The following is a 57,671-nucleotide window of genomic DNA, read 5'->3' as shown; positions in this document are numbered from 1 at the left end:
ATCAGCCCTTTTTAGTATCAGCCTTTCTGTATTCTCAGATAACCCAACTCCATACCCACAGATACAAAAAAGGCCCCAAAAGGGACCTTTAAACTCTTTTTCAAAGTAGATGAACGAAGTTCAAGGAGCTCACACGGAGTTTGCGCTAGCAAATGAGTATGTGCGACACAGAAATTCGTTCACTCTCTAAGCATTTCTATACCAATAAAAAAGGGACTCAATGAGCCCCTTTAAAAGTGTTTTTCAAAGTAGTTGTTTGAAATTCTAGGAGAGCACGCGGAGCTTACGGATGTAAGTGAGCATGCTCGACGACGAAATTCAAATTACTACGCAGAAAAATTAAGCGTAAACAGGTAGACGCTTACAGATTTCTAATACTTTTGCTTTTGTTGCTTCGATAACAGACTCATCACCCATGTTATCTAGGATGTCACAGATCCAACCTGCTAGCTCTTTCGCGTCTGCTTCTGAGAAACCGCGACGAGTGATAGAAGGAGAACCGATACGGATACCTGAAGTAACGAACGGGCTACGTGGATCGTTTGGTACAGAGTTCTTGTTCACTGTGATGTTCGCTGCACCTAGTGCTGCATCTGCTTCTTTACCTGTGATGTCTTTGTCGATTAGGTCAACTAGGAACAGGTGGTTCTCTGTAGAACCTGAAACGATGTTGTAACCGCGTGCAAGGAATTCAGCAACCATTGCTTTTGCGTTAGCAACTACGCGAGCTTGGTATTCTTTGAATTCTGGCTCTAGAGCTTCTTTGAACGCTACTGCTTTACCAGCGATAACGTGCATTAGAGGACCACCTTGGCCGCCTGGGAATACTGCTGAGTTTAGCTTCTTGTAAAGATCTTCGCCTTCGTTAGAAAGGATAAGACCACCACGAGGACCAGCAAGCGTCTTGTGTGTTGTCGTTGTTACAACGTGAGCGTGTGGAACTGGGTTCGGGTAAACGCCTGCAGCGATTAGACCAGCAACGTGAGCCATATCTACGAAGAAGTAAGCGCCTACTTTATCAGCGATTTCACGCATGCGCTTCCAATCACAAACTTGAGAGTAAGCTGAGAAACCGCCGATGATCATCTTAGGCTTGTGCTCGATAGCTAGCGCTTCCATCTCTTCGTAATCGATTTGACCTGCTTCATCGATACCGTAAGGGATGATGTTGTAAAGCTTACCAGAGAAGTTCACTGGAGAACCGTGAGTTAGGTGACCACCGTGCGCTAGGCTCATACCAAGAACCGTATCGCCAGCATTCAGTAGCGCCATGTATACAGCGTTGTTTGCTTGAGAACCTGAGTGAGGTTGTACGTTTGCGTATTGAGCGCCAAACAGTTCACATGCACGTTCGATTGCTAGAGTTTCAACTTTATCTACGTACTCACAACCACCGTAGTAACGCTTGCCTGGGTAACCTTCAGCGTATTTGTTTGTAAGCTGAGAACCTTGAGCTTCCATTACACGTGGGCTTGTGTAGTTTTCTGAAGCGATAAGTTCGATGTGCTCTTCCTGACGAAGAGTTTCTTCTTGGATAGCTGCGAATAGGTCCGCATCGTAATCAGCAATGTTCATGTCACGCTTAAGCATCTGTATCTCCTGACTCAGATTGTACTGAAAGTTTCAAAAAAACCACACAACGACCGAAAGCAAACGTTTCCGTCACCGTTTTGATGTAACGCATTCTACATAATTTGATCTAGGTCATAAAGAGCTAATTGCAATTTTATCATGCAGTTTTTTCATAATCACAAATAAGATTCATCATGGTTATTAAGCTTATCCAACCAAAGATGACGCTTACTGTCAATTTTACGCTTTACACCCTGTAAAACGCAGATTACATAGGTTTACCTTAATTTTGCACCTCAAGCTACCGAAAGCTAAGGTTTTTCTCTACTATGCACGCCTTTATTGGTTAGGTAATTATAAAAACGATGGAAAAACACTCACGTAAAGAAGATTGGGTAGCGATTCTCACTGGCACGTTTTTAGTGGCGTTAGGCGTCTTCTTTTTACAGTCAGCGAACCTGCTTACCGGTGGTACTACTGGCTTGGCTCTGCTTTTGAGTCAATTCTTGCCTGTAACCTTTGGTATTTTGTACTTTGTTGCCAATTGTCCATTCTACTTATTGGCCTGGAAACGATTTGGCCGCAGCTTTGCTATTAGCAGCGCGATTTCTGGTGCTTTAGTGTCTGTGTTTGCCGATCATTTATACTTAGTTATCTCGCTAGAAGTTCATAACGAGATCTATTGTGCTGTTGCCGGCGGCTTGTTAATGGGCTTAGGTATGCTAATCCTATTCCGTCACCGCTCAAGCCTGGGTGGTTTCAACGTATTGTGTCTGTTCATTCAAGATCGCTACGGTATCTCAGTAGGAAAAACCCAAATGGCCATTGATGCCTGTATTCTATTTGCATCATTCTTCTTTGTATCGCCTTGGGTAATTGCCGTTTCTGTATTGGGCACTGCAGTGTTGAACATTGTATTAGCAATGAATCACAAGCCGACTCGTTATTCCGTGAACTACGCGTCTTAATACCAATCACCCTATGAATTACTAGCTGTTTTTAATAATAAAAACAGCTAGTATTTAAGTTTTATAAACCGTCGCCTTTTCTATGCAAGATTACCTCTCTAGCGCCAAAGACCAACAAGCCTCTATTTATATTGAAGGCTTGGAATTCAACACCAACACACGAGTCTTAAGCTGCGACAAGCAGGTCATCGATTTAGAACCTCGTTCTATCGAGCTATTAGAGTTACTTCTTACCAGCGTTGGTCAGCCGCTCGCTGCCGAGCACATCATTGAATCTGTATGGCAAAGTAACTTCATTTCCAAAAATGTTCTGACAAACCGAATCAGTACCTTACGTTCAGTACTTCAAAAACACCTGCCAGATAGCGACGCAACCAAAATACTGGTGACTTATCCGCGCAAGGGCTACTTCCTTAACCCTAGCTCTGTGAGCTTGGCCAATGCACAGCCCCAACCTCTTGAGGTAACCGAACAGCCTCAACCAAGTAAAAAGACATCACCGTTTAATCTTTTGTTACTGTCACTCTCTGTTGTGCTGCTGATAAGCACTGCGACTTTAGGCTATATGTTTTGGCACTCTTCAAACCAAGCCTCAGAGCTTGAACGCACACAGAGGCTAATTCCTAAGGTCGAGCTACTGCTAAACCGTATCGATGCCATTGGAGACAATGCGAGAACGTATCGCAAAGCCGTTAAAGCGCTACTACTTCAACAACAAATTGAATACGCTTATACCGACTTAGCGAATCAAGATGCACCTAGTTACTTCGTAGACCCAATAGACAGCACGCCCTTCTTTCCGGGTGCCAAAAACATGCGCACCAGTGATTACCTGCTCAATATTCAATTAAAGGATCAGGAAGTCGATACACGCCTTGCGGCTAAAGTCAGCCTTATTTACCCAAGCTCAGGCAAACTTGCTTTCCGCGGTGTCTACTCAATAGAGATAGATAACCTCAGTGAAGACTTGATGGAAATAAATAGAGAGCTAGCGAACTACTTCGCTTTACCTGCTCCACTATCACCTGAGTGGTCTGTCAGTGATAAAGAGCTGAGCCGATTGCTAAACGGGGAAACGCTGAAACTTGATAGCATTCCACTCAACGTGATGACTTCAACCTTGCTCGCTCGACAACTGGCACTGTTTGAGACCGACCACCAGCGCCTTATTAGCTTCACTAGCCTGGTGCAAACGCGTTTTAAGTTGATTCCCGACGAACTAAAACTCTGGCTTGGGATTATTCACTTCAAGTTAAGAGACCTGCAAACCGCGAAGGAATTTCTGACCAACACGGCGGGCAATTCGACCATCGAGAACGCACTGGTGTATATGATGGTTTCTCATATTGCTTACAAGCAAGGGGACATGGATAAGTTTCGCCTCAACTACATGGAATCCTTAGTCGCGTTATTACGAGTAGTTCCTTCTGAAGAGTTGTTTGCTCGACTATCTAAACCGGAATCCAAATCGACCTGCCTACAACCTTGGAAGAGCTTAAAGCTAAGCGTTAAAGAGCCTCTGATCATAAAGCAATGGGAAAACTTAATGCTTAACTACTGCACCGCTGTCGGGCAGCAGTTTTCAAATGACAATAAAAAACCCTTTCAAATAAACAACTTAAATATAAATTAAGATCTTATGTGACTTCGTTTTTTGCCCTATTTACTCCTCAAACAATAGCATTCCTAAAAACATCGGGCCCACCAAGGGCTTCCAACTTTAGGAATATTAAACATGAAGAAAACAATGACGCTGCTAGCGACCTCTCTCTTTGCTCTCTATGGTTGTGGCGGTGGAGGTGGCTCTTCTTCTGGTTCAACAGGTGGCAACAAAGGGCCAAGCAATCAGGTTGATTACCCGATTGCAAGCTCTGCATTTTCCCCGAAACCAGAAACAACATTGGGCTACTCATTTACCAAAGATGGTCAAACTGAAGGCGTGATGACAATGAACTTCACTCCTTTAAGCGGTGAACTCATTATTGCAGGGTTAGAAGAAGAGACCGGCAATGAAACGGTCGTTCAAGTTATCAATGACCTCATCAATTACGGTATTACAGAGTTTTATGTTACCGAGGAACTCATATCTGATAGTGAGGAAACCCACAAGGATAGCACTATCTATTTTGTGGGCTCCGGCCAAGGACTACATGAAATAACAAAAGCTTACTTTATTGATAGCCTATTTATCACAACAGTTATGCACAGCAGTCCACTTTTTCGTTTGAATGGCGCCGATGTGAAAGAAAGTAACCCTAACCTCGATATCAGTGAAGAAACCACCTCACGACTAATGACTCTAAATGGTGCAGATGTCAAAAATATATTAGACGACTTTGAAGAGCATCTATGGGTGAAAAATTTGCCGATTGATACTTCATGCCAAGTTACCTGGCAACGAAAAATTGGCGAAACAGGCGTACGTAAGAGCTTCACTATCTCAGAAAAATCAATTGAAGCTGCGAATCTAACAGAGAAAAACACCTACTACATAAGCTGTGAAGGCATGGATTCCGCAGAATTTGGCACATCATCAGAGCGCTGGTTCAACCCAAGCATCGGCTTAATTGAACAGATTGAATTGATGTCTGTAGAACAATCTACTATTGAAGAATCAGCAGCGATACTGACCTCAATTAGCTAGCCTTGACTTAGATTCACTAAACATAAGCTTAACCGCGAGCTAACCGCAAACAATAAAAAAGGCTTTGGGGAGCACTCCAAAGCCTTTTAACAGCCGAATCCTTTAAGGGGAAGAGAATCAAGCCGATTGAAATAAAAACAAGGCTAACCTTCGATCAAAAGAATACGAGTCTCGTAAGGTTGCAAAACTTGATGATGAGACGCCACTAAACTCTCGCTCACTTGATAATTAGACAACAAGCTCTTAGCCTTTGCCATCTCAAAACGTTCAGGTAAAACGCATTCAGCCTCTTCACCATAATAGTTATTAACACACAACAAAGTCTGATCATCAGTCTCGCGAGAATACGCAAATACCGATGGGTGCTCAGGCAACAAGTCTTTGTAGCTACCATGAGTAATCACTGGCACTTCTTTACGTAACTCAATCAAGCTCTTGTAGAAGTAAAAAACAGAGTCTTTGTCTTCCAGCGCTTGCTCAGCATTGATCTCAGTATAGTTATTTGCAACATCTAGCCACGGCTGAGCTTGTGAGAAGCCTGCATGCGCTTCGCTGTTCCACTGCATCGGCGTGCGAGAGTTATCACGAGATTTCTGCGCCAGAATCGCCATCATATCTTGATGAGCCACACCATCACGGTTAACCATGATGTCATACATATTGGTGCTCTCAACATCACGATATTGGCTGATCTCGGTGTAACCTGGGTTGGTCATGCCAATCTCTTCACCTTGATAGATATAAGGCGTGCCTTGCATCATGTGGACAGACGCAGCCAACATCTTGGCCGACTCAACACGATATTGCTGATCATCACCTAAGCGGCTCACGACTCGCGGTTGGTCGTGGTTACACCAAAACAATGCGCCCCAGCCCTTGCCGTTCAAACCCGTTTGCCAATGATTGAAGATCGACTTGAGCTGCAAGAAATCAAACGGCGCATTAGTCCACTTCTCACCATTGGTGTAATCCACCTTAAGGTGGTGGAAGTTAAACACCATCGATAACTCGCTGTTATCAATGTTTGAGTACTGTTGGCAATGCTCGAGTGTCGTTGAAGACATCTCGCCTACTGTCACGCTGCCGTATTTCTGGAATACCGCTTCGCTGATCTCTTTCAGGTATTCGTGCACTCGTGGGCCATCAGTGTAAAAACGACGACCATCACCGATATCATCATTGGGGAAGTCTTGCTGTTTCGAAATCAGGTTGATCACGTCCAAGCGGAAACCATCAACGCCCTTCTCAGCCCAGAAGCTAATGACGTCTTTCACTTCTTCGCGTACAACCGGGGTCTCCCAGTTAAGGTCGGCTTGCTCTTTCGCGAATAGGTGTAGGAAATACTGACCCGTCGCTTCATCCATTTCCCATGCATTACCACCGAACTTAGACTGCCAGTTGGTTGGTGCTTGGCCGTTTACAGGATCTTTCCATATGTAGTAGTCGCGGTATGGGCTGTTTTTATCACCCAATGCTGACTGAAACCACGCATGTTCTGTTGAGGTGTGGTTTACCACGATATCCATCACGATACGAATACCACGTTGGTGCGCTTCAGCCAGCAATAGGTCGAAATCTTCCATGGTGCCGAATTGCGGGTTAATCGCGTAGTAATCTGAAATATCGTAGCCGTTATCGATCATTGGGGATGCGTAAACTGGGGTTAACCAAATGGCATCCACACTCAAGTGTTTAAGATAATCCAGTTTTGAAATGATCCCTTTGATATCGCCAGTACCTTTACTGCCACTGTCACAAAAGCTCTTTGGGTAGATTTGATAGATGGTTGCGGTTTTCCACCAACTTTCATCATGTTCAGTCATCGCCATCTCTAACACTCACTTACCAGAAAATATAAAATAAAAATCACCATGCAAATCATGGTCGAATAGCCGTTATAACTAAAAGAAAAAGCTATAACTAAGAGAAAAAGCGATGACTCACTTTGGAGTCATCGCTGATTTAATGCATTACGCGTTGGCGGTTTCTAGCTCGCCTTTCATCTGTGCTCGTTTATAGAAGAACAGTGTTAACGTGACGGGTAATACAATCGCCACCAGCATTGCAACTAGGTAAATCGACCAATATTGAGGTTGAATCGATAGGATGCCCGGCAAGCCACCGACACCGATACCATTCGCCATCACACCTGCACTACCACAGATTGCAGCCGCTGCGGCACTGCCGATCATTGCGCTCAGCATTGGGAATTTGTATTTAAGGTTGATGCCGTACATCGCTGGCTCTGTTACACCTAAGTAAGCAGAGATTGCAGCTGGAACCGAGATATCTCGTTCGCCTTCGCGTTTGCTTAAGATGATGATGCCAACAACCGCTGAAGCTTGTGCAATATTTGATAGCGCAATCAAAGGCCAGATTGGTGTGCCGCCTAAGTCTTGCATCAGTTGTAGGTCGACGGCATTGGTTGTGTGGTGAATACCTGTAATAACCAAAGGTGCGTATAGGAAGCCAAAGACTACTGAACCAAGAATCGCAAAGTCACCCGTCATTGCCGCTTTAGCCGCGAATGCCACGCCATCGCCTAACATACGGCCAAATGGGCCAATGAAAGCGTGCGCTAAAATCACAGACAAAATAATCGATACGAACGGCACGACAACAAGGTACAGGTAAGAAGGAACAATACGCTTAAGGTTGGTCTCGATGAAGGCCAGAGCCACACCCGCTAACATCGCAGGGATCACCTGAGCCTGATAACCAACTTTCTCTATCACGAACAAGCCAAAGTCCCACTCTTCAGGTACCGATTTACCTATCATGTAAGCGTTCATCAATTGCGGGGAAACCAAGGTCACACCGAGCGTGATGCCTAAAATAGGGGTTCCGCCGAGCTTCTTAACAGTTGCCCAACACACACCAACCGGAAGGAAGAAGAAAATAGCTTCGCCGATCAACCATAAGAAAGAGTGAACCGTTGCCCAGAATTGACTGATTTCAACTAGGGTTTTGCCGTCGAACATGCGAATGTCGCCAATCACATTACGGAAACCAAGAATCAAACCGCCAGTAATGATGGCAGGCAACAGTGGTACGAAAATTTCGGCTAAATGGGATATACCACGCTCAAGGAAGTTCATATTTTGACGAGCAGCCAACTTCGCCTCATCTTTTGATGATGTATCTTTACCAGTTTGCTCAATCAAAAGTGCGTACACCTCATCAACCTCGGTGCCAATCACGACTTGGAATTGACCTGCGTTAGTAAAGCAGCCTTTTACCAGTTTAAGCTTCTCTAATTCTGCTTTGTTCGCTTGTTCCGTATCGTTCAATACAAAACGCAGTCGAGTTAGACAATGGCTGACACTCGCAATATTCTCTTTGCCACCGACTAACTCGATAAGACGCGCAACGTCTTGCTTCGCTATCTTACTCATACTACCCCACCCTGGTTTCATTCAATTACTCATCTAAACCATGTAGCTATAACCACTCAGATTTAGATTTATGGGAACATTCCCAAATACGGTTATTATAATGCCCACATGAATGATAAATTAAAATGGGAACAGTCCCATTAATTGAAAGAGATCACACTCTAATTTTAATCTAAGCGGTTCAATTTCGCTTAATTGAGTGGATTATAGAATCGGAGATTGAGTGTGATGAGAGATCTCTGAATTGCCTAAAAGCTGAGAGATCAATAGATTAGCGGCCAATTTACCTGCAGATTGATACCCAGGATCAATGCTAAATACTCGAGGGAACAAGAAAGAGAGAAGATCATTACCACCAACGCCGGTGACGACCACATCTTCACGTTGTCGCTCTTGCAGACGTTTGATCACACCGAGAGCCAATGTGTCACTAGCACAGACTATAGCTTGGGTGTTAGGTGTTAGTACCTCATCCACCAGCTGATAAGCACTTTCGTGATGAAGTTGACCAGTGCGATAGTTTGCCACCGAACCTGTGTTTTCACACCAATCGAGATAAGCCTTAAGACGCAGTTCACCGGTTGATTTGTCGCTAGGATCAACCCCGATGAAGCCAACCTCAGAGATCCCCTGATCCGACAGATGCGCTAACGCACTATTGATCACCTGTTGGTTATCATAGTTAATCGACGTCACGTTCTCGGTATCCAGAGCAATAACCACCGCTTTGTGTTCCCAAGCTTCAATCGCAGGAATATCGCAATCAGTAAAACCAAACACGATTATGCCGTCTACATTGCGGCGCTTGAGAACCTGAAGGTGCTCATTGGCTTTTTCTCTATCTAGCTGGCTTTCCATGATCACGACATCGTAATTCGCTCGATACAACTCAGCCAACATAGTGCTAACTGCTTTGTTTTCAGAAGGGGAATCCAGACGAGAAATGATGACACCGATGACTTTTTGACTGCCACCACGCATCGACTGCGCAGACTTTGAAGGCGTGTACCCAGATTCTTGAATTACTCTTTCCACCCTTTCTCGGGTTTCAGGTTTCACTTTTGGATCATTGGTCAGAACGCGAGATACGGTTGACTTACCAACACCGGACAGCTTAGCAATATCGAGAATAGTGAGTTTTTTGCTCATAAAAAGTCTAACGTTAAAGGGAAGAGAAGAAAAAGTGAGGGCATACCCCCTCACTTAACTGTTTGTAAATCCTAGAAGTTAACTATGACTTACTTTCGGCAATTTTTATAGACGACACGACCAAGTTCTAGACGCGCGTTGTCACCTTTAGTGCGTAAAGTGACGCTATTGATCAGTTCAGAGGTTCCATCATCTAAGATGTACTTCGTTCCTGAACCTGCCGATATTTGAGTTAGGCGATATTCATTCTCTGGCAAACGTAATACCGCTTTTTCATTACCAAGGTAAGCGACCTTAAATGAAGCGTCAGACTCACATTGATAAGTCACGAATTGATCGTCCGATACTGCACCATCAGGCGCTGCGGATTTAGAACACCCGAATAACGCTACCGTACATAGAGATGCTATCAACAATGCTTTCATACTGCGTTCCTCATCTTTATATAGTGAACAACACTTATATCTAAGTGAAGGAGACTTAGTGTCTTAACCTTTTAAGAAAGCTGGCACGTCTTTAATGCTATCAAGCACAACGCTCGCCAAGGCTTCACCTTTTTCAGTGATTGGTTTGCCTGTTCTTACTAAGACTTTAGTACCAACGCCTGCTGCTTCTGCAGCCATCATGTCTTCAGCTTTATCGCCGATCATGACCGAGTTAGCCATATCAATCTTCAGAAAGTCACGAGCAGAAATGAACATACCTGGCTTTGGTTTACGACATTCACAATCTTGCTTGTAGTCACCAATACCGTGTTCAGCGTGGTGCGGGCAGTAATAGATGCCATCAAGCTCAACGCCGTTATCAACAAAGTTCCAATCCATCCACTGCGTTAAAGAAAGAAAACGGTCTTCACTAAACATGCCGCGAGCAATGCCTGACTGGTTAGTCACTAGCACCAATAAATAGCCCATATCTTTAAACGCTTTCGCCGCTTCAAACACACCGTCAATGTATTCAAAGTCATGCTCATCATGTACGTAGCCGTGGTCAACGTTAATCACACCATCACGATCTAAAAAAACAGCAGGTTTAGACAAAATTTTGTTCTCTATCAACTCTCTATTAATCATTAATTATTACACGCTTTATTTGCTTCATCACTATCTATTTAGTTTTGCGTTCGTTAACGAATTGTTTCTAGCTTAGCCATACAATCGACGTTTAGCCGTCTAGACGTAAAAATATCTATTGACTTAGATCATAGAACACCATAGCATCGTCTGTAAATCGAGCGAGCTATCGACATATTATTCTGTTCTACCTGCACGGGTTTCTCTATGATTAAAGTGAATCAAGTCAACAAGGTTTTTTATCAAGGTACTAAAGAAATCAATGCCTTAATTGATATCAACCTCCACATTCCTCAAGGTCAAATCTTTGGAGTCATCGGCTCTTCAGGTGCAGGCAAAAGTACCCTAATCCGCTGTGTAAATATGTTGGAAGCACCGACCTCTGGTGAAGTGATTGTTGACGGTATCGACCTAACAAAACTCAGCAAATCAGAACTTAGCGAAGCGCGCCGTAACATCGGCATGATATTCCAGCACTTCAACCTGCTGTCTTCTCGTACTGTATTTAACAATGTAGCACTGCCTTTAGAACTTGCTGGTAAAGATAAAGCGATTATTGAAGCAAAAGTGAGTGAGTTACTTGAACTCGTTGGCTTAGCGGATAAGCGAGACACCTACCCGGCAAACCTAAGTGGCGGTCAAAAGCAGCGTGTTGCGATTGCTCGTGCACTGGCCTCTGATCCGAAAGTACTGCTGTGTGACGAAGCGACCAGCGCATTGGACCCTGCGACCACTCAATCGATTCTTGAGCTACTGCGTGAAATCAACCGCAAGCTGAACATCACTATCCTGCTTATTACGCACGAGATGGATGTAGTGAAAAGCATTTGTCACGAAGTGGCGATCATTGGCGGTGGTGAATTGGTAGAGAAAGGCACAGTTGGTGACATCTTTGCTCACCCTAAAACTGAACTAGCGCATCAATTCATTCGTTCAACGTTGGATCTGACGATCCCTGAAGATTACCAAGCACGCCTGCAAGAGACTCGCGTAAACAGCAGTTACCCGTTGGTACGTCTTGAGTTTACGGGCGCAACGGTTGATGCTCCGCTGATGACTCAGATTGCACGCAAATTCAATATCGATGTCAGCATCCTAAGCTCTGACCTTGATTACGCCGGCGGCGTGAAGTTCGGCATGATGGTTGCTGAACTGTTCGGTAATGAAGCAGATGATAATGCTGCTATCCAATTCCTACGCGACAACAATGTAAAAGTAGAGGTGCTTGGTTATGTCCTTTAGTTTCAACGAGATTGCTGACTGGATCAGCCTTAACGGTAATCTTCTATTAGGTGCAACCGGCGAGACGCTTTACATGGTTGCAGTTGCGGGCATTGTTGGCTTTGCTGTCGGTATTCCATTAGGCGTGATTCTACACACGACTAAAAAAGGTGGCCTGTTAGAGAACACCAAAGTAAACAAGATTCTAGGTGCGATTGTGAACGTGGGTCGTTCAGTGCCTTTCTTAGTGTTGATGGTTGCGATTATCCCACTAACTAAGATGCTGATTGGTACCTTCATAGGCACAACAGCAGCGATTGTTCCATTGACGATTGGTGCTATCCCATTTGTGGCTCGACTTATCGAAAGTGCACTACTTGAAGTACCAACAGGTCTAGTAGAAGCGGCTCAATCAATGGGCGCAACACCAACACAAATCATCAATAAGGTTCTGCTTCCTGAAGCACTACCGACTATTATCAACTCAGTAACGATTACGCTAGTGACACTTGTGAGCTACTCAGCAATGGCGGGCACGGTTGGTGGCGGTGGTCTAGGTGATGTCGCGATTCGTTACGGATTCCACCGTTACGATGTGACCATCATGGCTGTAACGGTAGTGATGTTGATTGTGCTTGTACAAATTATTCAATCAATCGGTGATTCCTTAGTTCGCCGCGTTGACCACAGATAAAGACTCAGCGCTAAAACGCAAACTCTCTAAGACAAGAGTCGTCTGAACCAAATTAAATAGATTTATTAAAAGGAGATTATTATGAAATTTAGCCTTAAAGGTTTACTTACTATCGCAGCAGCGGCATCAGCGCTAGTACTAGCAGGTTGTGGTGATAAAGAAGTTGATACTTCTAAAGTAAAAGTTGGCGTAATGGCAGGTGCTGAAGCGCAGGTTGCTGAAGTTGCAGCGAAAGTAGCAAAAGAGCAGTACGGCCTAGACGTTGAACTGGTTACTTTTACGGATTACGTAACGCCAAACGCGGCACTGGATGATGGCTCTATCGACATCAATGCATTCCAACACGCACCGTACCTAGATCAGCAAGTGGCTGACCGTGGTTACAAACTGACTATCGCTGGTAACACGTTTGTTTACCCTATCGCTGGTTACTCTAAAGAAGTGAAATCTGTCGACGAAATCCAAGACGGTGCTCGTATTGCGGTACCAAACGATCCAACAAACCTAGGTCGTTCTCTACTGCTTCTTGAGCAACAAGGTCTTCTTGAGCTTCGTGAAGGTGCTGGTCTTCTAGCAACAGTTCGTGACATCGTTAAGAACCCTAAAAACCTAACGATTGTTGAACTAGACGCAGCACAACTGCCACGTTCTCTTGATGATGTAGCGCTTTCTATCATCAACACAACTTACGCAAGCTCTATCAACCTGACTCCACAAAAAGATGGCGTATTCGTTGAAGACAAAGATTCTCCTTACGTAAACCTAATCGTTTCTCGTGAAGACAACCTAAACGCTGAAAACGTACAGAACTTCGTTAAAGCTTACCAAACTGAAGAAGTGTACAACGCAGCTTCTGATATCTTCCAAGGTGGCGTAGTTAAAGGTTGGTAATCACCTAAACTTTTCAGCATCGTATAGATACCCGAAGGGGCTGACATAACGTCAGCCCCTTTTTTATTTACGGCAGTTTTTATGTACCGAATTTCGTTAGAAAGGCTCGGCTTACCACCAAGCTTCCACTTGCATACCGACACTCATTTCACTGTTCTTACCTTCACCGAAAGCATTGTCATTTTCAGCATCATTTAGGTAAGTGGCAAAGATACGGAACTCGGGACGAGACCAGAAACCCACTTGTGGAACCCAAGCTTGAGCGATTGTAAATTTACCACCCGCACCATCTTTGTTATCGATAGTTTCAACAAAGCCACCAATTTCAAGAATGGTACGCATGCGCTTGTCCCACTTATAAAGCGGACGAATTACCGCACTGAAAGAGTCATCATCACTATTATTGGCGCCAACACCGGTTGAAGCAGCATAACGGACAGTGTGGCCAAACTCGATGTTCTCACCGATCGCAAGCACGCCCCAGTTAATCAATCGGAAGCCATCGGCGTCATTGTTGTTGGCATCACGAACGATGCCTTTACCTGTCCCAAAAGTCGTCATCTGCTCGGCATAACCAGAGTTAGCAACCTGTAGAATAGTTTTGTTGAAGCCACCTGAAAGATTTTGATTCAAGCTTGCCGTTAGCATTACGCTGTCATCCGCATCGACCGTTTGACCTTGCTTTTCATTGGCGAAGTTCATATCAATACCAACCTCAAGATCCGCATTGTTCCACAATGGAATACCCGCATAACGTATATCAGCAATCATGGCTGTGGTTTCTTTGCCATCAAACACATCGCCTGTCACTGTATCTTGAATCAAAGCCACCGATAATTTACCTGGGCCCATATTGATGTGTTCAACACCTGCACCAATACCGCTCACATCCCAGTAGTAGTTATCAACGATGTGTACATCATGACGTTGGTAGTAGCGCTCACCAGCCCAAATACCAATGTCCTTGTCTTCAAAAAGCCCTACCGCTTGAACATTGAGCTGAACTACATCAACGCTTTTATCCGCCGCGTTCTCATCTTGGCCTTGCCAGTACGACAACATGGAATCAACTACAAATGAAACGTCGTCCTCAGCATACACCTCTTTCTTAAAGCCAAACTCGCCATACAGGTCATTCTCGTTGCCGAGTCGCCCAACTTTACTCACCTCCCACTTGCTGTTTGAGCCACCTTCATTACTCAGGCCAACGCCGCCGCGCATGTAGCCATTGAACTCTAATGGTGTGGTTTCATCAGCGTATAAATTAGGAGCAAGTAAAGCAGTAGAGAGTGCAGCAGCAATAGGTAACAGTTTCATCGTCCATTCCTTTCAGATCTAGAATCAAGTTATTATTCAAAAATGGGAACATTCCCATGGGATCGATCCCATTTATATTGAGAAGAATATAAATTGAAAGAGAACTGATTGATTATTGTGATCAGGCTAACTATTGAGGTAACTAAAAGTTGATGGACGTTGGATTATTTAAATGAATACATCGGAGCTACAGAAAGAGCTGAATATCACGTTCTGTGCGTATTAAAAGGAAAATGGGTAACGATAATAGAGTAAGAAAGATCGAGCTAAGAGAAGTAACGAAATCACAGCATCGGGGATGATACAAGATGCTAAGTATATAATATTAAAGGGGGAGTTAATATCAGAGCACTAAGTTAGCACTCCGATATCTAAAGCATGGCGCTTAAATAACCACTAGAAGACTACTTAAGGTGATCCCAAGAGATGTTTGACACCAATCGGCAGTCATCACACTTGAAATAGAAAATATCGTGGATCGGTGCATCTAGCAGCCATTCGCCACCACATTGCGGACATTTACGCTCTTTTTCTGCTTTTAAGCTGATACCACCCACGCGGTACAAGTAGTAATAAGTCGGGATCTTGGTGAGATATTCAATGCGTCCTCTTAAGCCCCAACCTCGTTTGAACAACACACTTTTAGTATCACTGATCTCAGTCAGAGTCGCGTGTTCAGCACGACAACCCCCACCCATTTGGACTTCATCACAGGCTTGCCATTCAGTCTGCCATTTCAACACGGCTTTATGGTCACCATTGAAGGTTGGCGGGTTACGGTACAGAGGAATCGGCAACAAGCTATCGCCACTACGTAGCGGTGAACAGGTATGAACGAACGTCGTGTACAGTACCTGCCAGCTTGGCGCTTCGTCTTCAGCCACTTCTTCAGAGTTAAGATCTCGACCAAGCAAGCGCATTTTTGGTGCAAGCAGGCTCGCGTTAGACAAGCGATCAAAACACACTTTTACGAAATCTGAATGGTTACGCGGATGTAAGCTGTCTTGCTCTGGGCAGACAACGCGAACATAAAACTCACCGTCGCCCATCACGATAGGAAACTCACGACCCAACACTTGTCCGTTATAACGAAGTGCATCCATTAAGCCATTAACAGCCTTGTCGACAGCGCTTACCGTTGTGTTATCAAAACACTCAAATTGAAGTTCTAGTACGTACATCTATTTATACCGCTGGTTGTAGCTTTTCTAAAAATTCTGCCAAAGTCTCGGCTAGTACATCTCGATTTTTGGTGCCTAAGCGCTCTAAAATCACGTTGCCCGTTAAATTACAGATAGAGATAACATCTAGCTCCGCGTCAGTCGCTGCGATGAAAACCGTAGGCTTTAACTTTAAGCGACGCTGAGTCACTAAGTGGCCTAAGATGTTTTCTTGTAGGCATTCGAAGTCTTCATCACTCCAAATCTGTAACAGAGTCAGTTCGTTACCATCAAAAGTCGCGTTCATATCTGCGCTGAATTGTGCGCCGTAGAAGGTTTTGATGTCTTCGTGCAGCGTCAACTCAATACCGGTTTCAACGTTGGTGAAATCCGCGAATTGCTCACGTGGATAGTGCTTCCATAACACGGCATCGCCGCTCTTTTCTTCTACACATGGCGATACCACATCCACCAACTCCTCATTGCGAGGTAAGCTTTGGTGTTGCTGTTGCCAAGCGTCAACGTATCGCTGACTAAAAGAAAGTAGTGCGTCTTGAGCACGTTGAGTCATGAAAATCTCCTAAACACAAAATAATAAATAGAATCCAAGCCCTTTCCGAGCCGATTAAGCGATGACTTAATGACAGGGTAATGGGGATTCAGTAAAATCGACCCCATTCTAATCGAATTTGAAACGAAAGTATGAGCAAATATTCTGACGCAAAAGAGCTAGCGGGTTTAACCCTAGGCCAAAAAACTGAGTACTCTAACCAATACGATGCAAGTTTATTGCAACCAGTACCTCGTAGCCTGAATCGTGATGATCTTGCGCTAAACGGTGAACTGCCTTTTGTTGGTCATGATATTTGGACGATGTACGAACTTTCGTGGCTAAACACTAATGGCCTACCACAAGTGGCCGTGGGTGAAGTTTTCATCCCAGCAACGAGTCCAAACTTAATTGAATCAAAATCTTTCAAGCTGTACCTAAACAGCTACAACCAGACTCAATTCGAAAACTGGGAACAAGTAACTGAGCGACTGACCCAAGATTTGTCAGCATGTGCAGGCGAAACCGTCATTGTGAATGTAAACTCAGTAACCGACTACACCAACCAACCTATCGTAACGATGGAAGGTGACTGTATCGACAACCAAGACATCCAAATCACCAGCTATGACTTTGAAGCATCACTGCTTGAAGGCGCTGCTGGCGAACAAGAAGTGGAAGAAACACTGCACAGCCACCTATTGAAGTCGAACTGCTTGATCACCAACCAACCGGACTGGGGCAGCGTTGAGATCGCATATTCAGGTAAGCAAATTGACCGTGAAGCTCTGCTACGCTATTTAGTTTCTTTCCGTGAGCACAACGAATTCCACGAACAATGTGTTGAACGTATCTTCACTGACATCATGAAATACTGTGGCCCATCGAAGCTCACCGTATTCGCACGTTACACGCGTCGTGGTGGTCTGGATATCAACCCATACCGTTCAACAGAGCAAGATAGACCAAGCCACAACAAGCGTATGGCTCGCCAATAATAGGCTCAAGACACACACTTATTGGAACTACCTCATCTTTAAAGGGACATTGAAATGCGTTGGTTATACGTCGTTAGCCTATTTATTTTAAGCTTAAGCACATCGGTTAATGCGTCGGTCTATTCATCGGCGCTGCTCAATGAAGCCAATAACCTGGTTGAGATCGAGCCGAGCCAAGCAAAACAAATGGCCAACAGCTACCTAACGCTTCGTGTCCTTTCTGATCAACGCGAGAAAAGCCCTTCGGCGATTTCTCGCGAAGAGACAGACTCTTCGATTCGAACGCCAAACAGCAGCATCGATGCCTACAAGATCTTAGCGAAAGCCGAGTACAACCTTGGTAACATTCGTATTGCGATTCAGCACATCGACAAAGCCTCTGAGCTCGCGAAAACCTATAAGCTTGAGTACCTCAAACTGGATCTCGAGATCCTAAAAGTACGCTTACTTTGGCTAAGTGACAGAAAGTCCGCCAAAGCAAAGGCAGATCTCGCCAATATTGAAACAAACCTAGAATCGGTGAATAAAACCTTACGTCTGACGGAAGGCATCACCTACCGCTTGATCATGCTGAAAGCCGATATCGCCTCTTACGATAACAAGATCGATGAAGCGGAAAAGTACTACCAAGAAGCGAAGACCTACCTCGATCAGCGTTACTCAGAAAAAGTTACCATCGATTATCACATCGCAGTTGGTGAATTTTATCTAACCCATAAAGAGTACAACCACGCACTATCTGAATTATTGTATGGCTACTGGAAATCTGTAGAAGGCAACCTGAGTTCACGCTTGGCCAAAGTAAACCGCCTACTTGCGCAGTTGTTCTTTGAGCGCCAAGTCTTAGATAAAGCACTAGAGCACCTTTCTCAAGCTGCTGATTTTTATGATAACTTTGAAAACTCTCCTGTCTTAGCGCAAGTGCTCAAGAAAATGGGTGACGTGTATTTCTATCAAGGAAAATACAACCTTGCCCTAGTGCACTTCTTCAACGTTCTTGATCACGAGAGTACTGACCGAGATATCCATCAAGTCATTGATATTCGCCTAAGTTTATCGGCAACCTATCTGCGTCTTTACAACTACCCATTGGCAGAACAATACCTAACACGCGCCCTTGAACTGCTTGAATATACGGATATTCCCAAGCTAGAAGGTCGTGCTGCATTGCTCTCTGCCGGGCTCGCTTATCACCTTCAGCAGAGTGAGGATGTGATCAAACATGCCACTCGCGCACTGGAGATCTCGCGTCAGGTTGAGAACATGCGCCTTTCGCAGCGTTCGTACTACTTACTCTCTTTAGGCTATGAGCAAGCAGGAAAATCGCAACAGGCTTTAGAGAACCTTAAGCAATACAACAGTTTGGTTTCTTTAGAACAACAAAAGCTGAACCGCGTTGGTGAAGATGCTTTCCGCCAACAGAAAGAGTTCGCTGAGCAAACTCTTCACTATGCAGGACAAGCCCAAGAACTAGAAAAGTACAAGCTGGAACATCGTAAGTTCCAAAAGATATCGTTCGCCCTATTTTTGTTCAGCATTATCTTATTCTTCTTTGTGCTACGCCGTGGCTACCTCATTCAAACCTTGGCTAAAGAAGTCGACTCACTGCGAACAGACCTGTTTACACACTCACGCTCTAAGCTGCCCAATCTCAGAATGCTGAATGCCAAGCTGTCCAACTCACTAGAACAAACCAGCCAAACCTTCGAACAGTGGCAACTTGGCGAGCTCATTCATGAACCATTGAATGACCGTCTGCGCTTCGTGATGATTGACTTACCTTTCCTACGTAACATGTATACGCAGAATGGCTATAAAGCGGGTCTGGAGTTAGAAGATGCTTTTGGAGAGTTCTTGAAAGAGAAGCTTGAAGGCCCTGCTCGTGTCTATCACTTCTCGGACGCAAACCTGCTTTACATCGAACCTAACTCAGACCGAGATTCATCACCCGAGGCGATGTTTAAAAAGATTCAATCGTGGATTACCGACTTTGAACCGAAACGTAATATCAACCGAACAATTCGTATGGGCATCGCTGACTACCCATTCTTGCCACGAGCTTACACCGCGATCAACGATCAAGAGCTGCTCGATGTGTTATTAATGTCGACTAACCTAGCCCGTGAGATCAGTCTCAAAGAGCGCAGTAGCCAATGGGTATATCTAAAAGCTATCGATAATGCACCCGCAGCGAGCCTTGCAACGGGTAACATAAGAGAAGCCTGTAAACATGCGATTAATCAAGGGCTAATAAAAATACAATCATCGTACCAGAATGAGGACAACATCAAAAAAATGCTAAAAGATGACTGATTTGCGAGCGGTTAAGAGCGGCAAGTCGTGACCTTATTTTTAGTTTTGTTATTATTGATTTAACGGAATTTCATCAAAATGATCGAGATCGGTCTACGCGGCGCTAATTAATACATCTATGGGCATTCTTGAAAAAGACATTCAGGCGCAACTCCACCAGCTGAAATTTCAGTTGGAGCAAGTTCGTTTGGCGCAAAGAGACACCTCGTTCAAATTTCTTAGAGAACAAAAAGTTCTAAAGCGTATCGTCACATCTTTGAGTGATGCATGTGTTGGCAGTAACAGCCATTTAGATGAAAACCTCATTGCCCTTAGGGAAGAGCTAGAAAAGCAAAAAGACATTAGCTCGATGATCCCAAAGCTGGCAGTATTAGAAAGGATGCTTAAGCAGAAAACGTTGGCTATGGATAAACAGAACGGATATCTGGACGATAGCATTAAGCACAGTGGGGAAACGCTGCAACGCATAACTGGCCTTCCAGCACAGCTAAAACGCGACCTACGAAACTTACTTAGCTTCTCCGAATGCAATGGCAGTCAGAAAGTTGACCATGCCATGAAACTACTCGGTATTTATGAGCGTGCCATTAAGATTATGGCGAACAACTCACGCACTCATTTTGCCGATGCTACGCATTCTCCGGAACAGGAACTTCTTTCCGACCTGTCAAACGAATTACAACACCTGATTACTGAACTCGATTTTGAGGGTGAATCGGGGGATTTGCTTACTGATATTAGAGCTAAGCTACTACTTGGGGTTTCCACACAAAACCTACTTGAGCTGACACTTCAGATCCTCAAACTGGTTATTGAAGGCACCAACCTAGAGCGCAAGAAGTCTGAACAGTTTATCGATCAGCTTAATTCCTCTCTAGCTTCCAGCATCAAAACGGCAGACCAAAATGCCGACCAGAGCCAAAGCTACTTTGAGCACCGCCAAGGGCTTAACTCTGAGTTAAATGAACTTGTCGCTAAGAGCCAGAATTCAGTAGAGAAAGCCAAGGATATTGATAGTTTAAAACGGTCAATTAACCCGCTACTCAGTGAAATCGCTTCTCTTTCGGAAAGACTGAACCACGCAGAGCAAAAAGAACAAGCTCTAATAGAGAGAATGAGTTACGGAAAAACTCAGTTAGATTCACTCTATGAAGTCACCCAAGATTACCGTAAGCGTTTGGAAGATCAGGCCCAGCGTATGCTGCTTGACCCTCTTACGAAGGTTTACAATCGTACCGCTTTCACTGATCGCTTAGAGCTTGAGTATCGCCGCTGGATCCGCGCACAACACTCACTGCGCGTAGTACTTCTGGACATCGACAACTTCAAAGCCATTAACGATAGCTTTGGTTATACCGCCGGCGATAAAGCGCTTAAGATCATCGCAAGAACCATCACCAAAGAAGCAGGCACGACCGATACTGTGGCGCGTTTTTCAGGTGAAGAATTTGTCTTACTATTGCCAGAGCAAACCGATGAATATTGTCACCAAGTGATTCAAAACATTCAAACTCAAGTAAGCCGCTTACCCTTTAAGTTCCGTGACCAACAAATCACGATTACTTTATGCGCGGCAAGTACTCAGTTTAAAGAGTCAGATACACCTGAAGAAGTGTTAGAGCGACTCAATACAACACTAAATAAAGCAAAACAACGCGGTAATAACCAACTTGTTTGGCACTAGGCCAGCCCTAGATTTAATTTATTTCATTTTTTCAAATACTTATCACATACCATTTCCCTCAATGTTTGCTAAGCTAATGATTAACATTCGCTTAACAAGCATTCTTGGCAAGCAACGCTGTCGTATCCGTTTCGTCTGGTTAACTCTCCCCCACCTTTAACCAAACACTTTCAACGTTTGCTTCTCACTCTCGAGCCAGAGGGTCACTTCAACGTCCTCTGCTCTTTTCAACAAGGAGGCACTATGATCACTCATATCAGCCCTGCCGGTAGCATGGATTTACTCTCTCAACTTGAGGTTGAGCGTCTTAAGAAAACCGCGTCTAGTGATCTATATCAACTGTATCGTAACTGTACGTTAGCGGTACTCAACTCAGGTAGCCACACCGACAACTCCAAAGAGCTACTCGACAAGTATCAATCGTTTGATGTTGAGGTAGTGCGACGTGAGCGTGGTATCAAACTCGAGCTGAGCAACCCACCAGAGCATGCCTTTGTCGATGGTGAGATCATCAAGGGTATCCAAGAACACCTATTTTCAGTGCTGCGTGACATTGTTTACGTCAACATGCACCTCGCAGATAACCAAAGGCTCAACCTGACTAATGCCACTCACATTACCAACCTCGTATTTGGTATTCTGAGGAATGCAGGCGCACTTACGCCGGGCATCGAGCCTAACCTGATCGTGTGTTGGGGTGGTCACTCAATTAATGCCACTGAATACCAGTACACTCGCGAAGTGGGTAATGAACTGGGCCTACGTGAGCTGAACATCTGTACCGGTTGTGGACCGGGTGCGATGGAAGGGCCAATGAAAGGCGCGGCTATTGGTCACGCTAAGCAACGTTATACTGATCATCGTTACTTAGGGCTGACAGAGCCTTCAATCATTGCCGCTGAGCCACCAAACCCGATAGTAAACGAACTGGTGATCATGCCAGATATCGAGAAGCGTCTTGAGGCATTCGTTCGTATGGCGCATGGCATCATCATTTTCCCAGGCGGCCCAGGCACGGCCGAAGAGCTGCTGTACATCTTAGGGATCATGATGCACCCGAATAACGCCGAGCAGCCAATGCCGATTGTCCTAACTGGCTCGAAAGAGAGTGAAGCTTATTTCCGCTCGATCGATAAGTTCATTGGTGAAACTCTAGGGCCTGATGCACAGAAACATTATGAAATCGTGATTGATGACCCAGCACGCGCTGCGAAAATCATGAAACAAGCGATGCCAGATGTGCGCTCTCACCGTAAAGAGACTGGCGATGCCTACAGCTACAACTGGTCACTGCATATTGAGCCTGAGTTCCAACTGCCATTCGACCCAACACACGAATCTATGGCGGCGCTTGATCTTCATATGGACCAAAAAACAGAGAGCCTAGCCGCTAATTTACGTAAAGCGTTCTCTGGCATTGTGGCGGGTAACGTCAAAGCTGAAGGGATTCTGGAGATCGAGAAGTACGGCCCATTCCTAATTGATGGCGACAAAGAGCTAATGACCAAAATGGACCAACTGCTAAACGATTTTGTTGAGCAACATCGAATGAAGCTACCGGGCGGTACGGACTACGTGCCTTGCTATAAAATCGCACCAAACGATTAAGCACACTCATTAACGAGTAACTAAGTGAGTGATAACCAATTGGCAGACATAAAGTTAATCAGGTTATGACGTTTACGTCGCTAACGTTTCAACTCACCAAGTGATACGTTACTATAAGGGGCTAGCAGCCCCTTTTTTATTGCCTATTTAGTGGAAACTTATGTCTATCCATCTTGTTATTATCGATGCCTTAAACCTCATCCGACGCGTGCACTCTGTTCAGCCAGACCCAACCGATATAGCAAGAACTATCACCACCACTACTCGCACTCTCAATAAGATTCTGACTGAATCAAAGCCAACCCACATCATCGCGGTTTTTGATCATCACTTACAAGACCGAGGATGGCGCGCTGAAGTACTACCAGCTTATAAACAGAACCGTAAGCCAATGCCAGAACCATTGATGAAAGGCCTTGATGCTATCCAACAGGCTTGGTGGGAGTTAGGCATTGATTCACTGCTGTCTGATGGCGATGAAGCAGATGATCTAGTCGCAACACTGGCCAAGAAAGTGGCAGACCACGGAGAAACCGTCACCATCATCTCGACAGACAAAGGATATTGCCAACTGCTATCACCCACTCTGCAGATCCGAGATTACTTCCAACACCGCTGGCTAGACAAACCCTTTATCGAAGCTGAGTTTGGCGTTAAACCTGAGCAGCTTACAGATTACTGGGGCTTAACCGGTGTGAGCTCTAGCCAAGTACCGGGGATTCCAGGTATAGGACCAAAAGCTGCAAAAGAAATCTTAACCACTTACCCGGATATCGAAGCGGCCTTTCAGGCGGAAGACTTACCGAAGAAATATCGTAAGAAGTTTGATGAACACATTGAATCAGCACGTGTGTGTAAGCAAGTCTCTGCACTCAAAACCGATATTGACCTTGGATTCAACCTGCAAGACATTCGTTACGAAGCGAAAGTTTAACTCGCTGTGACTCGACGATATTGATATAAAAAATGCTCCTTAAAGGAGCATTTTTTTCACTGACACGCTAACGTAAATATTAGTGCGGTGAGATGTTTGAAAGCGCCTGAATGTGAACCGTGATCTCTTCGCGATCATGATAAAGGTGCTTAGCCTGCATCTTAAACTTCACTTTGTTCTCAATAAGGAACACTTTTAGGTTCTCGATATCTTGCAGTACTTCATCGTAACGGCCTTTCATTGGCAGTTTAAGGTTGAATAATGCTTCTTTCGCCCAACCTTTGATGATCCACTCACCCATAAGGTGTGCAACACGAGCTGGTTTCTCAACCATGTCACAGATAATCCAAGTGACGTTCTTACGATCTGGTTCAAACTTAAAGCCATCCACCATGTGGTGCTTAATTTGACCCGTTTCCATTAGGCTGTCTGCCATCATGCCGTTATCAACACAGTGAACGAACATCGAACGCTTAACCAATTGGTAAGTCCAACCGCCTGGACACGCACCTAAATCAACACCCCACATACCCGGAGCCAGACGCTCATCCCACTCATCACGAGGAATGAATACGTGGAACGCTTCTTCTAACTTCAATGTAGAACGGCTAGGTGCATCTGATGGGAATTTCAGACGAGGAATACCCATGAAGAACTGTGAGTTGTTCGATGGGTAAGAGTAACCCACAAAGCAGTGGCCCGGAGCGATGAAGCACAGGTGCAATACTGGCTTCTTAGCGTTGTCCTTCGCCGTCATCAAGCCTTTACCACGCATCGCTTGACGCATCGGCACAGTAAACTTACGGCAGAACTTCAAAAGCTCTTTTGCTTCGTTAGTATCTGGCGTTTCGATACGGATATCACCACAACGAGGGAAACCTTCTTTATCAGAAAGCGCCTCAAGAATTGGAGAAATACGGTCATCAGTTGGCAAGTCTTTAATTTCAACAGCCACTGCCAGCATTTGACGAGCAAAAATCAGTGATTGGAAATCGATCTCTTTGATCAACTTGTCCGCTTCACCTGCTTGGTAACATTCAAACAATACAAAGCCTGTATTGTTCTTTAGGCGAGGAAAACCAAACACTTCCAGTTGTGTTGCCTTGTCTTGAATTTCGCCAGCACATTCTTTTTCAAAACCAGAGCGACAATAAAGTAGTACGTGTTTCACTGAGTTACCTCTTTTATATTCAAAGCAGCGAAGGAGAAGACTCCCCAACCAATGATAAATAGTAGACCACCAAACGGAGTGATAGGGCCAAACCATTTTATTCCTGTCAGTGCCAAGCCATAAAGGCTGCCACTAAAACAAAGGATGCCGATGATAAAGCAAATTGCCGCGATGAAAAAATATTTTTGTGATTTAGCGCCAAGTTTCATCTGCAGCAGGGCGCCACACGCCAATATCGCCAGAGTATGGATAAACTGGTATTGAACTCCGGTCTCAAACACACCTAGCAGATACTCAGGTAAAATAGCTTTCAAACCGTGAGCCGCGAAGGCACCAAGCATCACTGCTATCGCGCCAGAAATGCCGGAAAACGTGAGTAAATACTTACTTCTCATTCAGCACCTCTTTGATAAACGCCGACAACTTCTCAACGGTTAACGCAATATTCTGCTGTTCTGTGTAACCGGAGCTCTTACGAGGCTTAAAGCTGTGGTCGCCATCGGGAATAAATTCAACACGAATAGAATCCGACAGATCAAAGTCAGCAAACTCTTCACGCTTACCAAAAGTGTCGCGCTCACCCTGTAAAATCAGACACGGCTTTTGCAACTCAGCTAAGTGTTCACCTTTATACTTATCTGGTTTACCAGGAGGATGAAAAGGAAAGCCTAAACACGCCATGGCGGCCACCTTATCAACTTCAGACAAATGGCTCGCCATACGCCCTCCCATCGACTTACCACCAATCACAAGCTTATCGGCATCAACCTGCTCAATAACCTCTTGGTAGGCTTCAAGTAGCTTAGGTGCTCTGTCAGGTGGACGACGCTTACCATCTTCAGCACGCTTGATCATGTAAGGGAAATTAAAGCGGATAACTCGTATCCCTTTAAAGGCTAATCCTTTGGCTACCGACTGCATAAACTCATGATCCATGCCTGCGCCAGCACCATGAGCAAAGATAAAGGTGATAGGATTGTCTTCACCATCAATGATGAGGTTATTCATCGAGTAAGTCCTCTTGTTCGCTTTGCGCTTTCGCCAGCATCCAATCACGGAAAGTAGCGATACGCCCCATATCGGCTTGCTTCTCATGACAAACCACATAGAAGGCGTTCTTACTCACCAACACTTCGTCGAAAGGCGCAATCAAACGACCCGCTTCGATTTCAGGTTGCGCCAACACGTTATTACCCAGTGCAATACCCTGGCCGTGAGCTGCTGCCTGCAACACCATGGTTGAGTGACTGAAGATAGGTCCGTGATTAACGTTAACCCCGTCGATGCCATTTTGCTTAGCAAACTGTTTCCAATCCTTTCGAGAGGTATCATGCAATAGCGTATGGCATGCCAGATCACTGAGAGATTCTAATGGTTTAGCTCCTAGCAGCACGGAAGGTGAGCAAAGAGGGATCAAGTATTCTTGGTAAAGCTTATCGGCTCTAAGCCCCGGCCAGTTACCTCGACCATAGTAAATAGCCACGTCTACATCATCGGTCAGCGAGCCTTCATCCATATCAACGGCTTTGATTCTTACATCAATATCAGGTTCTTGCTGATTAAAGTCAGCGAGCCTTGGCACCAACCATTGAATAGCAAAACTAGGCGGTAAACTGATGGTCAATGCGCCCTTCTCACTTCGCTCCAGCACTTTGTCTGTCGCTTCTGCCAGTGATGTGAAAATATCTTTGATATCCAAGAAGTAGCTTTGGCCTTCTTCAGTCAGCAGTAAAGAGCGGTTTCTACGGCGAAAAAGCTTCAAAGACAGAAACTCTTCAAGCGCTTTGATCTGATGACTCACCGCAGCTTGAGTAACAAACAACTCTTCAGCGGCACGCGTAAAACTCAAGTGTCGAGCCGCAGCTTCAAACACTCTTAACGAGTTTAATGGGGGTAATCGACGAGACATAGTTACTCTCTAAATAAGCATTAGTTTTTTTTATCTGAAACATTATAATTTGTCCATTGCCTAGCGGCTAGAGAAATTCTATATTTCATTCCGCAGCAGCTAGCCTGAACGGCTTGATTCTCTCTAGAATCAATTGGCTTAGCTCCTGCGATGTTGTGTTTGCAAACTCGTACTTTTCGAGTTGGGTAGAGTTCTACCAAATGTTTTGTTGCAGTTATACACTGAAACGAGGCATCTACTTCCTGTATTTATTTTGACCTGTCTGTCAAATTTGTTTACACCGCCTTATGGGCGGTGTTTTTTTATGTGCAAAGAAATGTAACAACAAGTTTATCAATAGCTGTACTAATTAATCTTTATTATTTTTCATCGCTAATCACAGAATCAGACACCCACTCAAATAATCAACTGAACACATACAAATAGCACCATTGAGTTGCACTAAAAAGTAACAGAATACTTCAAGATACTCACACTTCTTCGGTACTTATAAACCCGTTTAGAGCTTACTCTTTCTATCAATCAAAAATTTTAAAGCTGAGCATGACGATAGCACGCCCAAACTCACGCCTCTGTCTGACTACTGTAAATCATTCACAATAGAAAATAAAAAAGCCGCTTACTTTTCAGTAAGCGGCTTGGCAAAATGATTAACGGTTGGCCAATGCACCGCTATGGGCGATAAACCTTAACGTTATGGAAGCCTTGCTCTTGTAGGTAAAGCGCCTGTAGACGGCTCATTACACCACGGTCACAGTACAGCAAGTACTCTTTCGCTTGGTCTAGGTCGCCAAACTGAGTCGAAAGCTTGAAGAATGGGATGTGTTTAATTTCAACACCCTCGATCTCTAGTGGGCTTTCGTCTTCTTCTTCTGGGCTACGGATATCAATAACGATAGCGTGCTCAGCAACAGCTTGAACTTGTTCAACTTCAGGCGCTTGCTCTTGGCTCTCTTTCTCGATGTCACGGATATCCATAACACGAGCGTTCTCGATCACTTGATCCAGCACTTCAAAGTTAAACTTAGCTTCTTCTGCTTCTAGTTTGCCTTTCTTCGCTTTCACTGTTGGCTTCTTAGAGATAACACCACAGTACTCAGGCATTACTTTAGCGAAGTCTTCAGTACCGATGATACGAGAAAGGTCAATGATGTCTTCTTTATCCCAGTTGATAAGCGGACGAAGAATCAAAGTATCTGTCACGTTGTCGATGTGGCGAAGGTTAGTTAGCGTTTGGCTAGAAACCTGACCAAGTGCTTCACCCGTTACTAGAGCTTCAATACCGAAGCGCTCTGCAACCATACCACCAGCACGCATGAACATACGCTTAAGAACAACGCCCATTTGGCCGTCTTCTACGTTCTCAAGAATTTCAGCAACCACTGGTTCAAAGTCTACAGAAATGAACTTCACCTTTGCAGATGAGCCGTATTTATTCCATAGGTAGTGAGCCACTTGCTTAACTCCAATCTCGTGCGCTGGGCCACCAAGGTTAAAGAAACAGTAGTGAACCTTAGAGCCACGTTTGATGTGCAGGTAGCTTGAAACACCAGAATCAAAGCCGCCAGAGATCAAGCTTAGTAGATCTTCTTGGGTACCAAGAGGGAAACCACCTAGGCCTTTGTGACGAGCTAGAACTTGGTTTAACTTATCGTTAGCCACTTCAACTTTAACGGTTACCTCAGGGTTCTTAAGTCGAACTTTAGCTGACTCAACTGCTTGGTTTAGGCCGCCGCCTACGTAGCGTTCAAGTTCAATAGAGGTAAAGTCATGCTTACCACGACGCTTAGCTCGAACAGAGAAAGTCTTGCCTTCAATGTCAGCACGGCTGCGTTCTAGTACTTGCTCGTAAATATCGTGCAAGTCTTTAAACTCAGACTGTTGAACTTCAAGAGAGTGGTGAATACCTGGAGTGTGAGTCAGAGCCTCTAACACTTCTGCGTAGTACTGGTCACTCTCAGACGTCACTTCGATATGATCGCGACGGTTGAATACCGCAACACTTTCACAGCGACGTTGAATAACGTTACGAATGTTGCACTCTAGAATCCTTGTGAAGCGCTTACGCACCGATTCACTTTTTACAAAAATTTCCGGATGGGGCTTAACAATAAATTTCATAGTACTTTCACAACATTAATGTTCAAAATTTTGAGAACGCTCATCGCCAAGTAAATTAGAGAATTTACACAGCACTTGAAGCAAGAATAGATCATATCTAAATCTAAGGGCGCGAATTATACATGAGAAAGTGAAGCAAGGAAAAGAGTGCTTGCTGTAACACCATCATTAAACCGCTTGTTATTAAAAGTAGCAGGTTTCGAAACAACATAAATTCAGCAAAGAGCATGGTGAAAGGCCTACAAACAAAAAGCCCAACCTCATTATAAGGTTGGGCTTTCGATGTTATCTGGATGCTACCTTGTGTACACGTATCGGCTATTCATTAATAACAGGCACTTCGTCACTGTAAAGCGGTTCGCCCTGCATGATGCTAATTTCAACGCGGCGGTTGAGGCTACGTTGCCATTCAGTATCATTCGGCTCTACTGGCTCGGTATCGGCCATGCCACGTACTCTCAAGCGTTGATGAGAGAAACCGCGTACCTTTTCCATCTCTTGAGCAACAGACACCGCTCGCTGTGATGACAAGTCCCAATTAGAGCGATAAAGCTCTGAATCAAGACGTTGGTTATCGGTGTGCCCTGAGATTCGAACGATACCCGGAACATCTTTCACCAACTCAGCAACCTGTCTCACCAATGGTCGGAACTTAGGTTGTAAGAAAGCGGAACCTGATGGGAACGCGCCTTTTTCACGAATTCGAATCACAATCTGCTGGCCAAGGTTTTCCACCTCAATCGCGCCTTGGTCGATCTCTCGCTCCAACGCCTTCTTGATGCTTTCCATCAAGGTTTCCATCTCTTGCGATTGAGCTTCAGCTTGTTGTTGCTGTTGGTCTGACTCAGAGTTTTGATTGTCGTGAGTCGAGACCTCTGGCGACTTGCCTCCGGTCATCTTGCCTTGGTCACGCATGGTACCACCAGCACGTTCAGATTCACCTTCATGAAACTCAAGCGTTTGCTGCGTAATATCAATCGTCTGCTGCATGATCACATCAATCGGTGTCGGCTCTGGGCGACCAGGGCGAAACTCTTGTGCAATGATGCTAGTGCCTTTAGGAATGTCTTTCACTTCCAAGCGGTTTTGTACACCAAACGCAAATTTCATCGAGCCAGCGATCTGTTTGAACTTCAGTACGTCCATCTCAGAAAATGAGAGCAGCAGTACGAAGAAACACATCAGCAATGACATCAAGTCAGCAAATGTCCCCATCCATTGAGGTAACCCCGGAGGAGGACATTTACATGGATTATCTTCATCCATCTTAAACTCCTCTTACGCGGGTTCACCATCAATAGTCCGCTTACCTTCGTTTAGGTAGCTCTTGAGGTAACCATCAATAACTCGTGGGTTCTGACCATCTTGAATCGCCAGCACACCATCCATAACCAGACGGCGGTTAAGTGTCTCTTGGTCACGACGTAGCGCAAGCTTATCAGCAATAGGAAAGAACACCATGTTCGAAAGAATCGCACCGTACAGGGTGGTCAAAAGTGCTACCGCCATCGCAGGACCGATCGCTTTAGGATCATCCATGTTCGAAAGCATGGCAACCAGACCAACCAAAGTACCAATCATACCCATCGCAGGAGCAACATCACCAAATGCAGAGAACACTTTCGCGCCCTGTTCGTGACGCTCTGTGGTTAATGCGATGTCTTTTTGCAATGCAGCACGCACCACATCACCATCATGGCCATCTACCAACAGGTCGATACCTTTTTGCATGAAGCTGTTGCTGATTTCCATCTCTTCCAGTGCTAAGAAGCCACCTTTACGCGCTGCATCCGCCATCTCTACCACTTTAGCGATAAGATCTTCAGGTTCATCGGCTTTAAACATGAATGCTTTGCCAGCAATTTTAGTAGCACCAAAGAACTGTCCCATGGTGAACTTCATTAGAACAACAAAGGTTGAGCCACCAACTACGATCAAAATGGATGTCGTGTCATAGAACATCCCGAGGCTTCCACCTAGGATCATTGCCATGATTACAAAGGCAAATCCACCAATCAAACCTATTAGGGTTGCTAAATCCACTGAGCACTCCTCATGCTTTTTTGTAGCTCTATGTCGACGATAATCTTTGTATCGGCAAGACTATAAGATCTTTTAGTAAATTCTTGGCCTAAGTATCACACTTTTCGTTTTTGAATCCCAACTATTGGCTTACTTTGCTCTTAGACGTAGCGCATAAACTCGATAAAGCTAAGGTTATTCAAGCAAAGTGAGTTCAAGCCCCTTAAAAACGAACTTTCTAGCAAAATTTCTTGGTTACATTTGACCATCTCAGCGGCCTAGGGTAACGTTCGTTCATCTTTCCAAACGCAGATTTATTATGGCTACTAAGAAACCTGAAAATATGAGCTTTGAAGCAGCAATCGAAGAGCTTGATGGCTTGGTTGATCAACTAGAAAATGGTGATCTAGCTTTAGATGATGCGCTTAAAAAGTTCGAACGAGGCATCTCCCTCGCTCGTGCCGGTCAAAGTAAACTAAATGATGCTGAACAACGCGTTAGCATCCTACTGCAGAATGATGAAAATGCAGAGCTGAGTGACTTTAACCCACAACCTGAATAACGAATTGTATGAGATCCCCTATGATCGAGACTTTATTGTCTTATCAAGCACGTAATAACGAGCAACTGAACCTTTGGCTTGATCGCCTGCCACACCAAAATCAGAACCTGATCAACGCGATGCGTTATGGGTTACTTTTAGGCGGCAAACGCGCACGTCCATTTCTTGTCTACATTACAGGGGAAATGCTCGGCTGCACCGCTGAAGAACTCGACACTCCAGCATCTGCAATCGAATGTATTCATGCCTACTCTCTGATTCACGACGACCTTCCAGCAATGGATGACGATGAACTGCGTCGTGGCCATCAGACTTGTCACATCAAATACGATGAAGCAACGGCAATATTAACGGGCGATGCACTACAAACTCTCGCTTTTACTATACTTGCGGAAGGCACATTAAGTGCTGACGGTGAAAGCAATCGCGTTCGAATGATTCAACGCCTAGCAGAAGCCTCTGGTGCACAAGGTATGTGTATTGGACAAGCACTTGATATTGAAGCTGAAAACCGCTCTGTCACTCTAGAAGAGTTAGAAGAAGTTCACCGCAATAAAACGGGCGCTCTAATGAAATGTGCGATTCGTTTAGGTGCGCTTGCTGCGGGCGAGAAAGCGTTTGAAGTGATGCCTCTATTAGACAAGTACGCCGATGCCATTGGATTAGCATTCCAGGTTCAAGATGATATTTTAGATATCACTAGCGATACTGAAACTTTGGGTAAGCCACAGGGTTCTGACCAAGAATTAAACAAAAGCACCTACCCTTCTTTGCTAGGTTTAGAGGGCGCTCAAGAAAAAGCGCGAACTCTGCTACAGGAAGCGCTTCAAGCTTTGGCTGCAATCCCATACAATACCCAGTTACTCGAAGAGTTCGCCCGATACGTCATCGAGCGCAAGAACTAAGACAATAAGCGCGCATTACCTATGACTCTTGATATATCAAAGTACCCAACTCTTGCTTTGGCTGATAAGCCAGAGGATTTGCGTCTACTTCCAAAAGAGACGCTGACACAGCTTTGTGATGAATTACGTACCTATCTTCTTAACTCAGTGAGCCAATCAAGTGGTCACTTAGCATCAGGCTTGGGTACAGTAGAGCTAACCGTAGCTCTGCACTACGTGTACAACACGCCTTTTGACCAGTTGGTTTGGGATGTTGGCCACCAAGCATACCCGCATAAAATTCTTACTGGTCGTCGCGACCGTTTATCGACTATCCGTCAAAAAGATGGACTGCACCCATTCCCATGGCGTCAAGAGAGCGAATACGACACACTTTCTGTTGGTCACTCTTCAACTTCGATCAGTGCTGCACTTGGTATGGCTATCAGTGCAAAGAAAGAAGGTAAGAACCGTAAAGTCGTGAGTGTGATTGGTGATGGCGCGATTACTGCTGGTATGGCATTTGAAGCCATGAACCACGCAGGCGATATTCACAATGATATGCTGGTTATCCTGAACGATAACGAGATGTCGATCTCTGAAAACGTAGGTGCGCTAAATAACCACCTAGCTCAAGTTCTTTCTGGCAGTCTTTACACGTCAATTCGTGAGGGCGGCAAGAAAGTGCTATCAGGCGTTCCGCCGATTAAAGAGTTGGTTCGTCGTACAGAAGAACACCTAAAAGGCATGGTTGTACCTGGCACCATGTTCGAAGAGTTAGGCTTTAACTACATTGGCCCAATTGATGGCCACGATGTAAATGAGCTGATTAAAACGCTTAAGAACATGAGAGACCTTAAAGGCCCTCAGTTCCTGCATATCATGACTAAGAAAGGCAAAGGCTACGAGCCAGCTGAGAAAGATCCTATCGGTTACCACGGTGTACCAAAGTTCGATCCCGCACACTCAAGCCTACCTAAGAGCACCAGCTCTAAGCCAACTTTCTCTAAGATTTTTGGCGACTTCCTTTGTGATATGGCTGCACAAGATCCTAAGCTAATGGCAATCACGCCAGCAATGCGTGAAGGTTCTGGCATGGTGCGTTTCTCGAAAGAGTACCCAGAGCAATACTTCGATGTTGCTATTGCTGAGCAGCACGCAGTAACGCTAGCAACAGGTATGGCGATTGCAGGTGATAAGCCGATTGTGGCTATCTACTCAACTTTCCTACAACGTGGCTACGATCAACTGATCCACGATGTGGCTATCATGGATCTACCGGTTATGTTCGCTATTGACCGTGCTGGTCTTGTTGGTGCCGATGGTCAAACACACCAAGGCGCGTTCGACTTAAGCTTTATGCGCTGCATTCCAAACATGGTGATCATGGCACCAAGCGACGAAAACGAATGTCGCCAAATGCTATACACAGGCCACCAACACACAGGCCCTAGTGCAGTACGTTACCCTCGCGGTAATGGTATGGGCACTGAGATTCAAAGTGAATTTACTGCTCTTGAGGTTGGTAAAGGCCGTATCGTTCGTGAAAGCTCAAAAGCAAAAGATGGCGCTAAGGTTGCTATCCTAAGCTTTGGTACCTTCTTAGAAAATGCACTTCAAGCAGCTGATGCAATGGATGCCACCGTTGCAGACATGCGCTTTGTGAAACCGCTAGATGAAGCTCTAATCAAACAACTTGCCGCTGACCACGATGTACTGGTGACTATCGAAGAGAATGCGATTGCCGGTGGTGCAGGTGCAGGTGTAATTGAGTTTTTGATGCAAGAAAAACTGCTAATGCCAGTACTGAACCTTGGCTTACCAGACAAGTTTATAGCTCAAGGTACGCAAGGCGAGCTACATGAAGAGCTTGGCTTAGACGCGAAAGGTATTGAGAAGTCTATCTCTGACTATCTTGCTAAGTAGCCTTAATACGTAAGCTCGTAAGCTCCGCAAACAAAAAAAGGTTGGCCCTAGGGTCAACCTTTTTAGTATCCGTTAATTAGTTTGGTGTATCGCCAACTAAACCTTAATCCTTCAGTGAACTCACACTAACCAACCAGCGAAATGTGCCACGGCATACAACGAAATAGCCGCCATAATACCCGCTACAATATCGTCAATCATGATACCTAAGCCGCCGTGAATTCGTGCATCTAACCAACCAATCGGCCATGGTTTTACCATGTCAAAAAAGCGGAAAAGCACAAAACCAGTCAGAAGCCATTTCCAGTCATCAGCAGGGATATTCAATAAAGGCACTAGGCCCATGGTGATCCAAAAGCCCGCAAACTCATCCCATACAATAGAGCCATGGTCGTGTACACCCATATCATCAGAGGTCACCTGGCAGATCTTGATACCAATAATGCAGCTTACCACTACGATGGCAACATAAGCTGGGAAAGGTAATTGAACCAACAATAAGTACAATGGAATAGACGCAAGCGTGCCCATTGTTCCGGGAATTATCGGCGATAAGCCACTGCCAAAACCCGTTGCCAATAAGTGCCAAGGATTTTTAAGAGAAATAAGAGAAAGTGGATTTGTCATCAATTAACCTTAAAGTGATCGTAACCAGTTAAGTTCCAGCTTAGTGGTTCACCATTATTGTGTAATTCAAAATATTCTACAGGTCTTATCTGGCCAATGCAGGTGACTTTTGTGCCAGTGTGTGACAAAGCACTTTCCAATGAACCTTTATTTTCTTCCGGCACGGTAAAGCAGAGTTCGTACTCTTCACCACTGGTGAGCGCATACTGCTGCGCAGAAGCGATATCAGAAGAGAATTGACGTAATTCAGCGGAGATAGGCAGCGTGCTCACATCAATGCTTGCACCGACCTGAGAACGCTTAAGGATGTGTTTTAAATCAGCAATAACACCATCAGAGATATCAATGGCAGACGAAGCAAGGTTCACCAGTGCCTGACCAGCCAAAACTCGTGGAGTGCTCAGGTAGTGTCTCTCTTCAAGCTCTCGCGCATAAGGCTTAGCTTTGTTCTGCTCTGGGTTAAGTAACACCTCTAGGCCAGCTTTACTGTCACCTAGGTTACCCGTCACGTAAATCCAGTCACCCACTTTCGCGCCATCTCTGCGTAGTGCTCGACCCTCAGGTACAAAGCCCTGCACAGTAAGTGTTAAACTCAGCGGCCCTTTGGTCGTATCACCACCGATTAGTTGAATACCAAAATAGTCTGCAAGTTTGAAAAAAGAATCACAAAATGGGGCAAGCCACGCTTCATCGACTTCAGGTATGGTTAAGGCAAATGAAACCCAAGCAGGTGTCGCGCCCATAGCAGCAAGATCACTGATGTTGGAAGCCAAGGCTTTGTGTGCCACCCAAGCTGGGTTTGCTTCCGCTAAGAAGTGAGTGCCTGCCACTAAGGTGTCCGTACTGATAGCAATCTGAACATTACTTGGTGCTTTGACCAAAGCACAGTCATCGCCCGCTGCCAGATGTACGTCTTTACGTTGTGGTTGTCGATTTACAAAATATTTTTCAATCAGGTTAAATTCGCCAGACATCACATGCCCTATTTTTAGTATTACAAAAATTTAGTTACAAAAAAGGCCAGCATAAAAGCTGACCTTTAGATTCAATATACGAACGTCTTATTTCTTACGAACGTGCGGTGCAGCTTTATCAAGCACACCGTTAACAAACTTATGGCTGTCTTCTGCTGCAAATACTTTTGCAAGCTCGATAGCTTCGTTGATAACCACTTTGTATGGTACATCTTCGCGACGAGTCATCTCGTACATAGCTAAACGTAGAAGCGCTAGTTCCATCAAATCCAGATCTTGCATAGGGCGAGATACGAATGGACGAAGCTTGCTATCAAGTTCCATGTGACTAAGAGCAACACCAGTTAGTAGGTCGCGGAAGTATGCAACGTCTGTTTCTGGCATAGCTAGAGCAGGTTCTGCGGCATGATGCTCTTCTTCATCATACTTACCACCAGATAAGAACTGTTCTTCAACGGTAGCAATATTTTCTTTAGTAATTTGCCAAGAATAAATTGCTTGTAGAGCAAATTGACGTGCGTTACGACGTGCGGCTGGTTTCACACTGGCCCCCATTAGGAATCGATTTCAGAAAGAACGTTGATCATCTCAAGTGCGCTAAGTGCTGCTTCTGCACCCTTATTACCAGCCTTGGTTCCTGCGCGTTCAATAGCTTGATCGATCGTATCAACAGTAAGAACACCAAACGCTACTGGAAGAGAGTATTCCAGAGACACTTGTGCCAAACCTTTATTACATTCACTACAAACATAGTCAAAGTGAGGTGTACCGCCACGAATTACTGTACCAAGAGATACAATCGCATCGAACTTGCCTGTTTTTGCAACGCGCTGCGCTACAAGTGGAAGTTCAACTGCACCAGGGCAACGAACAACAGTGATGTTGTCTTCGCTTACTTGTCCATGACGCTTTAAAGTATCGATTGCACCAGAAAGTAAACTTTCGTTAATAAAACTGTTGAAACGAGCAATAACGATAGCAATTTTTGCATTTGGCGCTGGGAAGCCACCCTCGATCACTTTCATAAGCCTTCCTTTAACTATTTTCATCAAGTGAGAATCGCCGGATTCTAGCACAAAACTGTGAGCAATATCTAATGGTAATTTAGAAGAACAGACACCGGCAATGTAAAGATGATAATGCAGCGCTGATCCCAAGCATATAGGAACAGCGAGGAGCCAAGTTTGTGTATTGAACACGTTTTGAGTCGAACTTGGCTACTTTGCCCTTTTGGCAAAACTTATCACCAAAAAAGCCACTGAAATCATCGGTAAATTATGTCGCTACAAACGGAGAAACGTCTGCTCGTTGACACATGATTTATTCGCAAACGTACTCAACAACGTTAAGACCAAAACCGCCCAATGCGTGGTAACGCTTAGTGCTCGAAGAAAGCAGACGCATATCGTGCACGCCTAGGTCTTGAAGAATCTGAGAGCCGACACCAACACGACGCGAGGTACCCTGCTTCTTAGCCATGGTTGGCTGCTCGTTTTTATCTTGCGCTTCGAATGTCTTCACTTTGTGGATCAAAGAATCAGACGACTCTTCGTTGCCAAGAATAACCAGCACACCGCCTTCGTCGCCAATGCGCTTCATCGCTTTATCTAGCGACCAGCTGCGCTCAGTACCGCGGTCTGAATGAAGCAGATCGGTAAACGTATCATGCAGGTGAACACGCACCAAAGGAGCACCTTCGGTTAAACTGCCTTTTTGCATTGCGTAGTGGATCTGGTTATCAATTGTATCGCGGTAAGTCACAAGCTCGAAATCACCAAACTCTGTTGGTAAATGACATTGTGCAACACGCTCAATCGTTGTTTCTGTGTTGTTACGGTATTCGATCAGGTCAGCAATAGTGCCTAGCTTGATGTCATGCTTTTCTGCGAACACTTCAAGATCAGGGCGACGAGCCATGGTGCCGTCGTCGTTTAGGATCTCAACGATAACCGAAGCTGGTTCACAGCCCGCTAATCGAGCTAAATCACACCCCGCTTCAGTGTGGCCAGCACGCGTTAATACGCCGCCTTCTTGAGCTGTCAGTGGGAAGATATGACCAGGTTGAACTAAGTCAGCCGCTTTTGCGTCTTTCGCTACTGCTGCTTGAACCGTCACTGCACGATCGGATGCTGAAATACCGGTTGTTACACCCTCTGCCGCTTCAATCGAAACCGTAAAGTTAGTGGTGTACTGTGCATTGTTATCTTGAACCATAGGTGCTAAACCCATACGGTTTGAACGCTCTTTAGTCAGCGTTAGACAGATCAAACCGCGGCCGTACATTGCCATGAAGTTAATCGCTTCTGGCGTAACATGTTCAGCTGCCATGATCAGATCGCCTTCATTTTCGCGATCTTCATCATCCATCAGGATAACCATTTTTCCTAGGCGAATGTCTTCAATAATTTCTTGAGGAGTACTAATTGGCATTGTTCTATATCCTTTGAAATGGTTCTGCTTCCTAGAACCGACACTATTTAAACCTGATGATATTGCTTCGCTTTACAAAGTCTCGCTTAAATACTTTGTATCAACGGTTAGGCAAAACCATTCTGCTGTAAGAATTCCATTGTTAATCGAGATTCAGGCTCAGATTCTTGTTGCTGACCTTGCAGTAAACGCTCCATGTAACGCGCTAATACATCGACTTCTAGATTCACTTTACGACCGACATTGAATTGATCGATGGTGGTTTCTGAAGAAGTGTGAGGAACGATAGTCAGCTTGAATGCGTTCTTACGTAAATCGTTCACAGTCAGGCTGATACCATCGACCGTTACTGAGCCTTTTTGAGCCACGTATTTTGAAATTTCTGCTGGCATTTCTACCCAGAACTCAATCGCACGACCGACTTGGTTACGTTCAACAATCTCACCCACGCCATCAACGTGACCCGATACGATATGACCACCGAAACGCGTGGTCGGCAGCATTGCTTTCTCAAGATTTACCTTATCGCCCGCTTGGTAATCCACAAAACCCGTTTTTTTCAGGGTCTCAAGCGAAAGGTCTGCACTGTAGCTGTGGTCGTTAAATTCAACGACCGTCAAACACACACCATTGGTTGCAATACTGTCGCCTAACTGAACGTCAGCCATATCAAGCTTGCCAACGTTAACCGTTACGGTGATGTCTTCTCCGCGGGGAGTGATTGCACTCAATGTACCTACGGCTTCTACAATTCCTGTAAACATTTTAAAACTCTTTTTATTGTCAACGACACGTATGCAGTTGGAGTAACTATTTCGATAGTGGTTTTTCCGCTCTTGGTTCTGCCACAATAGGTTTAGCCGCTATTGGTTTCGCCACGATGCGAATATCCACACCAACCTGTCGAACATCTTTAATTTCTAGGTCAATCACATCAGACATTGAAGTGAGCCCTAATGCGCCCATCAAACCTCGTCCGTCACTGCCCATTAGTTTAGGTGCTAAATAGAGAATTAGCTCATCCACTAGCTGCGCTTCAATCAAGCTTTTTGCCAACGTGGCACCCGCTTCAACCCAAATATGGTCAATATGATTCGCAGGTAACTGACGCATCAAATCGTGTAAGTCCAGCTGACCTGCATCCGTTGTTCCGACTGTAATATCGGCAGAGGCTTCAGCGACTCTCAATACCGATGTTGGGGTCTGGTATAACTTGAGCTCAGGGCGCAGTTGATTTTGGCGATCAAGAATCACGCGAATCGGCTGACGTAGCTCGTCTTCAGCGTAATGAGCTTGAGCGCTGCTTGGTAATTCAGCCCAGCGAACATTCAACGAGGCGTTATCTTCAATCACCGTCTGGCTAGTTGATAACACAGCGCCTGATTTTGCTCGGTAGTTCTGAACATCACGACGCGCTTCTGACGATGTGATCCACTGGCTTTGACCATTTTCCAATGCCGTTTGCCCATCGAGGCTAGCGGCCATCTTTAACTGAACGAATGGCATGCCTGTCTGCATACGCTTGACAAATGCAGGGTTCAAGTTGAGAGCGTCTTGTTCTAACAAACCGATTTCCACCTCAATACCCGCATCACGCAGCATCTTGATACCACGACCGGCTACTTTTGGGTTTGGGTCCTGCATCGCACAAATCACTTTAGCTACTTGAGCCTTAATCAACCCTTCAGCACAAGGCGGCGTTCGACCGTAATGAGAACAAGGTTCTAGGGTGACATAAGCCGTCGCACCTTTTGCTTTGTCGCCCGCCATTCGCATGGCATGCACTTCGGCATGAGGTTCACCCGCTTTAGCGTGAAAACCTTCACCAACGATCTGGCCATCAGTTTGTACAATCACACAACCGACATTTGGGTTTGGCGCAGTGGTGTAAATACCGCGCTTCGCTAAATGGATAGCACGCGACATCATTTGAAAATCCAGGGGAGTAAAGTTTGACATGATTGAGGAGTTAATCCTCTAATTTAGCGATTTCTTCGCCAAACTCTCGGATATCTTCAAAGCTGCGGTAAACAGACGCAAAACGAATGTACGCCACTTTATCCAATTCTTTCAATTGGCCCATCACAAGATTACCAATCATCTCGCTTGGTACTTCACGCTCACCAGTTGCACGGAGTTGTGACTTAATCGTACTGATCGCAAGTTCAATCGCATCAGCACTCACTGGGCGTTTTTCTAGGGCGCGCTGTACACCACCCACCATTTTATCTTCATTAAATGGTTCGCGGTTTCCATTCGACTTTATGACTTTAGGCATCACAAGTTCTGCCGACTCGAACGTAGTAAAACGTTCACTACATGCAAGGCATTGACGGCGGCGACGAACCTGATGGCCATCGGCTACCAGTCTTGAATCGATTACTTTAGTGTCGTTCTCTGAACAAAAAGGACAATGCATATCACCTCCAAAGAATTGAATATCAGTGTAACGGAATTGCCAAACGTTAGGAAAGAAAAAGGGCCAATTAAGGCCCTTTTGTGTGGTGATTCATTGATTATTGCTACTCGATCGCCATTTCAAAAAATGAGCTGAGGAGTAAAATTAACGACCAGCGTTAACCGCGAACTAAATAGTTCGCTTTACCTACCCATTTGTAGCTTGTCAGCTCTTCTAAGCCCATTGGGCCGCGAGCATGCAATTTCTGAGTAGACACTGCGACTTCAGCGCCCAAACCAAATTGTGCGCCATCAGTGAAACGTGTTGATGCATTCACATAAACCGCCGCAGAACCGACCGAGTTAATAAAGCGCTCTGAGCTCTCTAGGCTATTAGTCATGATTGCATCAGAGTGACTCGCGTTGTGTACACGCATGTGATCAATCGCTTCTGCCACATCCGCAACGATTTTCACGCCTAGCGTGTAGCTTAGCCATTCAGTGTCAAAGTCACCTTCAACCGCATCACGTTGGTCTTCAAAACCCGCTAGCAGCGATTTTGCACTAGCATCGGCAACCAAGGTTACCTTGCCCGCTAAACGCTGTTTCAGCTGAGCTAAGAAAGCTTCAGCAACGGCTTCATGCACCAACAATGTATCTAAAGAGTTGCATGCTGATGGGCGTTGAACTTTAGAGTTTTCGACAACATCGACTGATTTTTCAAGGTCTGCACTTTCATCAACAAAGATGTGGCTGATACCGAAACCACCGATGATAACTGGAATAGTACTGTTCTCTTTACACATCTTGTGCAGGCCAGCGCCACCACGAGGAATGATCATATCCACGTAGTCGTCCAGTTTAAGCAATTGAGAAACTAGTTCACGATCAGGTTTCTCGATGTACTGAACAGAAGCTGCAGGAAGTTCCGCTTTCTCTAGTGCAGACTGGATAACTTTTACCAGCTCCATGTTCGAGAAGAAGGTCTCTTTACCACCACGCAAAATGCTTGCGTTGCCTGTTTTTAGACACAGTGCCGCAATATCTATCGTTACGTTCGGGCGTGCTTCGTAGATAACACCAACAACACCAAGCGGTACACGACGACGAGACAATGACATACCGTTTTCCAGTACCTTGCTGTCGATTTCGCTGCCCACAGGGTCGTTTAGGCTAATGACATTACGAACGTCGTTAGCGATGCCCGTTAAGCGTTCTTCATTAAGAAGTAGACGGTCAAGCAATGCGTCCGTTAGACCCGCTTCGCGACCCAGTTCGATGTCTTTCGCATTCGCTTCTAAAATCGTTGCTGCGTTTGCTTCTAGCTCATCAGCGATGATCGCCAATGCTTTATTCTTTTGCGCCGTAGATGCGGTCGCTAGGTGGAAAGCAGCCTCTTTTGCTGCGATACCCATGTTAGTTAAATCCACGTTTAACTCTCCCTAAATTCTGTCTGTCTTTGGATGCAAAAAGGCGATTCGCCTTCTCATCACGAGCTATTCTTGGATTACAACAAGGTCGTCACGGTGAATGACTTCTGACCCGTAATCGTAACCAAGAATGTCGCCAATATCTTTACTGTGCTTGCCTGCTATTTTTGCTAGGTCTTGGCTTGAGTAGCTAGCGATACCACGCGCCACTACCTTGCCTTTACTGTCTGTGACTTGGGTGACTTCACCACGATAAAACTCGCCTTGAACTCGAATGACCCCTTTTGCCAACAAGCTACTGCCTTTGGTGTTAACAGCGTTTACTGCGCCATCGTCTACCACGATGTCACCTGCAGAAGCAGGGCCCGCTAAAATCCAACGCTTACGGTTTTCAAGCGCTTCAGCTAACGGTAAGAAACGTGTGCCTTGTGGATTGTCGCTCAGAGAGTCGAACACCACGTTTTCAGCACTGCCTGCTGCAATAATAACTTCAATACCTGCACGACGAGCAATATCAGCCGCCTGCAGTTTTGTCGCCATGCCGCCAGTACCCAACGTAGTACCACTGCCGCCTGCGATCTTACGCAGTGTGTCATCAATCGTTTTCACTTCTTTGATGAGCTCAGCATTTGGATCTTTACGAGGGTCAGCCGTAAACAGGCCTTTTTGGTCGGTTAGCAGCAAAAGCTTATCAGCACCGCATAAAATACCAACCAGTGCCGACAAGTTATCGTTGTCGCCCACTTTAATTTCGTTGGTCGCAACTGCGTCATTTTCATTAACGACAGGAATAATGTCGTGTTCAACGAGTGCATTGATCGTGTCACGGGCATTCAGAAAACGCTCGCGATCATCAAGATCAGCACGAGTCAGCAGCATCTGGCCAATTTTAAGGCCATAGATAGCAAACAAAGACTCCCAAACTTGAATCAACTGACTTTGCCCAACTGCCGCAAGCAACTGTTTGCTCGCCATTGAGTTGGGAAGTGCGGGGTAACCAAGGTGTTCACGTCCTGCTGCAATTGCACCAGACGAAACCATAACCACAGAGTGGCCTTGTTTTTTTAATTCAGCACATTGACGAACCAGCTCAACCATATGAGCGCGGTCTAATGCCAATGTTCCACCAGTTAAGACACTGGTACCCAGTTTAACAACGACAGTTTTACGCTGTGTTGTTGTCCCGCTTTGATGATTTGTTGTCATGAAGTCTTTTATGGATAAAACAAATAAGAGGTGATGTTTTAGCAATCAAAAAGGGAATTCACAAGCAGAAAAGGTGCGAAATCGCACCTTTTTGCTTTATATAGAAGAGTAACCTTTAAAATCAGACGAATTCGACAGACTCTTCGTCTAACTGAACGCTGATTTCAAATTTCTTTTGAAGTTCATCAACCAGCTTTTGGTGAAAGGCTTCCTGAGTTCGAGAGACCTCAGCCACCGCTTTTTTCGGTAATGGCAAAGGATCCCAGTTGCCATCGATATTGTATTTACCCGTGTTGTATTTCGCCGAAAATCCGTCTTCCGACTTATCCAACTCCAACCACCATCCCCAGAATTCACGCTCTTCTGGTGACTTTTTATCGTTCACACACACAGACAAGCAATCAAAAATGTAGTGGCCTTCTTCTGATTGCGGTTCCCTCAAGTAAGGCCCGATAGCCTTTAAAACATTCAACAAGCGGTAATGCGTAGGTTGTTGTGTCACTTCTGACATATTGAATCTCCATTTTCAATGTTAAGAATGACGTTACTCAGATTGTTATACGTAAAAACTACGCAATTAGGTTTTATAAATTATCTCTGAGTATCAGGTACTTAGTTTGTACACTTTTCATGCTTAACTAATTTTGGAGAAATGTCATCTAAATAATTCATCCTCAAGCCACTTTATCGCCAATTCGAGGGATTGCTCATAACCTTGTGTAATTGACTTAGCTTTGATTTTCTTCGCTTTTCCGTAATCACTGTAAATAGCAACCAGTTGATTATCCATTGGTGGTGAAACAGGGTCGCCTTCCAAAGCCATTGCCAAAATAGGAACACTGGTTTTACTGTTTGACAGTAAACCTTGTACCTTGAGTGACCACGCCATCAACTGCCCAGAAAGGCTATTGATATCGACCGCCCCTTTACCCAGGCGAGAAGCCAACACATCTAAATGCATCTTAGGCATTTGCTTAAGTTTGTCGGCATGAACAAAGATATCGTGAATTGGAGCACCTAGAGAGATACACGCTTTAAGCTTATGCTGCTCAAGGAAAGATAATCTTACCATCGCATTACCACCAAAACGGAAACCAAATAAGCCAACCTTATGATGATCGACCCAAGGGATATTAGGCAGTTCATTCAATACGGCTTGGTGCAGGCAAGACGAGTCTTCCGTTAAAGGCCAGTGCGCACTGTGCCCTATCGATGGCATGTCGACTGTTAACATAGCAATGTTCTTTGGTGCTAAGTAATCCCTAAACAAGCGCCACATATCGGTCTGCAAACTGTCTAGGCCAGCACTGACAATCACAACCGGTTGTGGTTTGTCTGTTTTGGTTAGATGTAAGTTCGCTTTAATTTTCTTGTTTTTGTATGGCACTTCAATCTGTTTAACGATCAGCTTGGTGTGCTTAATTGCTTCGGAATAGGCTGCATTTGCTAACACTTGAGCCTGAGCTGCCAAGTTATCGTTTTTAAGATGTGGGTAGCCCGCGATACTGAAACACAACGAAGCTGAAAACAGCTCTTCAGCCATTTCTTCTCCGTTCTTTTCATTAGAACGGTTTTGGTGCTGCATACCCAACTTAGTCCATTCGTATGCCCAGTTACCACTTCGGTAACCCATGACCGTATCAAGCCACTCATCGGTTGTACGAGAGTTATCTGATGATGCGATACGAGCCAATACCGCTTCTTGCTCAATTGGGTTAACGCCTTGCCACACCCACTGAAGACGTCTTAGATTTCGGTACCATGATGAGTTTTGCTGTTCACGCTTCTCATCCAATAACGCTTCAGAGCTTGGCATGTATTGTGTCAACATTGAGGTCTCTTTGGCCTGCTTGTGCTTTACAAACAAGGTTTCCGAAAGGTTCGAGCTCGTTTCTTCTGATTCAGACATTGGGATACTTAATAAGAAATGGTTGTCACTAATAATATAAAAAAAAATGACCCTATAAAGGGTCATTTCTCAAAAAACTAAGTTTACGCTTATTTTGACTTGCGATTTACTGGCTCAACGTAGCTTAGGCTAGTATCCCAAGGTTGCTCAATCCATGTGTCTTGAGCGATATCAACGATGTACTCGTCTAGCAAATCAGCACCAGATGGCTTTGCACATACAGCGATCAGTTTCGCTTTAGGGTACATCTCGCGAAGTTTGCGTGCAGTGTCACCACTATCAACAAGGTCTTCAACGATTAGAAAGCCTTCGCCGTCACCTTCAGGTGCTTTAACTACTGTCATATCACGTTGGTGATCGTGGTCGTAGCTAGAAATACAAATCGTATCTACGTGACGAATACCTAGCTCACGAGCCAAGATTGCACCAGGAACCAAACCACCACGGCTTACTGCCCAGATGCCTTTCCACTGCTCTGCTGGCATTTGCTTTTCGGCTAGTTGACGGCAGTAAGTCTGCATGTTGTCCCAAGTGATAACGAATTTGTTGCTCATAGTATAAAACCTAATAATTTTGTCATGTTATTAGAGGCTATCTCAAACATAGCCTCTTCAGCGATTAAGCAGAAATCTAGACGATTAAGCGAAAATGTATTTAAGAATAAAGATAACCGACATTACCCACACAGCAGGTGAAACGTCGCGACCTTTACCACTTAGCAGCTTAATTGCAGCGTAAGCGATGAAACCTAGTGAGATACCCTCAGCGATAGAGTACGTCAGCGGCATAAGCAGACATGTTACCACGACTGGTGCTGCTTCTGTAAGATCACGCCAATCAATGCCAACTAGGCCAGACATCATCAGAATTGCTACATAGAAAAGTGCACCTGATGTTGCGTAAGCCGGAATCATACCTGCAAGTGGCGAGAAGAAAAGAGCCAGTAGGAATAAGATACCAACAACAACCGCTGTTAGACCTGTACGGCCACCTTCAGCGACACCCGCAACACTCTCAACGTAAGAAGTTGTGTTTGATGTACCTAGCAATGCACCAATAGACGTTGCTGTAGAGTCAGCAAGCAGTGCTTTGTTTAGACGAGGAAGTTTGCCGTCTTCTTTGATTAGGTTTGCTTTTGTTGCAACACCCACCAAAGTACCTGCTGTATCGAATAAATCGACGAACAAGAATGCGAATACCACTGAAATCATACCGATTTCAAATACCGCAGAGAAATCAAGCTGCATGAATGTAGGTGCAAGGCTTGGTGGTGTAGACATGATGCCGCCGTATTGAACGTCACCAATAACAATACCAAGAGCTGTGATAGCTAGAATCGCAATCATTACTGCGCCTTTCACGCCACGGTGAACAAGAGCAATCGTTAAGAAGAAACCAAGTGCACCTAGAATAGGAGCAATCGCGGTAATGTCGCCCAGAGAGACTTTAGTTGCTGGGTTAGAAACCACGATGCCAGCATTGCTCAGTGCAATAAACGCTAGGAAAAGACCGATACCCGCAGAGATACCAACACGCAGAGACATAGGAATCGAGTTGATAATCCATTCACGGATCTTAAAGATACTTAAGAAAATGAAGATTACGCCTGATACGAAAACCGCTGCCAGAGCAACTTGCCACGTATAACCCATACCCATAACCACTGCGTAGGTAAAGAATGCGTTCAAACCCATACCTGGTGCTTGAGCGATTGGGTAGTTAGCAACAAAGCCCATGATGAAACAGCCGATAGCAGCCGCTAAACAGGTTGCTACAAATACAGCGCCATGGTCCATACCAGCATCAGCTAGAATCATTGGGTTTACAAAAATGATGTAAGCCATTGTTAGGAAGGTTGTTAGACCTGCGATGATTTCAGTGCGCACATTGGTGCCGTTTTCACTGAGTTTGAATAGCTTTTCGAACATTATCGAATCCTATAAGGGTAAAAAGTAAACGGTTGCGTAATCGATTGGCTGTGGATTATAAAGTTATCAAATAACAAATTCCAGATAGAATTAAGGCTCTAATCGATATTTATCAGAATGCCGTATGAAACAAAGCGATTAAAAGCAATGTATTTCCCAAGAAATAACCATAATAAACAGACAATTAAGAGCAATAGTCACAATGAAAAATCTTGGTTACTTTTTCGACCATCGGTTATTTTGATAGAGAATCTAGCCATTAAATTCTGAATTCAAACCCACAAGAGTTGTGTATTTTTCAACAGGATCAGTAATAAGGCGCAAATTGATATTTTGGCGTTTAAAAAAACAACCACACAGAAATGTAGGGAAAGTGACAAGATAAAGCGGTTTGGAAAAGTAGCAGGCAAAAAAAACGCCACTCAAAACTGAGTGGCGGTAGAATCTGTCAACCAAAAGGGCTGTAAAAGAATTCCAATATATAGGGGTGAACAAAACTGTTCGAGTTACATGCTTACGGTATTAGTAACCGAAGCTTGTAGGGTATGCAAAGTTGCTAGTGTAAACAGAGCTGTTAAGCCAGAACATTGCAGATGGTAAACCTTTCATAACTATCACCTTAATAAATCAATAAAAAACGAATTTGATTTCTCGGTTCCTTGGAGGCGATAAAACGGACTCATCCTTTGAGCATTTACTCTTCACTTCAGAAGTTGGTTATTAATATACCTCAAAGAAAAAAGATTACAAGTATTTTTTGCTATAGGTCACACTTTTTACCAATTATGGTTATTTTGCAAACTCAATTTCGTAATTAAATTACAAAAAAGACTTAAACAAACGTTTGCTTGCACCATTTATAAGCATCAATACACTTATTCAAGATCAAATGAACAAGATGGCGTTCAAAATTTGAGGCATTTCAGGTTTAGAAGCGCTACTCGTCAAAACGCTCTAGTGGTATGCTGTTGCCATCAAAACAGACCCATATTTTAGATTTTTGTTCTAAGTTTTTACCTATAGAAATCCTAAATATATGGTTATCAAATAAAAAAGGAGTCATCCGTGTCTGAATTCCATTCTGAGATCAGTAAATTATCCCCTGCCCCTATTTGGCAGTTCTTCGATAAGATTTGCTCAATCCCACACCCTTCTAAGCATGAAGAAGAGCTTGCTCAATACATTATTGCTTGGGCAACAGAACAAGGCCTAGATGTACGTCGTGACCCAACGGGCAACGTATTCATCAAAAAGCCTGCAACGGCGGGTATGGAAAACAAAAAAGGTGTGGTGCTACAAGCTCACATCGATATGGTTCCACAAAAGAACGAAGACACAGTTCATGACTTCGCTAAAGATCCAATCCAACCATACATTGATGGTGAGTGGGTTACAGCTAAAGGTACAACGCTTGGCGCTGATAACGGCATGGGCATGGCTTCTTGCCTAGCGGTTCTTGCTTCAAACGAAATCCAGCATGGCCCTATCGAAGTTCTACTAACAGTAGATGAAGAAGCAGGCATGACTGGTGCTTTCGGTCTTGAAGCAGGTTGGTTAGAAGGCGATATCCTTCTTAACACCGATTCAGAGCAAGAAGGTGAAGTGTACATGGGTTGTGCTGGCGGTATCGACGGCGCAATGACATTTGAAATTGCACGTAACGCGATTCCAGCTGACTTCGTAACACGTAAGCTAACGCTAAAAGGCCTAAAAGGCGGTCACTCTGGTTGTGACATCCACACAGGTCGTGCAAACGCGAACAAACTGCTTGCTCGTTTCCTAGCGGGTCACGCAAAAGAGCTAGACCTACGCATCGTCGAATTCAAAGGCGGTAGCCTGCGTAACGCGATTCCTCGTGAAGGCTTCGTAACGGTTGCTGTTCCTGCGGCAAACCAAGAGAAACTGGCTTCGCTATACAACTACTACACAGAGCTTCTTTCAACAGAGCTAGGTAAAGTAGAAGACAGCATCGTGACTTTCAACGAAGAAGCTTCGGTTAAAATGGGCGCTCTAGCAGCAGCTGACCAAGCTCGCTTCATCGCAGCACTTAACGCGGCACCAAACGGTGTGATCCGCATGAGTGATGAGATCGAAGGCGTTGTTGAAACATCTCTAAACGTGGGGGTTATCACAACTGAAGAAAACTCAATCACAGTGCTTTGCCTGATCCGCTCTCTTATCGATTCTGGCCGTAGCCAAGTGGAAAGCATGCTGAACTCTGTTGCTGAGCTAGCAGGCGCGAACATCGAATTCTCTGGCGCTTACCCAGGTTGGAAGCCAGACGCAGATTCAGAAATCATGCACATCTTCCGCGACATGTACGAAGGTATCTACGGTCACAAGCCAAACATCATGGTTATCCATGCTGGTCTTGAGTGTGGTCTATTCAAAGAACCTTACCCGAACATGGACATGGTTTCTTTCGGCCCTACTATCAAGTTCCCTCACTCTCCAGACGAGAAAGTGAAGATTGATACGGTTGAACTATTCTGGAACCAAATGGTTGCGCTATTAGAAGCAATCCCAGAAAAAGCATAGTTCGAGCCATTATGTTTTCGATAGATAGGATTTCGCGGTAAACACTATCCATCGACACAAAATAAAACAGGTACTCAATGAGTACCTGTTTTTGTATCTAATTTTTGTCATCGACTATTTGTAACTAAGGAAGCAATTAAACGCGTGAAGCCGCGTAGCTTTCTAGCTCATCAATTGAAGTTTGTGCAACCACTTCGCCATCGATGAAGTAGGTCACCACCTCGCCATCGCGAACACCGATTAGCGTCGCACGCTCACCAGACTGGTAAGTAATGTCCATTTGGATCGTGTTTTCATCAATCTGCTGCATTTGACCTTTCTCGATCACATCAGCACTTGTGATAGGACCAACAGGTGCTTCCGTTAGAGACGGATCAAGTTGGTGGTTGATATCAAGGTACGTATCAGTCTTAGTATCAAAGATGTGTGGAGCGCCTGTTAGTGGGTTGCTACCTGTCCAGAACTCTAGTGAGTTGAATACTAGGTAATCAGCCGCAACCGTTAGACCGTATGCAGGTGCAAGTAGCATGTTCAAACCACCACGAGCGTAACGGTTATCAACAGCTTTGATGTTGAACTTCATTAGGTAACCCGTTACTGCGTTGCTACCAACACAGCCAGATAAAGCAACAGATACCACTGCAAGTGCTACAACTTTTGAAATTGTTTTTTTCATTTTGATCTCGATATTTTAATTTGGCCGCCAAAAAATGGCGATGGATAATACCAACCAATCGAATGATAAATATCAGCGTTAAATCAATGTTTTGTCAGAGAATTCACAATTTGAAACACCCTTCAATAAGCCAAATAAAAAACTGAAACCAATTCAGAACCCCCTTAATAAAAAACTTTTGTCGTCACCGTAAAGCGATTGATTCGTACTGAAAATCAACGATTGCTACATTCCGTGTTAACGAATTATCACCATGTTGAGAACAACCTAAATGGCAAGACTAAAACCTAATCAACCATTCGAATTACTTGGTTATACTGTTCAGCCAGGACAGCGAATGGAGATTGAACTGCAAGCAGCTCAGCTTTACACGCACTCTCCACTTTCGATCCCGATTGAAATTATTCACGGTCGCCAAGCAGGCCCAACACTGATGGTAAATGCGGCTATCCACGGCGATGAGCTAAACGGTGTTGAGATTGCAAGACAACTGACAAATGCGATTGATCCAAAGAAACTGAAAGGGACATTAATTGTTGTTCCTATCGTTAACGTGTTTGGCTTTATCCATAAATCTCGTTACCTACCAGACCGTCGTGACCTAAACCGCTGCTTCCCTGGCAGTGAGAAAGGCTCGTTAACATCACGCATCGCTTACACCTTCTTTGAGAACGTGGCAAAGCACTGTGATTACATTCTGGATCTACACACGGGCGCGATTCACCGTACTAATCTGCCACAGATTCGTGCGAACCTATCAAACCCTGAAACACTGCGCATCGCAAAAGCGTTTGCAACACCCGTGATCATTGATTCTCCACTGCGTGACGGTTCACTGCGTAGCGAAGCAGAAAAACTTGGTATTCCTGTATTAACTTACGAAGGTGGTGAAGCGCTGCGTTTCGATCACTTAGCGATTCGCGCGGGTTACCTTGGCGTGCATCAAGTGATGAAAGAAATCGGCATGCTGCGCCCTAACCGTAAAAAGTTACCAGAGCCAGTATTGAGTAAATCCACCAGCTGGATCCGCGCTGAATCAGACGGTATTTTGCGCAACATGGTAAGACTTGGCGAACAAGTTGAAGCAGGACAAACCCTTGCTTACATCAGCTCTCCATTGGGTCACCAAGAAGGCCAAGTGATCACAACCAAAGGCGGTATCGTGATTGGTCAGCAAACTCTACCTTTGGTAAACGAAGGTGATGCTGTGTTCCACATCGCTTACTTCAAGCAAGACGATGAAGAAGTCGGACAATCAGTAGAAAGCTACATTGAAGAAGTGGCAGAAGACGATTGGCTAACTGCGTTAAACAACTGATTAAAGCTTAAGAGATCGACGTTAAAAGCGACAAGCTAAAAACGTCGGTCTTAGGCAAAATAGAAACGAACTCCACAAACGAAAAAGCCCCAATATAGGTGACTATATTGGGGCTTTTTTTATAAGTCCCTTATCTTAAAATTAAGGGATCTATAAATTAATCATGCACTGAATTACTCAGCGTCTTCTTGCTCTTCTGCACGAGCTTTAGCGCGCGCTTCACGTGCTTGCTCAGCTTTAAGCTCTTTAGTGTGACGTAGTTCGTCACGCTCTTTACGCTGTTCTGATTTACGCTCGTTACGTTCAGCTTGGTTTGCGATGAAAGATGCTAGCTCTTTCTCTGCCCACTCTTGTGCTAGAGCTTCAGTTTCGAAACCAGACTCACGCTTAGATACTGTAGTGCTGCGAGACGTTACTTGACGAGTAATCTCTGCACACCAACCGTTGCGTTTTTCTGTAAGGCGGATATCAAATTTTTTGTTCTTAGACATGTTCTATTTTTTCCTAAGGGAGATCATTAAGGGATCGGTCAACTTTGATAACTCCATCTAAGTGAGCATCTTTTAACACCATCCCTTGGTAAGCGCGGTATTAGAGCACAAATCAATGAATATTGCTGCAAATATTTGCAGCGGATCACACTCCTATGCTGCAAATCGTTTGCGGCTCATTTCAATTCCTTGGTAAGCCTCTATTCACCACCAATTTCGGCACTGTTTTATCGACCACAATGAAATGAACTATGCTCAAACAGAGATAAATGAAAGAGATATCTGCTTACTCAGGTTTATAGACTCTAGTATCTCACCTACTCCGCCCATAATTAAAATAGCTAAGGAGTTGCTATGGATAGCTTCATCAAAAATTTACCTAAGGTTGAGCTGCACTTACATATAGAAGGCACATTAGAGCCAGAGTTGATGTTCCAACTCGCCAAACGTAATAACGTATCGATTCCCTTTGAGAACCCTGACCAAGTACGAGACGCCTATCAATTCCACAATCTTCAGTCCTTTCTCGACATCTATTACCAAGGCGCAAACGTGCTGATCCACGAACAGGATTTTTACGACCTCACTTGGGCTTATCTACTAAGGTGCCAACAAGACAATGTGGTTCACACTGAGATTTTCTTCGACCCGCAAACCCATACCGAGCGAGGAGTCGCTTTCGACACAATTATCACTGGCATTACTCAAGCACTCGACCAAGCTACACATGAACTTAGGATAAGCAGTCAACTGATCATGTGCTTTTTGCGTCATCTCGATGAAGACAGCGCTTTTGAAACACTCAAACAAGCCCTCCCCTATAAAGATAAGATCATTGCCGTTGGACTAGATTCATCAGAACAGGGGAATCCGCCAGATAAGTTTAAGCATGTCTTTCAAGAAGCGCTCAACCAAGGGTTCCTAACTGTCGCACACGCAGGAGAAGAAGGCCCCGCACAAAATATTATCGATGCACTGAGCTTATTAGGCATTACCCGAATTGATCATGGTGTTCGCTGTGTTGAAGATGAAGAGCTGATGGAACAGTTAATCGCTAAACGCACACCACTGACGGTCTGCCCGTTGTCGAACACCAAGCTCAAGGTATTTGATACCATGCAAGAGCACAACATCGTCGAGTTGCTGAGAAAAGGACTCTGTGTCACAATCAATTCCGATGATCCCGCTTACTTCGGTGGCTACATGAATGATAACTTCCTAGCGGTTGCCAATGCACACCCGCTCACTCATCAAGAATTAGCCCAGTTCAGTATTAATGCCATCGAAGCCAGTTTCATCTCCCCTCATGCCAAAGAAGACCTCATTACACAGGTACGCCAATACTTGGTAGCGAATACTCAATAAGTTCATAACAGTTTATTTCGATCAAAAAAGGGAAGCTCAACGCTTCCCTTTATTAATCAATAGGCTGAGATTAAATTAGCCCGGATGGCCATCTACTCGTGGTGTTAACAGCATCATGCCGAATTTCCAGATAAACAGACCAAACGCCAATGTCCATAAACCCGCGCTGATGTTAACCATCTCAAACAAGTAAGCAGGGAAGAAAATCACACCTAAGCTACGAACCAGCGCGGCAATAAATATCGCTGAAAAGGCTAGCGCCATGCTTGGTCCTTTGTAAATCGCACGACCAGTGTGTCCCATTGTCACGCGCGTAATCATCGCCAGAATCAAACCGCTCAAGCCACCAATCGCAAACAAGTGCAGCATATTATGGCTCGCAAACGGGTTGTCTAATAAACCGCGTAACAGCAAGCTTAAAGGGATACACAAGTAAGCCGCGTGCAGTGACCACACCAAAGGCTCAGATAACGTCGTCCAAGGCTTCCAACGGATAAAGCGAACTAACTGAGTCACGCCAGCAAACACCATTAGCTCATTACCTACCTGAGCAAAGGTGAGTGGGAAGAAGCTCAAAACAAACAGCCCAACCAAAGGCAAGTTTGCCAACCATTCCAACCAGACCAATGGCTGCGCTTTCTCAAAGTCGAAGCGACGAGCGGTAAAGAATGGAATCACTCGTCCGCCCATTACAGACAGCAATAACGTAAACCACCACAACATCGCTTGCCATACCGCTGATGAAGGAAATGGAGGCATACCTTTAATGGTCGCGTAGCTCGCAAAGTTCGCCACGATAGCCAATATAAACAGCGGTACGAAGAATAGGTTCTTCCAACCTTTCGACTTCACGACACGGAAACCGATCTCGTAAGCCGCGAAGATTAAGAACAGCGCTTCAATCGAAGAGATTAGCCACAACGGAGCCGGTGTCCAAAACAGAATACGAGGCGCCAACCACAAACCAACTAACACCGCTAATCGATAGTGTTTGGTGCCATTGACCCCCGTCCAAGTTTGCACGGCAGTGAGCACAAAACCGACAACAATCGCCATCGAAAAACCAAACAGCATCTCATGCACGTGCCACCACAATGCGGGAACATTTAAAACCTCAGGCTGACCGTTTTGGAACATGATGACCCAAGCTACAATCGCAATCACGGCATAGAGACTGCCTAAAAAGAAGAAAGGTCGAAAGCCTAAACGCAGGTAGGCTGGAATCGCGTCTTCTACACTTTTATCTGTGATATTTAACAAACTCGCTCCTAATTCTCAGATAAGCGGCCAAGGTATTACCTAAACCAAATTTTGTGTGCATCAAATCCGATGCCATATGCAGATCACATTGCATGAAACGCGCCAATTAGATAAAACCAGTAAAAACAGCGACTCACGAGATTCAATAGCCAATAAACAAGTCAAAAAAACACAACCAAAAGAGTCATAAAGACATATAGATGTATAAATAGAAACTTACTGACTTTTGGTATCTCGCCACATATAGTAAGACTAGACTTAAATGGAACAACTCAGACAAGGAATGCGATGTATATTTTTGGTTATGGCAGTTTAATCAACTCATCTTCACGCCAGCTTACCGGTCAGACAGGGCAAGCGATCCCTGCGATTGTTCATGGCTTAATTCGCCATTGGAGCAAGATCGATGACAGCTATGTGTTATCACCTTTGATCGTCAATCTCGGCGAGGGACAAGTGAATGGTGTGTTGCTTGAGGTGGATGATATTGCACTGGCTGAGTTTGATCGCCGTGAGCGTGGTTATCACCGAATCGAATTACAGGCCTCTCAGATAAAAAGCCAAGATGAGTTCAAACAGGATCAATCGATCTGGGTTTACATCAAAGACGAGATTGAAGCTCCTTGCGAAAACAGCCCTATCGTTCAAACCTATGTCGATACGGTATTGGCAGGATGTTTAGAGGTGTCTGAAAGCTTTGCGGCGCACTTCGTTAAACACACACAAGGTTGGCATCACCCATTAGAAAATGATCGCCACCAGCCTAAATACGGCAACCTTGCTGGGGTTTCCGATCACCATCACAGTGTGATTGATGGCTTGATACTAACTGTACGCAGCTAGTTGATTTAGGTTGGTGAACACATAGGCTCACCAACCTAAAGCGAGCTTAAACGACACGAATACCTGCTGGCATCGCACGTTCAGGGGTTAGCAATACACTTTCAGATTCATCTTCCGTTTCTGCACATAGCAACATGCACTCAGAAGTGTGGCCTCTCATCTTCGCCTTCGCTAGATTGCACAAAACAACAACTTGCTTACCCATCAACTCCTCTTCTGTGTAGTAAGGAACTAGGCTGGTCACCGTTTGTAGCGTCTTGTCACCAACATCCACTTGCACGATGTACAGCTTGTCGGCGTTTTCATGACGAACAACCTCAATGATCTTACCCACACGCATTTCTAACTTAGCAAAGTCACCATAAGAGACAGTATCCATTTCTCACTTCCTATATTGATTTGTTTTCACTCATTAAATCATTTACTAAAATTAAGTAAAATGTAAATGTTTACACTAGCATTAAGCCTAATAATTACAAGCGGTAAAGATCTCATTACTGGAAGTAAAATGAGAGTTTCGTTGCCTTACTATCATTGTCGGTGTTAAATAGATGCAGCAATGTATAGAGGTTAAAAATGGCAACAATTAAAGATGTAGCAAAGGAAGCTGGTGTTTCTGTTGCAACCGTATCTCGAGTGATCAACAAGTCTCCCAAGGCGAGTACAAGCTCGGTAGAGTCTGTAACTAAAGCGATGTCTAAACTCGGCTATCGCCCGAATGCCAATGCTCGAGCGCTGGTAAGCCAAAGCACGAACACTGTTGGTGTATTGGTCGGTGACATCTCCGATCCCTTTTTTGGCACGCTGGTTAAGGCTGTCGATAATGTCGCTCGTGAGAACGGAAAACATATCCTTGTCGGTAATGGCTCACACAATCGTGAAGAAGAGAGACAAGCGATTGAGTTGCTGATTAACAGCCGTTGCGACGCCCTGGTGATCCACTCGAAAGGCCTGACCGACGAAGAACTGATTGCCTATGCGAAAGAAGTCAAAGGCTTAGTGCTGATCAACCGTTATATTGCTGAGATTGCCAACCGTTGTATTTTCTTGGACAACAAGAAAGGCGCGTATCTTGCGACGGAATATCTGATCCGCCATGGCCATCAGAACATTGCCTGTATCGCCTCATCGCATAGCATTGAAGATGCCGATGAGCGTATCCAAGGTTACTTAGCGGCACTCTCAGATTACAAAATAGCGCTCTCTGACAGCTATATTGAATACTCAGCGCCCACCAGTGACGGTGGCGAATACGCCATGACTAACCTTCTGACTAAATCACTGCCAATCACAGGTATTGTGGCGTACAACGATTACATGGCAGCAGGTGCTTTGTCTGTCCTTGATGAAAACGGTATTCAAGCGCCAGACAAAATGTCGATCATCGGCTTCGATGATGGCTTGATTGCCCGCTATGTTCATCCAAAGCTCACCACTATTCGCTACCCGATTCAGATGATGGCAGAGAAAGCGACACGACTCGCGTTGCACTTAGCTAAAGGTGAAAACACCT

General features: G+C 44.8%; 53 protein-coding genes. 19 read left to right on the top strand and 34 right to left on the bottom strand.

What is annotated here, in order from left to right; translation table 11 throughout:
* Nucleotides 1-339: 339 nt before the first annotated feature.
* Complete coding sequence (gene glyA, locus QQ041_RS14610; RefSeq protein WP_048612231.1) at nucleotides 340-1,590, bottom strand: serine hydroxymethyltransferase; 1,251 nt, start codon at nucleotides 1,588-1,590, stop codon at nucleotides 340-342.
* A 347-nt stretch (nucleotides 1,591-1,937) separates the two neighbouring features.
* Here glyA and QQ041_RS14605 point away from each other — a divergent pair, with 347 nt between their 5' ends.
* The 3 genes from QQ041_RS14605 to QQ041_RS14595 all read left to right on the top strand — a co-directional run bounded on the left by QQ041_RS14605 (nucleotide 1,938) and on the right by QQ041_RS14595 (nucleotide 5,184).
* Nucleotides 1,938-2,540, top strand: coding sequence for a YitT family protein (locus QQ041_RS14605; RefSeq protein WP_048661205.1), 603 nt, complete (start codon nucleotides 1,938-1,940; stop codon nucleotides 2,538-2,540).
* An 82-nt stretch (nucleotides 2,541-2,622) separates the two neighbouring features.
* Nucleotides 2,623-4,173, top strand: coding sequence for a winged helix-turn-helix domain-containing protein (locus QQ041_RS14600; protein WP_285954307.1), 1,551 nt, complete (start codon nucleotides 2,623-2,625; stop codon nucleotides 4,171-4,173).
* Between the two features lie 102 nt (nucleotides 4,174-4,275).
* Nucleotides 4,276-5,184 (top strand): hypothetical protein, encoded by a 909-nt coding sequence (locus QQ041_RS14595; protein ID WP_285954306.1) that lies wholly within the window; start codon nucleotides 4,276-4,278, stop codon nucleotides 5,182-5,184.
* Nucleotides 5,185-5,327: 143 nt separating this feature from the next.
* Here the strand turns inward: QQ041_RS14595 and treC are convergent, their stop codons facing one another.
* From treC to gmhB, 5 genes are all read right to left on the bottom strand, one after another.
* Entirely contained in the window at nucleotides 5,328-7,013 is a 1,686-nt protein-coding gene (treC, locus tag QQ041_RS14590) for an alpha,alpha-phosphotrehalase (RefSeq protein WP_285954305.1), read from the bottom strand.
* Nucleotides 7,014-7,154: 141 nt separating this feature from the next.
* Nucleotides 7,155-8,579, bottom strand: coding sequence for a PTS trehalose transporter subunit IIBC (gene treB / locus QQ041_RS14585; RefSeq protein WP_285954304.1), 1,425 nt, complete (start codon nucleotides 8,577-8,579; stop codon nucleotides 7,155-7,157).
* Between the two features lie 204 nt (nucleotides 8,580-8,783).
* Nucleotides 8,784-9,728, bottom strand: coding sequence for a trehalose operon repressor TreR (treR, locus tag QQ041_RS14580; protein ID WP_285954303.1), 945 nt, complete (start codon nucleotides 9,726-9,728; stop codon nucleotides 8,784-8,786).
* Nucleotides 9,729-9,817: 89 nt separating this feature from the next.
* Entirely contained in the window at nucleotides 9,818-10,153 is a 336-nt protein-coding gene (locus QQ041_RS14575; protein ID WP_146492079.1) for an MliC family protein, read from the bottom strand.
* 63 nt (nucleotides 10,154-10,216) lie between these two features.
* Nucleotides 10,217-10,801 carry a D-glycero-beta-D-manno-heptose 1,7-bisphosphate 7-phosphatase gene (gmhB, locus tag QQ041_RS14570; protein WP_017060762.1) on the bottom strand — a complete coding sequence of 195 codons (585 nt, stop codon included), beginning with the start codon at nucleotides 10,799-10,801 and terminating at the stop codon, nucleotides 10,217-10,219.
* 207 nt (nucleotides 10,802-11,008) lie between these two features.
* On the opposite strand from gmhB, the gene metN reads away from it, so the two are divergent.
* The 3 genes from metN to QQ041_RS14555 all read left to right on the top strand — a co-directional run bounded on the left by metN (nucleotide 11,009) and on the right by QQ041_RS14555 (nucleotide 13,607).
* On the top strand, nucleotides 11,009-12,043 hold the full coding sequence (gene metN, locus QQ041_RS14565; RefSeq protein WP_017060763.1) for a methionine ABC transporter ATP-binding protein MetN: 1,035 nt from the start codon (nucleotides 11,009-11,011) through the stop codon (nucleotides 12,041-12,043).
* On the top strand, nucleotides 12,033-12,716 hold the full coding sequence (locus QQ041_RS14560; protein WP_017060764.1) for a methionine ABC transporter permease: 684 nt from the start codon (nucleotides 12,033-12,035) through the stop codon (nucleotides 12,714-12,716). The genes metN and QQ041_RS14560 overlap by 11 nt, the downstream gene beginning before the upstream one ends.
* An 81-nt stretch (nucleotides 12,717-12,797) precedes the next feature.
* Nucleotides 12,798-13,607 carry a MetQ/NlpA family lipoprotein gene (locus tag QQ041_RS14555; protein WP_017630795.1) on the top strand — a complete coding sequence of 270 codons (810 nt, stop codon included), beginning with the start codon at nucleotides 12,798-12,800 and terminating at the stop codon, nucleotides 13,605-13,607.
* A 111-nt stretch (nucleotides 13,608-13,718) separates the two neighbouring features.
* Here QQ041_RS14555 and QQ041_RS14550 read toward each other — a convergent pair whose 3' ends face one another.
* From QQ041_RS14550 to syd, 3 genes are all read right to left on the bottom strand, one after another.
* The gene (locus QQ041_RS14550; RefSeq protein WP_146492078.1) at nucleotides 13,719-14,924 is read right to left on the bottom strand and encodes a carbohydrate porin; all 1,206 of its coding nucleotides are present in this window, start codon (nucleotides 14,922-14,924) and stop codon (nucleotides 13,719-13,721) included.
* Nucleotides 14,925-15,328: 404 nt separating this feature from the next.
* Nucleotides 15,329-16,105, bottom strand: coding sequence for a Zn-ribbon-containing protein (locus QQ041_RS14545; protein ID WP_017630798.1), 777 nt, complete (start codon nucleotides 16,103-16,105; stop codon nucleotides 15,329-15,331).
* Between the two features lie 4 nt (nucleotides 16,106-16,109).
* Nucleotides 16,110-16,655, bottom strand: coding sequence for a SecY-interacting protein (gene syd / locus QQ041_RS14540; RefSeq protein ID WP_123284091.1), 546 nt, complete (start codon nucleotides 16,653-16,655; stop codon nucleotides 16,110-16,112).
* A 131-nt stretch (nucleotides 16,656-16,786) separates the two neighbouring features.
* Here syd and queF point away from each other — a divergent pair, with 131 nt between their 5' ends.
* The 5 genes from queF (at nucleotide 16,787) to xni (ending at nucleotide 24,171) form a co-directional block, all read left to right on the top strand.
* On the top strand, nucleotides 16,787-17,632 hold the full coding sequence (queF, locus tag QQ041_RS14535) for an NADPH-dependent 7-cyano-7-deazaguanine reductase QueF (protein ID WP_017630800.1): 846 nt from the start codon (nucleotides 16,787-16,789) through the stop codon (nucleotides 17,630-17,632).
* Between the two features lie 54 nt (nucleotides 17,633-17,686).
* On the top strand, nucleotides 17,687-19,945 hold the full coding sequence (locus tag QQ041_RS14530) for a lipopolysaccharide assembly protein LapB (protein ID WP_285954302.1): 2,259 nt from the start codon (nucleotides 17,687-17,689) through the stop codon (nucleotides 19,943-19,945).
* 118 nt (nucleotides 19,946-20,063) lie between these two features.
* Nucleotides 20,064-21,629, top strand: a complete 1,566-nt coding sequence (locus QQ041_RS14525) for a GGDEF domain-containing protein (RefSeq protein WP_146492076.1) — start codon at nucleotides 20,064-20,066, stop codon at nucleotides 21,627-21,629.
* A gap of 243 nt (nucleotides 21,630-21,872) precedes the next feature.
* Entirely contained in the window at nucleotides 21,873-23,237 is a 1,365-nt protein-coding gene (gene ppnN / locus QQ041_RS14520; RefSeq protein WP_285954301.1) for a nucleotide 5'-monophosphate nucleosidase PpnN, read from the top strand.
* Between the two features lie 160 nt (nucleotides 23,238-23,397).
* Nucleotides 23,398-24,171, top strand: coding sequence for a flap endonuclease Xni (gene xni / locus QQ041_RS14515; protein WP_285954300.1), 774 nt, complete (start codon nucleotides 23,398-23,400; stop codon nucleotides 24,169-24,171).
* Between the two features lie 79 nt (nucleotides 24,172-24,250).
* Here the strand turns inward: xni and rlmM are convergent, their stop codons facing one another.
* The 7 genes from rlmM to pomA form a co-directional block, all read right to left on the bottom strand.
* A complete protein-coding gene (gene rlmM, locus QQ041_RS14510; protein ID WP_285954299.1) occupies nucleotides 24,251-25,342 on the bottom strand; it encodes a 23S rRNA (cytidine(2498)-2'-O)-methyltransferase RlmM in 1,092 nt (363 codons plus the stop codon).
* Entirely contained in the window at nucleotides 25,339-25,737 is a 399-nt protein-coding gene (locus QQ041_RS14505; protein ID WP_076675631.1) for a DUF423 domain-containing protein, read from the bottom strand. The genes rlmM and QQ041_RS14505 overlap by 4 nt, the downstream gene beginning before the upstream one ends.
* Nucleotides 25,727-26,350, bottom strand: a complete 624-nt coding sequence (locus tag QQ041_RS14500) for an alpha/beta fold hydrolase (RefSeq protein ID WP_146492071.1) — start codon at nucleotides 26,348-26,350, stop codon at nucleotides 25,727-25,729. Before QQ041_RS14500 ends, QQ041_RS14505 begins: the two co-directional genes overlap by 11 nt.
* The gene (locus tag QQ041_RS14495) at nucleotides 26,343-27,251 is read right to left on the bottom strand and encodes a transcriptional regulator GcvA (RefSeq protein WP_060982558.1); all 909 of its coding nucleotides are present in this window, start codon (nucleotides 27,249-27,251) and stop codon (nucleotides 26,343-26,345) included. The genes QQ041_RS14500 and QQ041_RS14495 overlap by 8 nt, the downstream gene beginning before the upstream one ends.
* 672 nt (nucleotides 27,252-27,923) lie before the next feature.
* Entirely contained in the window at nucleotides 27,924-29,372 is a 1,449-nt protein-coding gene (gene thiI / locus QQ041_RS14490; protein ID WP_285954298.1) for a tRNA uracil 4-sulfurtransferase ThiI, read from the bottom strand.
* A gap of 318 nt (nucleotides 29,373-29,690) precedes the next feature.
* Nucleotides 29,691-30,638: a flagellar motor protein MotB gene (locus QQ041_RS14485; RefSeq protein ID WP_285954297.1), complete on the bottom strand. Its 948-nt coding sequence runs from the start codon at nucleotides 30,636-30,638 to the stop codon at nucleotides 29,691-29,693.
* A 12-nt stretch (nucleotides 30,639-30,650) separates the two neighbouring features.
* On the bottom strand, nucleotides 30,651-31,415 hold the full coding sequence (gene pomA, locus QQ041_RS14480) for a flagellar motor protein PomA (protein WP_004734406.1): 765 nt from the start codon (nucleotides 31,413-31,415) through the stop codon (nucleotides 30,651-30,653).
* Nucleotides 31,416-31,713: 298 nt separating this feature from the next.
* Between pomA and xseB the strand changes: the two genes are divergently transcribed.
* Genes xseB through dxs form a run of 3 tightly spaced genes read left to right on the top strand, consistent with a single transcriptional unit; the run spans nucleotide 31,714 to nucleotide 34,766 of the window.
* Nucleotides 31,714-31,956: an exodeoxyribonuclease VII small subunit gene (xseB, locus tag QQ041_RS14475; protein WP_004734405.1), complete on the top strand. Its 243-nt coding sequence runs from the start codon at nucleotides 31,714-31,716 to the stop codon at nucleotides 31,954-31,956.
* A 20-nt stretch (nucleotides 31,957-31,976) separates the two neighbouring features.
* On the top strand, nucleotides 31,977-32,861 hold the full coding sequence (gene ispA / locus QQ041_RS14470) for a (2E,6E)-farnesyl diphosphate synthase (RefSeq protein WP_285954296.1): 885 nt from the start codon (nucleotides 31,977-31,979) through the stop codon (nucleotides 32,859-32,861).
* Between the two features lie 21 nt (nucleotides 32,862-32,882).
* Entirely contained in the window at nucleotides 32,883-34,766 is a 1,884-nt protein-coding gene (gene dxs, locus QQ041_RS14465) for a 1-deoxy-D-xylulose-5-phosphate synthase (RefSeq protein WP_285954295.1), read from the top strand.
* 120 nt (nucleotides 34,767-34,886) lie between these two features.
* Here the strand turns inward: dxs and pgpA are convergent, their stop codons facing one another.
* The 14 genes from pgpA to QQ041_RS14395 form a co-directional block, all read right to left on the bottom strand.
* A complete protein-coding gene (gene pgpA / locus QQ041_RS14460) occupies nucleotides 34,887-35,393 on the bottom strand; it encodes a phosphatidylglycerophosphatase A (RefSeq protein ID WP_146492068.1) in 507 nt (168 codons plus the stop codon).
* Complete coding sequence (gene thiL / locus QQ041_RS14455; RefSeq protein ID WP_285954294.1) at nucleotides 35,393-36,367, bottom strand: thiamine-phosphate kinase; 975 nt, start codon at nucleotides 36,365-36,367, stop codon at nucleotides 35,393-35,395. The genes pgpA and thiL overlap by 1 nt, the downstream gene beginning before the upstream one ends.
* Nucleotides 36,368-36,454: 87 nt before the next feature.
* Nucleotides 36,455-36,922 (bottom strand): transcription antitermination factor NusB, encoded by a 468-nt coding sequence (gene nusB / locus QQ041_RS14450; protein ID WP_004734399.1) that lies wholly within the window; start codon nucleotides 36,920-36,922, stop codon nucleotides 36,455-36,457.
* Complete coding sequence (gene ribE, locus QQ041_RS14445; RefSeq protein WP_004741508.1) at nucleotides 36,922-37,392, bottom strand: 6,7-dimethyl-8-ribityllumazine synthase; 471 nt, start codon at nucleotides 37,390-37,392, stop codon at nucleotides 36,922-36,924. The genes nusB and ribE overlap by 1 nt, the downstream gene beginning before the upstream one ends.
* 295 nt (nucleotides 37,393-37,687) lie before the next feature.
* Nucleotides 37,688-38,797 carry a bifunctional 3,4-dihydroxy-2-butanone-4-phosphate synthase/GTP cyclohydrolase II gene (gene ribBA / locus QQ041_RS14440; RefSeq protein WP_017096788.1) on the bottom strand — a complete coding sequence of 370 codons (1,110 nt, stop codon included), beginning with the start codon at nucleotides 38,795-38,797 and terminating at the stop codon, nucleotides 37,688-37,690.
* A gap of 107 nt (nucleotides 38,798-38,904) precedes the next feature.
* Nucleotides 38,905-39,561 carry a riboflavin synthase gene (locus QQ041_RS14435; protein WP_048612249.1) on the bottom strand — a complete coding sequence of 219 codons (657 nt, stop codon included), beginning with the start codon at nucleotides 39,559-39,561 and terminating at the stop codon, nucleotides 38,905-38,907.
* 46 nt (nucleotides 39,562-39,607) lie between these two features.
* Nucleotides 39,608-40,756, bottom strand: coding sequence for a bifunctional diaminohydroxyphosphoribosylaminopyrimidine deaminase/5-amino-6-(5-phosphoribosylamino)uracil reductase RibD (gene ribD, locus QQ041_RS14430; RefSeq protein ID WP_146492066.1), 1,149 nt, complete (start codon nucleotides 40,754-40,756; stop codon nucleotides 39,608-39,610).
* 10 nt (nucleotides 40,757-40,766) lie between these two features.
* Nucleotides 40,767-41,216, bottom strand: coding sequence for a transcriptional regulator NrdR (nrdR, locus tag QQ041_RS14425; protein ID WP_004734394.1), 450 nt, complete (start codon nucleotides 41,214-41,216; stop codon nucleotides 40,767-40,769).
* A gap of 157 nt (nucleotides 41,217-41,373) precedes the next feature.
* Nucleotides 41,374-42,624: a glutamate-5-semialdehyde dehydrogenase gene (locus tag QQ041_RS14420; RefSeq protein WP_285954293.1), complete on the bottom strand. Its 1,251-nt coding sequence runs from the start codon at nucleotides 42,622-42,624 to the stop codon at nucleotides 41,374-41,376.
* 66 nt (nucleotides 42,625-42,690) lie between these two features.
* Entirely contained in the window at nucleotides 42,691-43,875 is a 1,185-nt protein-coding gene (proB, locus tag QQ041_RS14415) for a glutamate 5-kinase (protein ID WP_285954292.1), read from the bottom strand.
* Nucleotides 43,876-43,951: 76 nt separating this feature from the next.
* Nucleotides 43,952-44,341, bottom strand: a complete 390-nt coding sequence (gene crl / locus QQ041_RS14410) for a sigma factor-binding protein Crl (protein ID WP_086715272.1) — start codon at nucleotides 44,339-44,341, stop codon at nucleotides 43,952-43,954.
* 144 nt (nucleotides 44,342-44,485) lie between these two features.
* On the bottom strand, nucleotides 44,486-45,739 hold the full coding sequence (gene frsA / locus QQ041_RS14405) for an esterase FrsA (RefSeq protein WP_146492063.1): 1,254 nt from the start codon (nucleotides 45,737-45,739) through the stop codon (nucleotides 44,486-44,488).
* Between the two features lie 89 nt (nucleotides 45,740-45,828).
* On the bottom strand, nucleotides 45,829-46,293 hold the full coding sequence (gene tet(34) / locus QQ041_RS14400) for an oxytetracycline resistance phosphoribosyltransferase domain-containing protein Tet(34) (protein ID WP_009847475.1): 465 nt from the start codon (nucleotides 46,291-46,293) through the stop codon (nucleotides 45,829-45,831).
* Nucleotides 46,294-46,377: 84 nt separating this feature from the next.
* Nucleotides 46,378-47,667, bottom strand: a complete 1,290-nt coding sequence (locus QQ041_RS14395) for an NCS2 family permease (RefSeq protein ID WP_146492062.1) — start codon at nucleotides 47,665-47,667, stop codon at nucleotides 46,378-46,380.
* 1,065 nt (nucleotides 47,668-48,732) lie between these two features.
* Between QQ041_RS14395 and QQ041_RS14390 the strand changes: the two genes are divergently transcribed.
* Nucleotides 48,733-50,205, top strand: a complete 1,473-nt coding sequence (locus QQ041_RS14390; RefSeq protein ID WP_285954291.1) for an aminoacyl-histidine dipeptidase — start codon at nucleotides 48,733-48,735, stop codon at nucleotides 50,203-50,205.
* 136 nt (nucleotides 50,206-50,341) lie between these two features.
* Here QQ041_RS14390 and QQ041_RS14385 read toward each other — a convergent pair whose 3' ends face one another.
* Nucleotides 50,342-50,881 carry a DUF3332 family protein gene (locus QQ041_RS14385; protein ID WP_285954290.1) on the bottom strand — a complete coding sequence of 180 codons (540 nt, stop codon included), beginning with the start codon at nucleotides 50,879-50,881 and terminating at the stop codon, nucleotides 50,342-50,344.
* A 271-nt stretch (nucleotides 50,882-51,152) separates the two neighbouring features.
* Between QQ041_RS14385 and QQ041_RS14380 the strand changes: the two genes are divergently transcribed.
* A complete protein-coding gene (locus QQ041_RS14380) occupies nucleotides 51,153-52,199 on the top strand; it encodes a succinylglutamate desuccinylase/aspartoacylase family protein (protein ID WP_017060792.1) in 1,047 nt (348 codons plus the stop codon).
* Nucleotides 52,200-52,372: 173 nt separating this feature from the next.
* On the opposite strand, the gene QQ041_RS14375 is transcribed toward QQ041_RS14380, so the two are convergent.
* Nucleotides 52,373-52,690 (bottom strand): DUF3622 domain-containing protein, encoded by a 318-nt coding sequence (locus QQ041_RS14375; RefSeq protein WP_017056240.1) that lies wholly within the window; start codon nucleotides 52,688-52,690, stop codon nucleotides 52,373-52,375.
* 354 nt (nucleotides 52,691-53,044) lie between these two features.
* On the opposite strand from QQ041_RS14375, the gene QQ041_RS14370 reads away from it, so the two are divergent.
* Nucleotides 53,045-54,055: an adenosine deaminase gene (locus QQ041_RS14370; protein ID WP_285954289.1), complete on the top strand. Its 1,011-nt coding sequence runs from the start codon at nucleotides 53,045-53,047 to the stop codon at nucleotides 54,053-54,055.
* 75 nt (nucleotides 54,056-54,130) lie between these two features.
* Here QQ041_RS14370 and QQ041_RS14365 read toward each other — a convergent pair whose 3' ends face one another.
* The gene (locus tag QQ041_RS14365) at nucleotides 54,131-55,315 is read right to left on the bottom strand and encodes an NnrS family protein (RefSeq protein WP_285954288.1); all 1,185 of its coding nucleotides are present in this window, start codon (nucleotides 55,313-55,315) and stop codon (nucleotides 54,131-54,133) included.
* Nucleotides 55,316-55,603: 288 nt separating this feature from the next.
* Here QQ041_RS14365 and QQ041_RS14360 point away from each other — a divergent pair, with 288 nt between their 5' ends.
* Nucleotides 55,604-56,158 (top strand): gamma-glutamylcyclotransferase family protein, encoded by a 555-nt coding sequence (locus QQ041_RS14360; protein ID WP_285954287.1) that lies wholly within the window; start codon nucleotides 55,604-55,606, stop codon nucleotides 56,156-56,158.
* Between the two features lie 46 nt (nucleotides 56,159-56,204).
* Here the strand turns inward: QQ041_RS14360 and QQ041_RS14355 are convergent, their stop codons facing one another.
* The gene (locus QQ041_RS14355) at nucleotides 56,205-56,537 is read right to left on the bottom strand and encodes a tRNA-binding protein (protein WP_017060796.1); all 333 of its coding nucleotides are present in this window, start codon (nucleotides 56,535-56,537) and stop codon (nucleotides 56,205-56,207) included.
* Nucleotides 56,538-56,734: 197 nt separating this feature from the next.
* On the opposite strand from QQ041_RS14355, the gene QQ041_RS14350 reads away from it, so the two are divergent.
* Nucleotides 56,735-57,671: substrate-binding domain-containing protein (locus QQ041_RS14350; protein ID WP_285954286.1), on the top strand; the 937-nt coding region annotated here is incomplete at its 3' end.

It is taken from the genome of Vibrio sp. TMPB1044 (genome assembly GCF_030442075.1).
In the GTDB taxonomy this organism is placed as follows: domain Bacteria; phylum Pseudomonadota; class Gammaproteobacteria; order Enterobacterales; family Vibrionaceae; genus Vibrio; species Vibrio satsumensis.
The sequence above is the reverse complement of the archived record's forward strand: the minus strand, read 5'-3'. Positions and strand labels throughout refer to the sequence as shown.

Coding starts and splice junctions, on each gene's coding strand:
- QQ041_RS14525 (WP_146492076.1), top strand. CDS start 20,064: ATGGGCATTCTTGAAAAAGACATTCAGGCGCAACTCCACCAGCTGAAA.
- thiL (WP_285954294.1), bottom strand. CDS start 36,367: ATGTCTGGCGAATTTAACCTGATTGAAAAATATTTTGTAAATCGACAA.
- ppnN (WP_285954301.1), top strand. CDS start 21,873: ATGATCACTCATATCAGCCCTGCCGGTAGCATGGATTTACTCTCTCAA.
- syd (WP_123284091.1), bottom strand. CDS start 16,655: ATGACTCAACGTGCTCAAGACGCACTACTTTCTTTTAGTCAGCGATAC.
- treR (WP_285954303.1), bottom strand. CDS start 9,728: ATGAGCAAAAAACTCACTATTCTCGATATTGCTAAGCTGTCCGGTGTT.
- QQ041_RS14505 (WP_076675631.1), bottom strand. CDS start 25,737: ATGAGAAGTAAGTATTTACTCACGTTTTCCGGCATTTCTGGCGCGATA.
- xni (WP_285954300.1), top strand. CDS start 23,398: ATGTCTATCCATCTTGTTATTATCGATGCCTTAAACCTCATCCGACGC.
- pgpA (WP_146492068.1), bottom strand. CDS start 35,393: ATGACAAATCCACTTTCTCTTATTTCTCTTAAAAATCCTTGGCACTTA.
- nusB (WP_004734399.1), bottom strand. CDS start 36,922: ATGGGGGCCAGTGTGAAACCAGCCGCACGTCGTAACGCACGTCAATTT.
- QQ041_RS14530 (WP_285954302.1), top strand. CDS start 17,687: ATGCGTTGGTTATACGTCGTTAGCCTATTTATTTTAAGCTTAAGCACA.
- gmhB (WP_017060762.1), bottom strand. CDS start 10,801: ATGATTAATAGAGAGTTGATAGAGAACAAAATTTTGTCTAAACCTGCT.
- QQ041_RS14550 (WP_146492078.1), bottom strand. CDS start 14,924: ATGAAACTGTTACCTATTGCTGCTGCACTCTCTACTGCTTTACTTGCT.
- xseB (WP_004734405.1), top strand. CDS start 31,714: ATGGCTACTAAGAAACCTGAAAATATGAGCTTTGAAGCAGCAATCGAA.
- QQ041_RS14485 (WP_285954297.1), bottom strand. CDS start 30,638: ATGGATGAAGATAATCCATGTAAATGTCCTCCTCCGGGGTTACCTCAA.
- thiI (WP_285954298.1), bottom strand. CDS start 29,372: ATGAAATTTATTGTTAAGCCCCATCCGGAAATTTTTGTAAAAAGTGAA.
- QQ041_RS14575 (WP_146492079.1), bottom strand. CDS start 10,153: ATGAAAGCATTGTTGATAGCATCTCTATGTACGGTAGCGTTATTCGGG.
- QQ041_RS14370 (WP_285954289.1), top strand. CDS start 53,045: ATGGATAGCTTCATCAAAAATTTACCTAAGGTTGAGCTGCACTTACAT.
- glyA (WP_048612231.1), bottom strand. CDS start 1,590: ATGCTTAAGCGTGACATGAACATTGCTGATTACGATGCGGACCTATTC.
- frsA (WP_146492063.1), bottom strand. CDS start 45,739: ATGTCTGAATCAGAAGAAACGAGCTCGAACCTTTCGGAAACCTTGTTT.
- nrdR (WP_004734394.1), bottom strand. CDS start 41,216: ATGCATTGTCCTTTTTGTTCAGAGAACGACACTAAAGTAATCGATTCA.
- QQ041_RS14495 (WP_060982558.1), bottom strand. CDS start 27,251: ATGTCTCGTCGATTACCCCCATTAAACTCGTTAAGAGTGTTTGAAGCT.
- QQ041_RS14545 (WP_017630798.1), bottom strand. CDS start 16,105: ATGTACGTACTAGAACTTCAATTTGAGTGTTTTGATAACACAACGGTA.
- QQ041_RS14355 (WP_017060796.1), bottom strand. CDS start 56,537: ATGGATACTGTCTCTTATGGTGACTTTGCTAAGTTAGAAATGCGTGTG.
- QQ041_RS14500 (WP_146492071.1), bottom strand. CDS start 26,350: ATGAATAACCTCATCATTGATGGTGAAGACAATCCTATCACCTTTATC.
- QQ041_RS14560 (WP_017060764.1), top strand. CDS start 12,033: ATGTCCTTTAGTTTCAACGAGATTGCTGACTGGATCAGCCTTAACGGT.
- crl (WP_086715272.1), bottom strand. CDS start 44,341: ATGTCAGAAGTGACACAACAACCTACGCATTACCGCTTGTTGAATGTT.
- ribD (WP_146492066.1), bottom strand. CDS start 40,756: ATGTCAAACTTTACTCCCCTGGATTTTCAAATGATGTCGCGTGCTATC.
- QQ041_RS14385 (WP_285954290.1), bottom strand. CDS start 50,881: ATGAAAAAAACAATTTCAAAAGTTGTAGCACTTGCAGTGGTATCTGTT.
- QQ041_RS14435 (WP_048612249.1), bottom strand. CDS start 39,561: ATGTTTACAGGAATTGTAGAAGCCGTAGGTACATTGAGTGCAATCACT.
- ribBA (WP_017096788.1), bottom strand. CDS start 38,797: ATGCCAATTAGTACTCCTCAAGAAATTATTGAAGACATTCGCCTAGGA.
- QQ041_RS14375 (WP_017056240.1), bottom strand. CDS start 52,690: ATGTCTAAGAACAAAAAATTTGATATCCGCCTTACAGAAAAACGCAAC.
- treC (WP_285954305.1), bottom strand. CDS start 7,013: ATGGCGATGACTGAACATGATGAAAGTTGGTGGAAAACCGCAACCATC.
- QQ041_RS14360 (WP_285954287.1), top strand. CDS start 55,604: ATGTATATTTTTGGTTATGGCAGTTTAATCAACTCATCTTCACGCCAG.
- QQ041_RS14380 (WP_017060792.1), top strand. CDS start 51,153: ATGGCAAGACTAAAACCTAATCAACCATTCGAATTACTTGGTTATACT.
- ribE (WP_004741508.1), bottom strand. CDS start 37,392: ATGAAAGTGATCGAGGGTGGCTTCCCAGCGCCAAATGCAAAAATTGCT.
- metN (WP_017060763.1), top strand. CDS start 11,009: ATGATTAAAGTGAATCAAGTCAACAAGGTTTTTTATCAAGGTACTAAA.
- QQ041_RS14605 (WP_048661205.1), top strand. CDS start 1,938: ATGGAAAAACACTCACGTAAAGAAGATTGGGTAGCGATTCTCACTGGC.
- queF (WP_017630800.1), top strand. CDS start 16,787: ATGAGCAAATATTCTGACGCAAAAGAGCTAGCGGGTTTAACCCTAGGC.
- QQ041_RS14595 (WP_285954306.1), top strand. CDS start 4,276: ATGAAGAAAACAATGACGCTGCTAGCGACCTCTCTCTTTGCTCTCTAT.
- QQ041_RS14395 (WP_146492062.1), bottom strand. CDS start 47,667: ATGTTCGAAAAGCTATTCAAACTCAGTGAAAACGGCACCAATGTGCGC.
- QQ041_RS14600 (WP_285954307.1), top strand. CDS start 2,623: ATGCAAGATTACCTCTCTAGCGCCAAAGACCAACAAGCCTCTATTTAT.
- dxs (WP_285954295.1), top strand. CDS start 32,883: ATGACTCTTGATATATCAAAGTACCCAACTCTTGCTTTGGCTGATAAG.
- ispA (WP_285954296.1), top strand. CDS start 31,977: ATGATCGAGACTTTATTGTCTTATCAAGCACGTAATAACGAGCAACTG.
- treB (WP_285954304.1), bottom strand. CDS start 8,579: ATGAGTAAGATAGCGAAGCAAGACGTTGCGCGTCTTATCGAGTTAGTC.
- QQ041_RS14555 (WP_017630795.1), top strand. CDS start 12,798: ATGAAATTTAGCCTTAAAGGTTTACTTACTATCGCAGCAGCGGCATCA.